This window comes from Chryseolinea serpens, from assembly GCF_900129725.1.
Classification (GTDB): domain Bacteria; phylum Bacteroidota; class Bacteroidia; order Cytophagales; family Cyclobacteriaceae; genus Chryseolinea; species Chryseolinea serpens.
This window is the reverse complement of record NZ_FQWQ01000004.1, coordinates 288,356-346,026: the sequence shown is the minus strand read 5'-3', so window position 1 is coordinate 346,026 and position 57,671 is coordinate 288,356. Positions and strand designations below refer to the sequence as shown.

Annotated in this window: 41 protein-coding genes and 1 riboswitch (2 of these 42 running past the window's edge); of the genes, 9 read left to right on the top strand and 32 right to left on the bottom strand. The window is 51.0% G+C overall.

Features of this window, described 5'->3' with window-relative positions:
• The 3 genes from BUB30_RS25930 to BUB30_RS25920 form a co-directional block, all read right to left on the bottom strand.
• Nucleotides 1-403, bottom strand: partial view of a sulfite exporter TauE/SafE family protein gene (locus BUB30_RS25930; protein WP_073140332.1) — the 5' portion only. It extends 353 nt beyond the left edge of the window; the window shows 403 of its 756 coding nt (coding positions 1-403); the start codon lies at nucleotides 401-403; its stop codon lies beyond the left edge, outside the window.
• A 9-nt stretch (nucleotides 404-412) separates the two neighbouring features.
• Entirely contained in the window at nucleotides 413-1,084 is a 672-nt protein-coding gene (locus BUB30_RS25925) for an SGNH/GDSL hydrolase family protein (RefSeq protein WP_073140329.1), read from the bottom strand.
• A 607-nt stretch (nucleotides 1,085-1,691) separates the two neighbouring features.
• On the bottom strand, nucleotides 1,692-2,354 hold the full coding sequence (locus BUB30_RS25920) for a hypothetical protein (RefSeq protein ID WP_073140326.1): 663 nt from the start codon (nucleotides 2,352-2,354) through the stop codon (nucleotides 1,692-1,694).
• Between the two features lie 140 nt (nucleotides 2,355-2,494).
• On the opposite strand from BUB30_RS25920, the gene BUB30_RS25915 reads away from it, so the two are divergent.
• Nucleotides 2,495-3,007, top strand: a complete 513-nt coding sequence (locus tag BUB30_RS25915; protein ID WP_073140323.1) for a GNAT family N-acetyltransferase — start codon at nucleotides 2,495-2,497, stop codon at nucleotides 3,005-3,007.
• Nucleotides 3,008-3,009: 2 nt separating this feature from the next.
• Here the strand turns inward: BUB30_RS25915 and BUB30_RS35300 are convergent, their stop codons facing one another.
• Both BUB30_RS35300 and BUB30_RS25910 read right to left on the bottom strand, forming a co-directional pair.
• The gene (locus BUB30_RS35300; RefSeq protein ID WP_178377205.1) at nucleotides 3,010-3,186 is read right to left on the bottom strand and encodes a hypothetical protein; all 177 of its coding nucleotides are present in this window, start codon (nucleotides 3,184-3,186) and stop codon (nucleotides 3,010-3,012) included.
• 162 nt (nucleotides 3,187-3,348) lie between these two features.
• Complete coding sequence (locus tag BUB30_RS25910; protein WP_073140320.1) at nucleotides 3,349-4,167, bottom strand: Cof-type HAD-IIB family hydrolase; 819 nt, start codon at nucleotides 4,165-4,167, stop codon at nucleotides 3,349-3,351.
• 171 nt (nucleotides 4,168-4,338) lie between these two features.
• Between BUB30_RS25910 and BUB30_RS25905 the strand changes: the two genes are divergently transcribed.
• Nucleotides 4,339-5,484 (top strand): AI-2E family transporter, encoded by a 1,146-nt coding sequence (locus BUB30_RS25905; RefSeq protein WP_073140317.1) that lies wholly within the window; start codon nucleotides 4,339-4,341, stop codon nucleotides 5,482-5,484.
• Here the strand turns inward: BUB30_RS25905 and BUB30_RS35295 are convergent.
• Nucleotides 5,474-5,944 (bottom strand): hypothetical protein, encoded by a 471-nt coding sequence (locus BUB30_RS35295; protein ID WP_073141184.1) that lies wholly within the window; start codon nucleotides 5,942-5,944, stop codon nucleotides 5,474-5,476. The genes BUB30_RS25905 and BUB30_RS35295 overlap by 11 nt on opposite strands.
• 180 nt (nucleotides 5,945-6,124) lie before the next feature.
• Here BUB30_RS35295 and BUB30_RS25895 point away from each other — a divergent pair, with 180 nt between their 5' ends.
• Complete coding sequence (locus BUB30_RS25895) at nucleotides 6,125-6,448, top strand: hypothetical protein (RefSeq protein ID WP_073140314.1); 324 nt, start codon at nucleotides 6,125-6,127, stop codon at nucleotides 6,446-6,448.
• A 532-nt stretch (nucleotides 6,449-6,980) separates the two neighbouring features.
• Here BUB30_RS25895 and BUB30_RS25890 read toward each other — a convergent pair.
• The 8 genes from BUB30_RS25890 to BUB30_RS25850 form a co-directional block, all read right to left on the bottom strand.
• Nucleotides 6,981-9,386, bottom strand: coding sequence for an ABC transporter permease (locus tag BUB30_RS25890; RefSeq protein WP_073140312.1), 2,406 nt, complete (start codon nucleotides 9,384-9,386; stop codon nucleotides 6,981-6,983).
• An 830-nt stretch (nucleotides 9,387-10,216) separates the two neighbouring features.
• A complete protein-coding gene (locus BUB30_RS25880; protein ID WP_073140306.1) occupies nucleotides 10,217-10,618 on the bottom strand; it encodes a hypothetical protein in 402 nt (133 codons plus the stop codon).
• 59 nt (nucleotides 10,619-10,677) lie between these two features.
• Complete coding sequence (locus BUB30_RS25875; RefSeq protein ID WP_073140302.1) at nucleotides 10,678-11,049, bottom strand: hypothetical protein; 372 nt, start codon at nucleotides 11,047-11,049, stop codon at nucleotides 10,678-10,680.
• A gap of 356 nt (nucleotides 11,050-11,405) precedes the next feature.
• Nucleotides 11,406-13,301 carry a tetratricopeptide repeat protein gene (locus tag BUB30_RS25870; protein WP_073140299.1) on the bottom strand — a complete coding sequence of 632 codons (1,896 nt, stop codon included), beginning with the start codon at nucleotides 13,299-13,301 and terminating at the stop codon, nucleotides 11,406-11,408.
• 145 nt (nucleotides 13,302-13,446) lie between these two features.
• On the bottom strand, nucleotides 13,447-14,373 hold the full coding sequence (locus tag BUB30_RS25865) for a TerC family protein (protein ID WP_073140296.1): 927 nt from the start codon (nucleotides 14,371-14,373) through the stop codon (nucleotides 13,447-13,449).
• A 66-nt stretch (nucleotides 14,374-14,439) separates the two neighbouring features.
• Complete coding sequence (locus tag BUB30_RS25860) at nucleotides 14,440-14,841, bottom strand: toxin-antitoxin system YwqK family antitoxin (RefSeq protein ID WP_073140294.1); 402 nt, start codon at nucleotides 14,839-14,841, stop codon at nucleotides 14,440-14,442.
• A gap of 408 nt (nucleotides 14,842-15,249) precedes the next feature.
• The gene (locus BUB30_RS25855) at nucleotides 15,250-16,593 is read right to left on the bottom strand and encodes a sigma-54-dependent transcriptional regulator (RefSeq protein ID WP_073141182.1); all 1,344 of its coding nucleotides are present in this window, start codon (nucleotides 16,591-16,593) and stop codon (nucleotides 15,250-15,252) included.
• A 1-nt stretch (nucleotide 16,594) separates the two neighbouring features.
• The gene (locus BUB30_RS25850) at nucleotides 16,595-17,704 is read right to left on the bottom strand and encodes a sensor histidine kinase (protein WP_073140291.1); all 1,110 of its coding nucleotides are present in this window, start codon (nucleotides 17,702-17,704) and stop codon (nucleotides 16,595-16,597) included.
• A 211-nt stretch (nucleotides 17,705-17,915) separates the two neighbouring features.
• Here BUB30_RS25850 and rnk point away from each other — a divergent pair, with 211 nt between their 5' ends.
• The 3 genes from rnk (at nucleotide 17,916) to BUB30_RS25835 (ending at nucleotide 19,180) form a co-directional block, all read left to right on the top strand.
• Complete coding sequence (gene rnk / locus BUB30_RS25845) at nucleotides 17,916-18,326, top strand: nucleoside diphosphate kinase regulator (RefSeq protein ID WP_073141180.1); 411 nt, start codon at nucleotides 17,916-17,918, stop codon at nucleotides 18,324-18,326.
• Complete coding sequence (locus tag BUB30_RS25840; RefSeq protein ID WP_073140288.1) at nucleotides 18,323-18,925, top strand: nucleoside deaminase; 603 nt, start codon at nucleotides 18,323-18,325, stop codon at nucleotides 18,923-18,925. The genes rnk and BUB30_RS25840 overlap by 4 nt, the downstream gene beginning before the upstream one ends.
• 63 nt (nucleotides 18,926-18,988) lie before the next feature.
• Complete coding sequence (locus BUB30_RS25835) at nucleotides 18,989-19,180, top strand: hypothetical protein (RefSeq protein WP_073140285.1); 192 nt, start codon at nucleotides 18,989-18,991, stop codon at nucleotides 19,178-19,180.
• Between the two features lie 119 nt (nucleotides 19,181-19,299).
• Here the strand turns inward: BUB30_RS25835 and BUB30_RS25830 are convergent, their stop codons facing one another.
• The 17 genes from BUB30_RS25830 to BUB30_RS25735 form a co-directional block, all read right to left on the bottom strand.
• The gene (locus BUB30_RS25830; RefSeq protein ID WP_073140282.1) at nucleotides 19,300-19,674 is read right to left on the bottom strand and encodes a hypothetical protein; all 375 of its coding nucleotides are present in this window, start codon (nucleotides 19,672-19,674) and stop codon (nucleotides 19,300-19,302) included.
• A gap of 472 nt (nucleotides 19,675-20,146) precedes the next feature.
• The gene (locus BUB30_RS25820; RefSeq protein WP_073140276.1) at nucleotides 20,147-21,244 is read right to left on the bottom strand and encodes an ABC transporter permease; all 1,098 of its coding nucleotides are present in this window, start codon (nucleotides 21,242-21,244) and stop codon (nucleotides 20,147-20,149) included.
• 1 nt (nucleotide 21,245) lies between these two features.
• Entirely contained in the window at nucleotides 21,246-22,004 is a 759-nt protein-coding gene (locus BUB30_RS25815) for an ABC transporter ATP-binding protein (RefSeq protein WP_073140274.1), read from the bottom strand.
• A 170-nt stretch (nucleotides 22,005-22,174) separates the two neighbouring features.
• Nucleotides 22,175-23,704 carry a SusD/RagB family nutrient-binding outer membrane lipoprotein gene (locus tag BUB30_RS25810; RefSeq protein ID WP_073140271.1) on the bottom strand — a complete coding sequence of 510 codons (1,530 nt, stop codon included), beginning with the start codon at nucleotides 23,702-23,704 and terminating at the stop codon, nucleotides 22,175-22,177.
• A 23-nt stretch (nucleotides 23,705-23,727) separates the two neighbouring features.
• Nucleotides 23,728-27,234: a SusC/RagA family TonB-linked outer membrane protein gene (locus BUB30_RS25805; RefSeq protein ID WP_221408803.1), complete on the bottom strand. Its 3,507-nt coding sequence runs from the start codon at nucleotides 27,232-27,234 to the stop codon at nucleotides 23,728-23,730.
• 39 nt (nucleotides 27,235-27,273) lie between these two features.
• The gene (locus tag BUB30_RS25800) at nucleotides 27,274-28,314 is read right to left on the bottom strand and encodes a FecR family protein (protein WP_073140268.1); all 1,041 of its coding nucleotides are present in this window, start codon (nucleotides 28,312-28,314) and stop codon (nucleotides 27,274-27,276) included.
• 166 nt (nucleotides 28,315-28,480) lie between these two features.
• Nucleotides 28,481-29,077 (bottom strand): RNA polymerase sigma factor, encoded by a 597-nt coding sequence (locus BUB30_RS25795; protein ID WP_073140265.1) that lies wholly within the window; start codon nucleotides 29,075-29,077, stop codon nucleotides 28,481-28,483.
• A gap of 372 nt (nucleotides 29,078-29,449) precedes the next feature.
• The gene (locus BUB30_RS25790) at nucleotides 29,450-31,852 is read right to left on the bottom strand and encodes an ABC transporter permease (RefSeq protein WP_073140262.1); all 2,403 of its coding nucleotides are present in this window, start codon (nucleotides 31,850-31,852) and stop codon (nucleotides 29,450-29,452) included.
• Nucleotides 31,853-32,005: 153 nt separating this feature from the next.
• Nucleotides 32,006-32,854, bottom strand: a complete 849-nt coding sequence (locus BUB30_RS25785; RefSeq protein WP_143165087.1) for a hypothetical protein — start codon at nucleotides 32,852-32,854, stop codon at nucleotides 32,006-32,008.
• 308 nt (nucleotides 32,855-33,162) lie between these two features.
• Nucleotides 33,163-33,927 carry a hypothetical protein gene (locus BUB30_RS25775; protein ID WP_073140254.1) on the bottom strand — a complete coding sequence of 255 codons (765 nt, stop codon included), beginning with the start codon at nucleotides 33,925-33,927 and terminating at the stop codon, nucleotides 33,163-33,165.
• 566 nt (nucleotides 33,928-34,493) lie between these two features.
• Nucleotides 34,494-35,306 (bottom strand): hypothetical protein, encoded by an 813-nt coding sequence (locus BUB30_RS25765; protein ID WP_073140248.1) that lies wholly within the window; start codon nucleotides 35,304-35,306, stop codon nucleotides 34,494-34,496.
• Nucleotides 35,307-35,351: 45 nt separating this feature from the next.
• Nucleotides 35,352-41,309, bottom strand: a complete 5,958-nt coding sequence (locus BUB30_RS25760) for a DUF6443 domain-containing protein (RefSeq protein ID WP_178377204.1) — start codon at nucleotides 41,307-41,309, stop codon at nucleotides 35,352-35,354.
• 89 nt (nucleotides 41,310-41,398) lie between these two features.
• A complete protein-coding gene (locus tag BUB30_RS25755; protein WP_073140243.1) occupies nucleotides 41,399-44,836 on the bottom strand; it encodes a hypothetical protein in 3,438 nt (1,145 codons plus the stop codon).
• A gap of 486 nt (nucleotides 44,837-45,322) precedes the next feature.
• Nucleotides 45,323-46,774 carry a hypothetical protein gene (locus BUB30_RS25750; protein ID WP_073140240.1) on the bottom strand — a complete coding sequence of 484 codons (1,452 nt, stop codon included), beginning with the start codon at nucleotides 46,772-46,774 and terminating at the stop codon, nucleotides 45,323-45,325.
• Nucleotides 46,775-46,809: 35 nt separating this feature from the next.
• On the bottom strand, nucleotides 46,810-47,766 hold the full coding sequence (gene metF, locus BUB30_RS25745) for a methylenetetrahydrofolate reductase [NAD(P)H] (protein WP_073140238.1): 957 nt from the start codon (nucleotides 47,764-47,766) through the stop codon (nucleotides 46,810-46,812).
• A gap of 75 nt (nucleotides 47,767-47,841) precedes the next feature.
• On the bottom strand, nucleotides 47,842-50,514 hold the full coding sequence (metH, locus tag BUB30_RS25740; protein WP_073140235.1) for a methionine synthase: 2,673 nt from the start codon (nucleotides 50,512-50,514) through the stop codon (nucleotides 47,842-47,844).
• A gap of 110 nt (nucleotides 50,515-50,624) precedes the next feature.
• Nucleotides 50,625-51,632 carry a homocysteine S-methyltransferase family protein gene (locus tag BUB30_RS25735; RefSeq protein WP_073140232.1) on the bottom strand — a complete coding sequence of 336 codons (1,008 nt, stop codon included), beginning with the start codon at nucleotides 51,630-51,632 and terminating at the stop codon, nucleotides 50,625-50,627.
• Nucleotides 51,633-51,686: 54 nt separating this feature from the next.
• Nucleotides 51,687-51,812, bottom strand: a riboswitch (SAM riboswitch).
• Nucleotides 51,813-51,873: 61 nt separating this feature from the next.
• On the opposite strand from BUB30_RS25735, the gene BUB30_RS25730 reads away from it, so the two are divergent.
• A complete protein-coding gene (locus BUB30_RS25730) occupies nucleotides 51,874-52,767 on the top strand; it encodes a Ppx/GppA phosphatase family protein (RefSeq protein ID WP_073140229.1) in 894 nt (297 codons plus the stop codon).
• On the opposite strand, the gene BUB30_RS25725 is transcribed toward BUB30_RS25730, so the two are convergent.
• Nucleotides 52,768-53,589: an outer membrane beta-barrel protein gene (locus tag BUB30_RS25725; RefSeq protein WP_178377203.1), complete on the bottom strand. Its 822-nt coding sequence runs from the start codon at nucleotides 53,587-53,589 to the stop codon at nucleotides 52,768-52,770.
• A gap of 268 nt (nucleotides 53,590-53,857) precedes the next feature.
• Here BUB30_RS25725 and BUB30_RS25720 point away from each other — a divergent pair, with 268 nt between their 5' ends.
• On the top strand, nucleotides 53,858-55,141 hold the full coding sequence (locus BUB30_RS25720; RefSeq protein WP_073141176.1) for a PorP/SprF family type IX secretion system membrane protein: 1,284 nt from the start codon (nucleotides 53,858-53,860) through the stop codon (nucleotides 55,139-55,141).
• Nucleotides 55,142-55,197: 56 nt separating this feature from the next.
• Nucleotides 55,198-57,671 carry the 5' portion of an FG-GAP-like repeat-containing protein gene (locus BUB30_RS25715; protein WP_073140223.1) on the top strand. Its footprint extends 778 nt past the window's final position, so only the first 2,474 of its 3,252 coding nucleotides appear in the window; its start codon is at nucleotides 55,198-55,200; its stop codon lies beyond the right edge, outside the window.

Genomic DNA, 57,671 nt, shown 5'->3' with positions numbered 1-57,671 from the left:
TGTTGTGGGGCACCGCTTCTTTGTGTCCGCGCTCCAGCCACAACATGACGATCACGCTGCCGACAATGACGGTGGCCATGATGATCCGGAACACTTTATCGTCGATATAGCTGCCGATCACGGTGCCCACCACCACACCCAACGCGGCCCAGGGAAACAATAATTTCAAGTGTTCCCAGGATGCATGACGGTGATAATACCAAGTGCCCATCACATCGGCCAGAACCAGGATGGGCAGTAGCACGCCGCTGGAATGCTGCCCGCCAAAGATGGTGGCCAGCAACGGCACCGCCAGCATGCCTGCACCGTGCACGCCGGTCTTGGACATGCCTATAAAGATCGCCACCAGGCACACGAGGGCTACCTGCGCATAGGCAAACTGAAAAGAGAATAGTGTGATCACAGTGGGCGGTTAGAGCGTCTTCAGCACGTTCCACATCTCATCGGCCACCAACTGGTTACCCTTTTCGTTCAGGTGCACGCGGTCGGTGGTGAGTATGCCAGAGTCTTTGTTGTCGGGGTTGTTTTGTTTGCTATAGTCCAGAAAAGCCTGGCGCAAATCCACGAGGGGCAGGTTGTTCTTTTTGGCGAGGCTGCGAACGATGTTGCTATAGAAATTCAGATCGCCGTCGAGTTCATTGCTGGCGTCGGGGCGCTCGCCCACCACGGCCGGCGTCACTAACACGGTCTTGATGTTCCTGGCTTGTAGTTTTTTGATGATGGCGGTATAGAACTTCTCAAACTTGTCGGCGTCGGTGCCCGTGCCATACGAACGCTTATGCCAGACGTCGTTCACGCCGATATAGATAAAAACGATGTCTGGATTTTTTGCCATCACATCGTCGTCCATGCGGAGGTAGAGATCATAGACTTTATTTCCGCCGATGCCGGCGCCCACCAGGTCGTATTGATCGGCCAGTTTCTCGGCCGTCGCGCGCTCGCCAATCTTCACTATGTAACCACCGGGCTTGGCACCCGCTTCGGTGATCGAATCGCCAAAGAATACGACTTTCTTTTTTTGCATGGAGGTAAACGCAGTTAGCAGGAGGAACACAGCCAGGGCCGGCAGGAAAAATTTCTTCATAGGGTGGAAATTATGAATCGAAAGATAATAAAGAAAATGGGGAAATAGCCTCACGTAGCGAAACACAACCCTCGAATTTTGGGGTAACCGGTCAGGAATGCCTATGAGCAGTGACTGATGTGGACGTAAGGTGACTGCCTCGGTGATGCTGGTGGCTACGGTGCGAAGCCAGAGGACGTGCATCGTGCCCCGTGCCAACCTGATCCGAAGATCGATTAAGCTTTCCTATGGCACGTTTTGTCTTCATACCTCCTAACCCCAGGCTAAAGCCTGGGTTACAAAAAAATTGTATGCCCTCCCTCCGATCCGATCCACATCATCATGTTGTTTGCAAATTTCGATGCGCGTGCCAACCACCTCGCCTAAATAAAAGAAAAGGCCGCTCTCACGAGACAGCCTCTCCTTTGCCAGAAATTTAAACGTGCATCCTGCGCTAACGGTATGGGTTGGTTTATAAAAAACTCGACTAAACTATCGCATCAACTTCTCAACCAAAGAAAACGATTGTCATTTATCGATCTCTGATTTTCTAACTACGGATTGTCAATTTAACGACTACTGAATTCTGAATACTGGCTACTAAATTCTGGCTCCTGGCTCCTTACTCTCAAAATTTTCCAAACTTCAACGTAGCATTATAAGAGATATTGCTAAGGTCACTATCCCTCAGCCCCGCTGCATCACTGCCAAAGGCTGCGCGATACGATACTCCCGGGCTAAAGCGCATCCATTTGAACAGATTCACTTCTACCTGCACGCCGGGTTCGGCTACGAAGAACCAGTTTTCGTCGTGGTTGTCGTGGTGATCGAAATCGTTGTTGTGTTCCCAGTTGTGGCGTTCATATTGCACGGTGAAGCCGGCGCCGGAGAAGAGGTTGAAAGCCAGGTGCACGGGTTTGTTGGAGCCCAGCACATATTCCGTGATCAACCCAAACTGGCCATATTCATAGCTCATGTTGCGCAAGGGATCGACGCTGTATTTATTGGGCACGGGAATGTTGTTGGTCGCCGCTGCGGCACTCAGACCGAGCAGAAATTTGTGGTTCACATACCATCCGCCATAGACGCCGGCCAGGTTTGCAAAGTCGCCACCGATGGTGGTGAATTTGTTGGTGAGGGCGCCATAGCCCCCGGTGGCTTTTCCACTGGTCTTGAACACGGTTTGGATCTCGTTATTGCGGTCGGTTGTGGTCTCGTTGTCCTGTCCAAATGCTGTTATGCTCAGCGCGACCAGGAAAGCAAATGCAAGTGATCTGATTGGGGTTTTCATAAGGTTCATTTGTTTCATATGCAGCTTAGACAACCGCCCCGCGTCTTACCCCCATGTCCTCTCAATTTTTTTTTTCAAGGCCTGGAAAAATATAAAAACCCTGAAAAAAGAAAGATTCGGAGGTTTTTATAACTTGTAGGATGCCCACGAAAGTTACGCTCGAACAAATCACGATCCGCACCGAATTGAAGGCCGGCGACATCGGCTACGTCATCTATATGCATGGACATTTTTATGGACGCGAACATGGTTTCGGCATTCTTTTCGAGACCTACGTGGCACAAGGCCTCTATGAATTCTACCAGCACTACAATCCCGAACGCGAACGCGCCTGGGTCTGTGAGCACGAAGGACGCATCATCGGCTTTCTCTTGTTGGTCGACCGGGGAACGGCGGCCCAATTGCGTTATTTTGTGATCCACCCCAACTACCGCGGCATCGGCCTGGGGAAACTGCTCATGGAATTGTTTATGGAATTCCTGAAAGAAAAAGGCTATACCTCATGCTATCTCATGACAACGCGCGGCCTGCTGGCCGCAGCCGCATTGTATCACCGCTTTGGCTTCAAGCTCACCCAAGAGACACCCTCCAATGCATTTGGCAAACCCGTTGTCGAGCAACGCTATGAACTGGATCTTTCGGCAAAATCCTGATCCTAGGGTTTCCGGAATACTTTGGAGAGGAGAATGAAGATGATGACAATAATAAAGATGACAATGAAGATACCGGTGTACACACCTGCCCCAAAGATGTCGCCAATGACTTGACAGCTGGTGACGGTGACGAGCAGGAAAATAAAGAATGCAAAGGCATTTATGTTTTTGAGTTTCATAAAAGATCAAATTGTATTGATCCAGAAACACCAAAAAATCAGGCCAACTTTTGAACGCGTTGTGTCCACCAAAATCGGGCGAAAATGATGGATTTATCCAGGTCTAACATTTAGCCACGATGGACCGGTGAGGAATTCGCGCCCCACCGTAGTGCTTTTCCGCTAAAAATATTTTTCCACCGTGATGGCCACGCCGTCGGCTTTATGATGCGGGGCGATCTCGCGGGCCACAGCTTTCACTTCATCGCGCGCATTGGCCACGGCCACGCCCCACCCTACTGCCTCCAACATTTCCACGTCGTTGTAGTTGTCACCAAAGGCGATGACGGTTTGCATGTCGATGTTGAGCTTGGCCATGACCTGCGCCAGGCCCGTGGCTTTTGAAATGGATTTGGGCGCCAACTCCAGGTAGGTGGACTTGGAGCGGTAGACGTGCAGATCGTCGGGAAACGTTTCGATGAGGGTGTGGTACATCGTCTCGACATCGGCTTCGGATCCCATACACATGATCTTGTGGGCCCCGTGCCCCTGACCCTCCCAATCCTTCAAGACACTATCCAGCGCACGGAAGGTAGGGTGCACTTTGGTGATGCCGGCCTCGCGCCGGGTCCAGGAGTCTTCTTCCGCAGCATACCAGTGATCGCTTTCAAAAAGGCTGACGTGAAGCGGCGTGCTCTTGGCCAGGGTCACGATCTGCTGACAAATGGGTAGCGGAATGTAGATCGATGTCCACACTTCCGGGGTCTCCGCCCCATGGCGCTCCCACAGCACATAGCCGCCGTTGAAACAAATGAGGGGCTCATGCGGCCTACCCAACTCAGCCTGCAAATGACGCATGGCCGCGGGCATACGCGACGAAGCCAGGATGACGGGCACGGAAGCCGGCAGCCGGTGGATGGCAGCGATCGTCCGGAGCGAAAGGGCGCGATGGCTGTCGAGCAATGTGCCATCGATATCGGAGCAAAGGGCGTTGAATTTCATACGGATAAAAAAATACGCAATATCACGAGTGCGAAAGGTAACATTCGTTTCATTGTGTTGTTTATCTCATCGCCCTCACAAAACATTTTTTTGTGTGACCGCCCCAAGACACCCGGCTTAAAAACACACAGGCTCGCCCGAAAAATGCTGCCTTTTCTTTAACTTGACCCGATGACTTCACAAACCGAACCCTTCTACAAAAAGCTTAGCCTCAACCTGATCAGCCTGGCCTTGCTGGGCGCGGCCCTCTATATCGGTCAAGGCATCCTGGTGCCCCTTTTCTTTGCCATCCTGCTGGCAACATTGCTGTTGCCGGTCACCAACTTTTTGCAACGCATACGCTTTCCCAAGGTCCCGGCCATCATCCTGGCCATCTTTATATCGCTGGCGCTCATCGCGGGCGTCATCTACCTGCTCTCCACGCAGGTGGCCAACTTCCTGGAAGACAGCGACGCCATCAAGACGCGGTTGAATTCACTCATCCATTCCCTACAGGGTTGGATCAACACCACTTTCCACATCAGCACGGGCAAACAAAATCAGTATCTCAAAGACACGGCGGAGAATATGAAGGACTCGGGTGCAGGTATTGTCGGCCAAACCGTGGTGAACATTACCGAGGCGCTGTCTTATGTGGTGTTCTTGCCGGTGTATACGTTTCTACTATTGTTCTATAAGGACCTGATCAAGCGGTTCATCGTGTCGGTATTTGAGTCTACCAAAGAAGAAAATGTCGTCGATATCCTGCATGAATCGCGCACCATCGGTCAGCACTACATTCTCGGCCTGCTCACGGACATGACCCTGGTGTTTGCGTTGAACTCGGTGGGCTTTCTGATCCTGGGCATAAAGTATCCGATCTTCCTGGCGTTGGTCGGGGCCTTACTGAACCTGGTTCCCTACATCGGCATGCTGGTGGCCAATGTGTTTTGTATGCTCATTACCCTGATCACTTCCGAAAATCTCAGCGATGTGGTTTGGGTGGCGGTTATTCTGGCCATCGTTCAGTTCATCGACAATAACTTTATGATGCCCCTGATCGTGGGAAACCGCGTGCGCATCAATGCGCTCGTCACCATTGTGGGTGTGATCATTGGCGGGGCGCTCTGCGGCATCAGCGGCATGTTCCTGGCCATCCCCGGCATTGCCGTGCTCAAAGTGATTTTCGATCGCGTGGAAAGTCTCAAACCCTGGGGCATGTTGCTGGGCGATGATACTGATAATAAAGAGAGCAAGATCGCCGCCGCCGTCACCGGGAAAGCATCCAAAGTCCCGAAGGCTCCTAAGGTTGCTGCTCCAAAACCTTCTAAGGATTAACCCGGATATACTTCTCCACCAACGGCAGATCCTCCTCGCCGATGCCGTACTCCTTCAACTTCTCTACGCCCGATTGGATGAGCGTGTCGCCATGGAGCGCCACGGTGAATTCGAAATCCTTGCCTTCATAGTCGCGGGCGCTGCAATATTCCAGGTGTTCGGTGTAATGGTCGTTCACCAGCGTATACGATCCACCCCCGGCCGAAAACGAACGGGGTGCGAGGGTATCGCCCGGTGTGCGCACCTCGTGCAACAGGAACGCAAAGTGCGATCCGTTGAGGATCTTGATCATGCGCGTACCCGGGGCGTCGTTGCGAATCGTGGTATCCTTCTTGATGTAGGCCGACGAGAGCAGTTGCCACGTACCTTCTATGGGCAGCGATGCCGGGGCCGCCGGTTTGGTGTTTGCGGTACAGGCCAGCAGACCTAGGATGGGCAATAGTTTCCATTTTCCGTTCATGTAATTCATTTTGTTGTGCAACGCCTAAAAGTACAAAATAGAACCACTCACCCTAGCCTATCGCAGTATATCCAGTGAAAACATCTTCAAAAAAATCCACCGCGTTACGTTACATAATTACGTACCCTTCCTTTCACAATCGCCGTATATACTTACGGTTAAACCAAAAACAATCAGACGATGAAAAAACTAATGCTCACCCTCATCTTCGCCGCCGCCCTTGGTGTATCGGTGATGGCGCAAGTGAAAAAGACGGAAAAGATTCAGGTCGATGAAGTGCCCGTTTCCGTACGCTTGGCGTTCGAAAAAGACTTCGGCAAAATTCCCGACGAAGGTTTCTGGACGGTTTCCTATACCATGGTCACCGATGGCAATCGCACCTCTGCAAAGCCGATCTGGTATCAGTATACGAAAGGAAAGGGAAGTGATAAGATTGAAGTGAGGTATACTCCGGAAGCGAAATTGGAATCGTCGAAGGGACTCACGAAGATGGAAGGAAAGTAGTTGGGCTTGGGGGGCGGCTCCTTCAGGAGCCAGAATCCAGGAGCCAGGAGCCAGAAGCTTATGCTCGGTGTTCCAGTTGCCAGTAGTCAATTTTTTTTTTCGGCGACGGTACCAATGTTAAAACAGGCGGACCGCATTCGAGGAGTTAGCATTCCGAGATCTTAAATTCAGGAGTTAGGAGTTAATTCAGAGTTGGGCATCACAGTAGTAAAAAATATTTCCCAACAGGCGAGTGACGACTCATTCATCGTTCTCGATTCCTGACTCCTCAAGTACTGGAAAGAAGATTCTGACTGCGAAGTCCAATAATAAAGACTTGACTACTGGATACTGACTGCCCAGGATTGCCAAACTTCTGACTCCTGGGCCCTGCCTCTTGAAGTCCGAGAACAAAAACCCTGGCTACTGAATACTGGCTACTGGAACACCGAGCATAAGCTTCTGGCTCCTGGCTCCTGGATTCTGGCTCCTGAAATCACCTCTAAGAAAAAGACGCACAGTCAATCGACCTGCGTCTTTTTTTTGCTGCCCCTCACTCGTACCTCAGCGATTTCACCGGATTCGTCCGGGCCGCTTTCAGTGTGTGGATGCTCACGGTCAATAGCGCGATCAGCACCACGGTGGCGCTGGGGATGGCGAAGATCCACCAGCTGAGGTCGATGCGTTGGGCAAAGTTCAAAAGCCAGGTATGCATCGTCCACCAGGCCAACGGGACGGCCAGGGTGATGGCGATGGCCATGAGCCATAGATAGTCGCGGCTCATCAGGGCCAGGATGCCGGAAATGGAGGCACCCAACACTTTGCGCACGCCGATCTCTTTGGTGCGCTGGATCGCGGTGAGCGACGAGAGCCCAAACAGGCCGAGGCAGGCGATGAAGATGGCCAGCGTGGAGAAGATGCCAAAGATGCGACCGAATTGTTGGTCGGATTTATATTGCTGATTATAATGATCGTCGAGAAAGAAACTGATGAACGGGTTGCCGGGGAACACGGCCTTCCACTGTTCTTCGAAGTTCGCCATCGAGGTTTTCACATGGGTAGTATTGAACTTGATGGAGTAGGATCCGCCGGGCGATTTGTCGTAGCGAAAGACCAAGGGATCGAATGCCTTTTTGAGCGATTCCTGGTGGTAGTCCTTCAACACCCCCACGATCTTAAAAGTGTCGCCCCAAAAAAAGATGTGATCATTCAACGCTTCCTCGGGCTTGCTAAAGCCCATGAGGCGCACGGCCGATTCGTTGAGGATCACCGACTCGTTCTCGTTCACGACGTCGCCCGAAAAAGGCCGGCCGCTCACGATCTCCAATCCATAGGCCTTGATGAAATCGTGGTCCATCATGATGACGCGATATTGGTTGGCTTCATCCTCGCGCTGGCTCAAGCGGCGAATACCCCCTGCGTTCCATCCCGGTCGTGATCCCGGCACCGACGTCGATGCGGTGACAAAGGAGACTTCGGGGTATTGCAGCAGGGACTGCTTGAAGACCTGAAACTTTTGCTGATAGGTTGAGTCCGTCACACTGGGTGAGTTCACCACCAGTGTCTGGTCGATGTTCACGCCAAGTTTCTGTTCTTGCATGTAGCGCAGCTGCCGGTAGACCGTGAACGTGCCGACAATGAGCGTGATGGAAGCCACAAACTGCGTGATCACCATCCCCTTGCGGAAATAGACGCCACGACTCGTATTCTTAAACCTTCCTTTTAATACTTCGACAGGCTTGTAGGACGACAACACAAAGGCCGGGTACAACCCCGAGAGCAACGCGCCCATCACGATGAGGCCGCCCATCCCAAACCAGAATTCACTTTGCCGGAATAGCGTATAGCCCAGCGGTCGCCCTGTCAGTTCACTGAACCAGGGCGTGAGCAACAACACAAAGGCCACAGCAATGCCCACGGCCGCCGCGTTGAGCACCAACGCTTCCAGCATGAACTGCTGGACCAGCTGCGAACGGAAACTCCCCATCACCTTGCGCACGCCCACCTCACGCGCCCGCTCGATGGCCTTGGCGGTGGACAGGTTGATGTAGTTGATCCACGCGATGAACAAAATGAGGATGGCCACCACCGAAAGGAAATAGACCGATTGCCGGTTGCCATTCGCCTTGAACTCGCCGATGAAATCCGAATCGAGGTGAATGGAGGATACGGGCTGCAAATGGAAGACCATGCCCTCGTTGCCGTCTTTCAGTTCTTTGCCCACCTTCTTCTCCACCAGGGCCGGCAACTTTGACTCGAATGTTTTGGGGTCAGCTTTCTCGTCCAGCATGATGTAGGTCGTGAAGCCGTCCCACATCCAGGTGCTCATGGGGTCGTTGTTGTTCATGGCCTGGTAGGTGGCGAAGGAAAACAAGCCGTCGATGGCCATGTGCGAGTTGGCGGGCAGGTCTTCGAAGATGCCGGTGATCTCGTAGTCGGTCTTGCCGTTGTTGCGGATCATTTTGCCCATCGGGTTTTCGTCGCCGAAATACTTCCTGGCCAAAGATTGGGACATGACCATTTTATAGGGTTCCTTCAGGGCCGTCTCGCGGTCGCCCTGCAGCATTTTGATGGAAAATATTTTAAAGAAGTCCTCCGTGGCGAACTTCACATTGTCTTCCTTGAAGAACACATCACCGTGAGAGAGCATGGCGTTGCCCCACCGCATGCGGGTATAGTACTTCACCTCGGGGAACTCAGCCTTCAAATCCGGCCCGATGCCTGCACAACCGGACGCCCACCGGGTGGAGATCTCCCCTTTGTTATAGCGGTCAAGTTGCACGCGGAAGATCTGATCCTTGTGATCCAGGAACGTGTCGTAGCTAAACTCATGGATAACGAACTGCACGATGAGCATACACGCCACCATGCCAATGGCCAGGCCAGAGACGTTGATGAACGTGAAAGCTTTGTTCTTGGAGACGTAGCGGAAGACGGAGGTGAGGTAGTTTTTTAGCATGGTTGGGGTAATTCAATACATGGAGTACCGAAGCTTGGTCAAAAAGTTACAAGGGTAATCTGGAAAAAAGAATGGACTGTCCGGTTGTGGGATGGTTCGGGCGGGGTTGTTTCGTCGCTGCCTAAATTTCGTATTAGTGGCAACGAGGCTGACTGGGTTGTCGGTGATGACAAGAACAATAGCGAAAGGCAATTTTCGGTTAACACTGTTGCTAGGCTGATGGGGTTGATCGTTAACCCGAAGGGGATAGCCATTGTTCACTTACTCCAACCTATACCTTTTATAATCAGTCCTCCTAGCTTCCTCTGAATTCGCTATGTTGTAGGAATTTGGGACAAAAAGCATTCCATCACAGATAACAAAAGGGGACGCCGACCCCGCCGGAATTTCGAACTCTTTATTATGATTTCTATCAATCAACAAGAAGTAATCCGTCCAGGGTCCTGTGGTCTCAACGCTAAGTTCATACTGAACTAATGTATCAAAATTCAATACACCACCACCCTCCAAAAGATAGCGACTGAATTGATCGTAGTGTCTAAAAGATTCTTGAACCCTGGCAGGAAGTTGGTCATAATTTTGTTTTAACTCCACCACTGGCGGAACCTCTCTTCTGACACATGAAGTCAGATCGAATATTAAAAATAACAACAAAAATCTATTCATATTTTATTTATACCGCAGCTTGCATCTGGCAATTTATCAACCCGGTCTTCAGTGTGCTTGTGAATCGTCCGCCCCTCGATGGTCGCTCGCAAGGAAAGATACGACCCCATAGCAATAAAGTCATGAACGTTACCGAAGGAAAAATATCACTCATTTTTTAAAAGTTACATAAGCACTTTCGCCAGCGGGCCATCCTCCGAAACAATGGTTGACCACCCTGGTCTGGACATTTTCAATTTTGCCAGCAAGTCTTTCCGAACATAAATATCAACATCACTCACATCTTGACCCTGCATTTTCCAAACCATCTCAATTTCACAAGTATCAGTGACAGGTGAGATTTTTACGCCAGGTTTTATATAACGAATGGGATTCAAAAATGGCATATCTTCCCTATTCTTCCAATCTGTGCTCACGGGATCGGCAATGGAATTATACAACCAGACATCGCCTACGATCTTGTCATCCTGCAACAGGTAAGCATAGCATACCCGGTGATCGTCTTCAACCACAACGGAATATCTTTCATTCCATTCGCAGACCGCCTTAATACAAAAGCTCTCCATTTAAATACTCTATTTGTTCTTCCCTGGTTATTCTACATCCCTTGACCTTCGGATATTCTTTACAAATACTCTAAGGGCAGATTTTCAAGATACAGGTCTATGATCTCAAATTTCCATTCAAGAGCCCATCCAAACACTCCGTTCTTCAGACTTAGATTCAGCCCTTTATCTTTAAAAGATTTTTCCAGATAACGCTCAACATCTCCGCTTTGCGTAATTTGATCCTTCTTATCCGCGTACCGTTCGTCGAGGATGCAAAAATAATATTTTGGTCTGCCACCCTCAAAGATGAGCCACTCCCCGTACGCGAAGTCATTCAACCTATGTATTTTCTTTCCACTTAAAAAAACAGGTATCTCGAGTAATCGAACAAGTACTTTGGGTTCGTCTTTATCGGCGATCTGATATCCTTTTCCGGATGATTCGTTCATTTCCTACAAATTAATATCCTCTCGTCAATATATATACTTGCTATCATCATGATTATCTCTGGGAATCTCTTCATACCGACTCAGTGGGTCAAATGCTCCTTCAACGTTTAAATTGGCATCCTTGACAAACATCATTACGGGCAACTCCTCGCCTACTGAGATTGAGTCAGGAGATATTTTCGCTATAACCGGGGCTCAACTTTTTAACGGTCTAAACTGGTATTGTTTAAAGTTAATACTTCACGCCCCTCTTGTTAGCGGATTAGGGGTCTCTATTTCCCTTCATTTGACCATGAAAAGGGAAAGCTCAAAATCAACGCGAAGGATAGGATCTTCATAAAGTTTCTTCTGCCGTTTCAATCCCCTATCCCGTTCAACAACCCTCCGGCTTCCGGATGGCCCAGCGCCTGCGCCTTCTTCCAATCCGAAGATGCTTTGCTCTTTTTGCCCATCGCTTGCCAGGCTTTCCCGCGTTCCAGTAATGCCCATGCGTTCTCTTTGTCTACCTTGATGGCTTCTGTGAACATGGCGATGGCATCGTCATATCGCTTGTTTCTGGAAGAGGCGGCGCCGGCCACTGTGAGGACATAGGATTGATCCGCCTTGTTCAGCCCTTGACGAAAATTGTTGGCTGCGTCGTACACTTCCTTCTCGATCCCGGCCCAATCGCCTTTCTTCATCATGACCCTGAATTTTATCACATAGCCCTCCGTGAAGTAACGGATGTTCCTAGTGATCCGGTCGGCGTAGTAATAGGCTTTGGCCGTGTCCTTTAGGATGAGCAATGAATCCAGGGCTCTGTCCAGTTTGGTCAAGACGAGTACGTGCCTGTTTTTCGAGTCTGCATAGTCCACACACGACTCCAGGTATTGCCCGGTGTGTTCATAGGCCACGGCCCGGTAGCCGATGGTCTCGTCGTCGGTGCTGTCGCGTTTGAGATACTGCGTGTAGTCTGCGATGGCCTTTTCGTATTTACCCGAGTTGTAGTGGGAAACCCCTCTCCATTTGTAGGCGATGAATGTTTCCGGGTTGAGGCGAAGCACGTCGGTGAAGTCGGCGATGGATTTGTCCCACTCCTTCATCTCCTGTTCATAGATGCCCCGTTTTTTGTGAGCATCCAGGATCTCGTTGTCGCGGGCCAGCGCTTGGTTGTAAAACTGCAGGGCATCGATGTGTTTTCCCATATGTTCGCTAGCCACCCCGCGCAGGAACAGGCACAGCGGTTCATAGTTCTTCAATTTCGTTTGCTCCAGCGTGGCCAGTGCTTCGGCGTCTGAGCCGAGCACCAACAGGCAAAAGGCCTTCTTTATTTTTTCGGCTTCTTTTTCCGGTAGTCCATATACACGCCGCACGGTGTAGGCCCCGGCATTTTGGATATCGATCTTTTTGTCGATCCACGTTTGGCGCCCTTGAAAATTATTGTCGCTCGCGAACGTCCCTTCGATCACTTTGTTGAAGTCGGGAAATGCGCGGTCGTAGTTGCCTTGCTGGGTGAACACCAGACCGCGCAGGTAGCGCACCGTGATGTTTGCAGGATCTACCCGAACAGCCGTGTTGAGATCGGCCAGATTTTGACGTTTGTCGGCGGAGATCATGCTCCGAAACATCAAGGCATGGCGGTTTAGGGAATCATATTGCAGCACTTTGTCCAAATGGGGCAGCGCCGTTTCCGATTTGTGGTCGGTCGCGACCTTGATCAATCCCAGGTGGATGCGGGCGTCGGAAAAAAGGCTGTCTTTCTCCAGGCAGGTGGCATAGTCCTTCAGGGCTTCCTTGCGTTGTGCCATATCCAGTTCCAGGTTGGCCTGCAGGTAATAGATCACGGCCCTCGAGGGTGCCAAACGCGCTGCCTTGTTAAAGTTCTTTTGTGCTTCGGCATCGTTGCGCTCCAACTGCTCCACCTTGCCCATCTCCACAAACCCTTCGAAGAAAGGCCCGTGTTGTTGCATCGCGCGCTTCAGGTCGCTTCGTGCTTTTTTTCTTTTGTCCAGTTGTTTATAGCAGATACCCCGGTAGTAATAGGCTTGCCAAAGCAGCGAATCTTTCCCGATCACGCTACTAAAATTGACTTCGGCCAGGGAAGGATTGTTTTCAAAAAGATTATTCAGCCCTTCGTTGAATTGGACTTGGGTGGGGCCGTCCATCTTCCATTCGACGGTGATGTTCTCGTATTCCCGGAGCCGGCTGGTGGAGGAAAAATAATCTAAAATGCTCTCGGTAACCAAATCGGATTGCGCGTGGGCGCTGATCATAACACCGGTTAGGAAACAGCAAAGGAGCAGTCTGAAAGCCATCGTCGAGACGGGATAGAGTTATGGAAATTGGCGCTTGCAATATACGATATCTCCAGGAAACCTTTTTTTACAACAAAGAATTGAATGAAATTTTTTTGGCTACTTACTCGGGGCCATGCTTTTTCTTCTGCGCTAATACAGACGCCAGCATGGCCACGGCGAGTATCACAACGATGACAATGAGCGACAAATTGATCGGGATCTTGTAAAGATCGGTGATGCTCATTTTAACCCCTACAAAAATGAGGATGGCCGAAAGGCCGTATTTCAAATACTGGAAATATTTTTCTATTCCCGAGAGGGCAAAGTATAGCGAGCGCAACCCGAGGATAGCGAACACGTTGGATGTGTACACAATAAAGGGATCGTCGGAGATGGCGATGATGGCGGGTATGGAGTCGACTGCAAAAATAAGGTCCGTTGCTTCGATCAGGATCACCACCAGGAACAATGGCGTGGCCCACAGTTTGGCGTCGCGACGCACAAAGAACTGATCCCCTTCAAAGGTCGGCGTGAACGGAAATAGTTTGCGGGCAAGCCTGACCAAAGGATTTTTCTCGGGCTCCAGTTTGGCATCCCCGGCGATCAGCATCCGGACGCCTGTGACCACCAGGAAGGCTCCAAAAATGTAAATGAGCCAATGAAACCTGTGGATGAGTTCCACTCCCGAAAGAATAAAGATCACCCGCATCACCAACGCCCCCAGTATGCCCCAGAATAATACTTTATGCTGATAGGTGGTGGGAACATTGAAGTATGAAAAGATCATGATGATCACAAAGATGTTGTCCACGCTGAGCGATTTTTCAATCAGGTATCCTGTGAAAAATTGGACCGCGGTCTCTTTGTCGAAATAGTAATACAGGAAGACGTTGAACAGCAGGGCCAGCGTCACCCACACCGCGGTCCAGGTGAGTGCTTCTTTGGTGGTGACATCGTGCGATTTGCGATGAAATACACCCAGGTCAAGGGCCAACATGGCCAGCACAAAGAGGTTGAAGGCGATCCAGAGGATAGTGGTGTCATTCATGGTTATAGGGTCCCGTGCAGCAAGGTGATCAACCAATATACCGCAATAATGGCAATTAACATATAGTCAACTGCCGTCTCTTCCTTCTGCTTTTTCGGTTGTGGGACTATGAACATGAACTTCGTTTATTAAATCGTTATTTATAAAAAGAAGCGACTTTATATGCTTCCCTGTTTTATCATAGATCTTAAAGTACCCTTCACGACTCCCTTGCACATAGACGCCTTCGCTCACCAGCGTGCCGCAAGGATGATAAGCGGCATAGCGGCCATGGGGCAGTCCGTTCTCATAATGCTCCTCCAGCATCAATTCGCCGGTGTCATAATATTCACGCCATGGCCCATGTTTCAGGTTGTGGACGTAGCAGCCTTCGGCGATGAGGACGGCGTGGCGGTTGAAGGCCTTCCATCGCCCCTCTTTAAGCTTGGGTTTCGTTTTCCCGAGCAAGTGGTTTATAATTTCAGTCATGGGTCATGCCTGTTTAGGTGTAGTCCTCACAATGGAACACCCCCACGTGCCGTCCCGGCAAACGACATACATTTGCCACGGTGCAGGTCCTGCAAAGCCCCTGGGAACCATCCGGAGCTGTGTGCCTGACGCCGGCTTCCCCACTGGCCGCATACGACTCACACTGAACGATAATTTTTTTCGTGCTCTGGCGATAAGAACAGCCTACCGTATGAACGCAATCCGGGCAAAGTGCGCGCAGCTCATTTTGTAGTAGTGTTTCGAGACATTCAGCCGTAAGCATAAGGTGCTCTTTTTGGAGGTATCATCCAAAAGCCATACCACGAATAGTCGACGAAACAAGCGAGCCTGGGGCCGTTCGCCCCGAGAGGAGTGGTCAATTTTGAACCAGTGGTACTTTTTGTACCACTAAACAGACAACTTGTATTTCTTTAGTTTGTCCCGCAGGGTCTTCCGGTCGATCCCCAGCACGATCGCCGTTTTTGAAATATTATTTTTGTGTGCCGCCAAAGCATCCTGGATGTACTCGCGTTCAACCTCCTCCAGGGGCCGGTCAAGCCCCTTTGTTCTGACGCCCGAAAAGCGAAAAGATTCGGGCAGGTCGGGAATGTCGATGCTGTTGTCCTCGGCCAGGATCACCACGCGGTGAATAAGATTCTGAAGCTCGCGGACATTTCCCGGCCACGCATAGGCTTGCATGGCCCGGAGCGCCTTGGGCGTAAATTTCATCGGTGGTTTGCCCAACTCATGCACATATTTCGAGAGGAAGAAATCCATGAGCTCCAGCAGATCGTCGCCTCTTTCGCGCAGCGGTGGCAGATCGATGGAAATAATATTGAGGCGATAGTAAAGGTCCTCGCGAAACAATCCCTTCTTCACCAGTTGCAACAGGTCGACGTTGGTCGCTGCAACCACCCGCACGTTCACTTTGAGGGTCTTCTTTGATCCCACCATATAGAACTCCTTTTCCTGGAGCACGCGCAATAGTTTTGCCTGCATGGCCAGGCTCGTGTTGCTGATCTCATCCAAAAAGATCGTGCCGCCGTCGGCGGTTTGAAAGAAGCCGGCCCGGGTTTCGGTTGCGCCGGTAAAGGCTCCTTTCACGTAGCCAAAGAGTTCGCTCTCCAGGAGCGCGTCCGGGATCCCGCCACAGTTCACCGGCACAAACGGGGCAGCCGAAGCCTGGCCGCCATAGTGCAGCGCACGAGCGACCAACTCCTTCCCCGTGCCGCTTTCGCCTTGAATCAGCACGGTGGCACGCGTGGGTTTAGCCTTGTTGATGGTGTTAAAAACTTTCTTCATCCCTTCGGAATGCCCAATGATCCCGAAATTTTGCAGCGCCGGTTTAGAGGATGCCCTGGCTTGCTTGTGCATCTTGTGCAAAACCCTCTCCACGGCTGTAAACAGCTCCGCATCGGTAAATGACTTCACCAGGTATTCTTCCGCGCCGATCTTGATGGATTCGACCGCTCCCTGAATGGAGGGGAAACCCGTGATCACGAGAATGCCGATGCCTTTATAATTTTCCGACGTGTGGCGCACCAATTCGATCCCGTTTTCACCCGGCATTTGCAGGTCCGTGATCAACAGGTCAAACGCGACGCTATCTAAAAGTTTGATGGCCGATTGAACATTGTGGGCCGTATAGATCTCATAGCCTTTCGACTGCAGGTTGCGTTTGATGAGCTCCACACTTTCCGGTGAATCATCCACAACCAATACGTTAATAGGAACATTCTCTTTTTTCTTCATGTCATTTACCATTCTGTTTCAGCGGAAGCAGGACCTCAAATTTTGAGCCTTTGCCGGCCGTGCTGCTCACGACTATTTTTCCCTTGTGATCCTCCACGATCCCCAGCACTACGGAAAGCCCCAACCCGGTGCCTTGCCCCACCGGCTTGGTGGAGTAGAAAGGTTCAAAGATCTTCTTTCTCACTTCCGGTAACATACCGGTGCCGGTGTCGTTTACGGTCAGGCTTACGTGGTTCTTTTTCCGTTTCGTCGTCACCGTTATTTGCCCGCCGCGCGTCATGGCGTGAATCGCGTTCGTGATGAGGTTAACCAGGACCTGGCTCATCTGCACCTCGTCGGCCTGGATTTGGGGAAGGTGGGGATCAAGTTTCTCCACCATTTTTATACCCCTGCTTTGAAACCGGATGTCGATAAAGTATAGGATATTGGACACGATCGTATTCAGGTTCACGGCATTGATCTGGCGGGGCATCTGCCGCGAGAAGATCATAAGCTTCTTGATGATCTCACGGGTGTAGAGCGAAGCCTTGATGATCCGTTCGATGTCGCTTTCGTTTTGCTCGTCCAATGCCCCGGTCTTTTTTATCAATTGTGCAAACCCCAGGATCCTACCCAGGGGTTCGTTCAGTTCATGTGCAATGCCGGCCGACAGTTCCCCGACAAAAGCGAGTCGTTCGGAATGCTGCAACTGCATCTCCAGTTTCTGTTTGTCTTCCTCGATCGCGGCCCGTTTAATGAACAGCGACAATTCCCGCGCAACGATCCTGACCAGATTCTTCTCCTCCGTGAGGAAGGCATACTTTGCTTTCTTGCCTTTTAAAGGAACCCTGTAGCCTATCTGTATCGTCCCGTATTTCTTTTTTCCAATTCCCAGCGTCGTCGTCATCGGGTGATGACACTTTGAAAATCCCTTGGTGGCGTAGTGCGTTTTGTTCGCGACGATGCAAACTTCAGCCACCTCGGGATACTGCATGGCCTGCGGCAGAATGGCTAATGTCTTGGTGAGGATAGCGTTCAGGTCGTTATCGGCCTCCCATGCTATTTTTGATAAGTCGTAAAGACATTTCAGCTCTTTGACTCTTTCCTTCAGTTTTATATCGGCAGTATTCATCTTTCCGTTGGGCTTCGATGCATTAAAGGTATAAACACTGAAGGATTAAATGCACCAAATAGTTTCATTTTCATGGTGAACCGAAGGTGGGGAGATTCTCCCCAGTGAGTAGTTCCTGGCCGGTACGGTATGCCGGCACCTCTACAGGGATGCGCCAGAGGCGTGTTTGTCTGGCATGGATACTGCAACAGTGTCTTTAAATTGAATGGTCATGGAAAAGAAAATTATTATTACCGATACAGATTATCAGCGACTCATTGGATTGATTGGCTTCACCACCGAGACCCAGAAGATGCCCGAAAGGGTAGCACAATTGTTCCGTGCACTGAGGAATGCTGAGCGGGTATTGCCGGAACAGGTGCCGGAAAACGTCGTCACCATGAATTCCAGGGTGTTGCTGAAAGATCTGTCCAACCGGCGCGAAGCCGAGCTAACCATCACCTATCCGCAGGAAGCTGACCATCGCGAGCGGAAAGTCTCCGTATTTTCCAGCATAGGCACCGCGTTGTTAGGAATGCAGGCCGGCGATATTGTATCCTGGAAGGTGCCGGTCGGAAAGGGAAATTTCCAAATTCTAAAAGTTACCTATCAGCCGGAATCGGTAGGTGACTATTACTTATGACGACCCTGGCGAAATTTCTTTTGCTGCTGACGTTGCTTATTATGGGTGCTTATGTCAACCACAACGCCGCGAGTCGAACGGAGCAACACCAGCAACGGCAACAGCGCCTGGCAAAATTGAAAGCCAGCGCCACGGCGGAGGACTATGCTTTTATGAAAAAAGTTTTGAATGCGAGCACTGAGTTCACGGGAGCGGCAAACAGCACGCCTCCAACAAGCCTGGTGGTGAAAGATGGGGAGATTATTGGCGAAGGCTCCGACAGGTCGGCACAACTCAACGACCCCTCCGCACACGCGGAGCTGGAAGCCGTGAAGGCGGCGTGTAAATACATGGGCGCCACAACCCTGAAAGGGAGTGTGCTCTACACGAGCAGCAAGCCATGCCCCATGTGCCTGGCGCTGCTTTACAGGGTTGAGGTGGAGAGAATTGTATACTACATGCCGGCTGACACGACGCCAACGGAGACTGCAAACACATCAAACCGGAGGATTTATGAAGCCTTGAAACAAGATCCAGCTTATCGGCCCATACCGGAGTTGGTTTTACACCCATCAGACCTTGAAAAGTTGGCTGGCGGCGATGGAAGGAGAACGCGATAGGAGGTTGTGCCCCACAGGGGATTATCTCAGGAAAATAATCTTTGAACAAAAATTGAAACAGCAATGAGGAGGAAGGACTTGAAGAAAGGTATGTTGGAGTATTGCAAAATTATTTTGGAGAAAATGAGTTTCAGCAGAAGACTTTTCAGGAAGGAATATAAAAAGACATTTGCCTACCTGGCGCCCGCCGAGCACGAGGAATTGAAGAGATGGCTGCGGGCGTCGGGAAGGCAAGAAGGGCGTCCGGATGCTTAGCGGTGAGGGAACAAACGTCAAATTACCTTTACTTATGGATAGCAGCCACCGTAGAGACGTCAAAAGCCCGATGAACAGATCGTATTTGCTTTTGCCTGGATTTCTACCTATGACTTTTATTATTCACTTCGCGACAATAGATATAGTCGATACTCTTCTTGAATTTGTCCCGCGGTTACAAATTTATCATCACGGCAACCGTATTTTTGACGGGAAAACTCCAAAGCTTCCTCGTAGGTTGCAAAGGAATCACTTTCTCCAAATTCCAAGTCAGGATCAGGTACGCTAAAGTCATAAATATCCAGTAAATCTTCGCTCCCCTCATCGAATACCTCATGATACGTAACCCTATAGGTTCCATCTTTTTCTGACGCAATCGATAACCATTTGATAATTGTTTCCTCTTGTTCCTTTGTCGTTCCAAGCCATTGTTCAATTGTTTTCCCTAACCTTAAGTAGGTTATGAGCTGAGAATTTTCGAGATAAATACCCATTGTGCAGGAGTTATTCGTTAGTATAGCGAAATCAAAATAAGATATATTGGAATAAACAAACATCCCATCCAAATACAAAGCTGCCAGAAATCCCGGTAGCGCTCGCGCTTTGCTATTCTTAAAACAACGCCAACCAAAAAGTTAAGCAACAATAGCGCTGGGTAATAAAATAGGAAAATAAGGTGGGCTTTGTCGTTATCAATGACAATTACTCTTTGGATAATAACGGCTATCAGTACCAGATTGAAAAGATAAATCACCGCTCGAACCATCTCGAAGAGTTTATTTTGTCTCGCCAAATACATCATCAACCTTAGCCGCCAATGCAACGCTGTCTCCTCATTGGGAACGGTTTAAGAGGACACCCGGCCAGGGATTGTAGTGGAAAGCCCGAAGTGCGCTGGCTCAAGCGTGGACGGACTTGGAACGGAAAGCCCGGCCCCGAGGCTTCCGAGGGGGGCCGCCACAAGCCTCACTCCCACCGGAACAATTTCACAGCAATAATATACACCAGCACCACCCACACCGCCATGCCAATCATATCCATAGGAAGTTCCGTAAGCCCCGCACCCTCATTCGCTATTTTTCGAAGTGCATGACTGACATAGGTCAGCGGCGAATAGTCGGTAATAGTTTTAAGCCATGTAGGGAATCCATCGCGCGAAAAGAAGATCCCCGACAACAACAGCAACGGCAGTTGAATTAGGTTGGCCACGGGAGCCACCTGGGTTTCGTCGCGCGCCCAGCCGGCAATGGCAAAGCCGATGCCCAGAAAGATCAAGATGCCGATGATGCAGACCAGGAAGAAATTGACATAGCTGCCCATCATGTGAAACCCGAAGAAGTAGGTTCCAAAAACCAGCAAGATCACTGCGGTTGATAAAGTAACCAGCAGTCTGACCGTTGCCTGTGCAAGCACAAAGTAGACCGGGTGCACCGGCGTGGCCTGGATCCTGCGCAGCGCGCCACTGGCCTTCATGGCCACAAAACTAAACGCCACGCCAAAGATGCCGAGTTGCATAATGCTCATGGATAGGATGCCCGGCAAAATGAAATCAAAGTAGCCGAGGTTGTTCACGGCCACGCCCTCGCTCTTCACGTCGAGCACGGTGGGTGCGTTGGTCAGCTTCTTGTCGAGGCCGGTCACGATCTGTATGATGACCATGTTGGCCATGTGGCCGCTTTGGGGTCTGCCTTTGTTGAACCGGGTTTGGATGGTGCTGGCTGCGGGTTTACCGTCTTCGGTCTTGCCAAAGTTTTCGGGAACGATCACCTGCAGGTCGATGTCGCCTTTGCCGAGTTCCTTGGCAGCGTCGGTCTCAGTAGCCTCCCGGATGTTGAAGGCTTCAACACCTTTGAGGGCGGCGACAAACTGTTGCGCCATTTCGGTGCTGGCCTTGTTGGTGAGGCCGACCTGGATGCGTGGACCACGGCCGGATGACAGAAAGCCGAACATCGACAACAACGCTACAGGGATGAGCAACGTGAAAATGATCGCGCCTTTGTTGCGATAATACATTTTCAGAGAGGCCTTTGTCAGGGCCAGGAATGAGCGGGTGTTCTGGTTCATGTTAGTCGCGGAGGGTTTTGCCGGTGAGGTCGATGAATACGTCTTCCAGTGTGGCGGGGGGAACTTCGGTGTGGGGCACGAAGCCTTTGGCCAGCAATTGCTTGATGAGTTGATCGGGCGTGTCGAGGGCAACGATCTTTCCATCGTCCATGATGGCCACCCGGTTGCAGAGGAAGGAGGCTTCTTCCATGTAGTGGGTGGTGAGGATGACGGTGGTGCCCCGGTTTTTGATTTGGGCGATCAGCTCCCACAGGTTTCTCCGCGCCTGTGGATCGAGGCCGGTGGTGGGCTCGTCGAGAAAGATCATCACGGGTTTGTTCACCAGGGTGGTGGCGATGGAAAACCGCTGTTTTTGGCCACCGGAAAGATTCTTGACCAGGAAGCCGGCCTTGTCTTGCAGGCCCACGTCGGCCAGCAATTGGGCGGCATCGATCTGAGCGCCGTAGAGGTCGGCAAACATTTTCAGTAACTCCGTCAGTTTCAGGTTCTGAAAGAACGCCGACGACTGAAGTTGGATGCCGATGCGTTGCTTGATCAGGTAAGGTTGTTCCTCGGTCTTAATGCCGTCCAGCAAAACCGTGCCCGAGGTGATGGGGCGCAGGCCCTCGATCATCTCCAGGGTGGTGGTTTTGCCGGCGCCGTTGGGGCCAAGAATTCCAAATACTTCGCCTTTGTTCACCGAAAAGGAAATGCCTTTCACGGCGTTCACGCCGTTGGGGTAGGTTTTGGTGAGGTTGTTTACTTCGAGGATGGCTGGCATAGGTGTGATTTTGATTTGCAGGGAGCTACGGGAGGTGAATTAACCAACTTTTCCCGCACCATGCAAGCCAAAAAAATCCCCGCCCTTCCCGGTGAGATCAGGAAGCGGCGGGGCTAACTAACTATGAAATTTAAACCAAACTAAAAGCTAACCGTGTTTCACTAACCTTTTCATTGCGCGTCCCACCACATCCGTGTCATGAAGTCGTCTTTTCCCTGGCGACTCAAGGCATCGTTGTAGTTTTGTGCGTTAAGATTCTGTTCTGTATTCGGATAGATCATGCGGCGAAAGATTTGCCCACCGGTGGCGTTGCCTGCGTAGTTGTTCGGGATCAGGGCCGGGTAGCCCGTGCGGCGATAGGTGCTGAACACTTCCACGGCGTTGGGGAACACACCCACCCAGAATTGTGTGTAGATCTGTTCCATCTGCTCGTCTTCGGTTCCCCCCGTGTTGAGGGCATGATCGCTGACGTACTTTTCAATCTTGGCATCGGGAATGACACCACCCGCACCAAACAAGGCCCACTGGCGCATGGCCGCGCGGATGCCGTTGCTGTAGAGATCGCTGGCCGTTTCGGTAGCGTACCATCCTTTCAGCGCGGCTTCGGCTAAAAGAAAACTGGTCTCCACATTGGTCAAAATGGCCAAAGGGGCATCCAGTTTCAGGATGGTCTTGGGGTTGGGTTCAGAGTACGTCACAAAATCGGCGGGCTTGGCACTGAAGGTGGCCGGCATGCCTTTCTGTATCGCCACCGTGGTGTCGGCAGTTTTGTTCACATACACGATCGACAACACGGGCAGGCGCGGGTCGTTGTTGGTCTTCAGGAAGTTGATGAACGACTCCTGGTATTTTCCTCCTTCGGTGTTGCTCACCCCATCGGCGCGGATGTAGTCGGAGTTCAGCAGGTTGTAGGACAGCGGGTTTTGGTTGATCACCTGGCCGGTGTTGAGGTAGTTGATGTCGGCAACATCGGCGTCGTCGCGGATCACACCGGCGGCAATTGCTTTCTTGGCCCACTGCTCTGCATTGGTGGCGCTCACCTTGGTCATGCGCATCGCCAGGCGGAGCATGAGTGAATAGGTGAACTTCTTCCACTTCGTGACATCTCCGGTATACAAGAGGTCGGCGTTGCCGAAATTGGGTTTGGAAGCGTCGAAGCTGGACCCAGCTTCGTCCAGCTCCTTCAGCATATCGGCATAGATGGACTCCTGTGCGTCGTATTTGGGTTTGTAGATGGAGCTCACATAGCCGAGGCCGGCTTCCGAATACGGAATGTCTCCATACATGTCGGTGAGGCGGCTAAAACAATAGACACGCCACACGCGCGCAGCCGACAGCAAATTGACCTTGGCGGGATCGTCTTGCACGGCGCGGATCACTTCGCCGATCTCATTGATCTCCTTCGGATAGGCGGTGGTGAACAAACCATAAGCTTGCGTATTCTGACTGGTCACATACTTGGACCCAAAACCTGCCACGTCGTTGTAGCTGGTGGTGTATTGCATGGTGCCCATGAGCAGGACGAGCAGGTCGGAGGCACCGTCGTATTGCGCTTTGGTGAACATGTAGCCGGGCGTCACCGTGGGCGACGCGTCGGGGTTGGTGTTCATTTCTTCAAATCCCTTGTCGCACGAGGAGCAAACCAGGCAGGCGGCCAGCAGCAGACTGCCAAAAGAAAGGGGGTGATTATATTTTTTCATGTCGTTTTCGCTTTAATGTATGCTTAGAATTTTAGCATCAGGTTCATACCATAGCTGCGGGTGCGCGGCAAACCGAACGATTCGAAGCCTTGGGCAGAGCTGTTGGTGTAGCCTTGCTCGGGATCGAAGTTGTCGGTGCTCTTATAGAGCGTCAGCAGGTTGCGCGCCACAAACGAGATGCTGGCCGACTGCAGCTTCAACACTTTCAGGTTCTTCACCGGGATGTTGTAGCTGAAAATGATCTGGCGGAGTTTCACAAAGCTGCCATCGTGGATAAACTTGTCGGAGTAGATCTTGTAGTTGTCGTAATACACGCGCAGACCCGTCACCGGCACCGTGCGCGAATACGGGTTACCTTCCTGGTCTACACCCGACACGTCGAGCCCGTTTTCACGACCCGGCAGGGTGCTCTTCATCTTGCCCAAGCGAGTGGCATATACTTCCATGAGGGAGAAGATCTTGTTGCCGTATTTGCCATCGATCAGGATGTTCAACGAGAAGTTTTTGTAGCGGAACTCGTTGGTAAGACCCATCGTGAGCGGCGGCACGCCCTGTCCGAGACTTTGCAACCCTGTGGCTACCGGAAGACCAGAAGTCTTGTTGAAGACGATGTTGCCGTTGGCATCCGTTTGTGTGCGGGTGCCGACGATGGTTCCAAAGGGCTGTCCAACAATGTTGTTGATGTAGGCCCAACCGTTCACCGACGAGGCCATCTGGATCTGATCCAGGCCATCCGCCAAACGCACCACCTTGTTCTTGTTGTAGGCCACGTTGTAGCTCACGTTCCAGGTGAAGTCACCGTTCTTGATGGGCGAGCCGGTCAATAATACTTCGATGCCCTTGTTGCTCAGCTCACCGACATTCAGGATCACACTGTTGTATCCCGACGTGGGTGTGATGGCCGTCTTCACGATGTCGTCCGTGGTCTTGCGATCGTAATAGGTCACATCCAATCCCAGGCGGTTGCGGAAGAACTGCAATTCGAAGCCGGCCTCATACGTTGTCGAGGTGAGCGGTTTCAGGCTGGGGTTGGTGATGATGTTGGCTTGCGTGGTCGGGTCCACCGTCACGTTTTGCAGGGGTTGACCCGAGCTGGGCACCATGCTATAGGTGAGGTTGATCGCATACGGGTCAGGCGTTGCACCACCCACTTGCGCCCACGATGCACGCACCTTGGCAAAGTCGATGGTGTTGGGCATATTGATGGCTTCCGACAACACAAAGCTTCCACCGATCGAAGGATAGAAAATGGTGTTGTTTTTTGGGCTCAGTGTCGAGAACCAATCCTGGCGGCCCGTCACCGTGATGAACGCCATGTCTTTGTAACCAAAGTCGGCAGAACCAAAGATGGAGTTGATGCCCGTGCGCTGGGTCAACGGCGTGGTGGATTGTGTTGCCAGGTTGGTGGTGCTGTAGAAGTAGGGAATGGTGAAGTTACTTCCTGCCGTGTTCAACTGTTTGTAGTCATAGCGACGCTGGTTTCCTGCCACGAGAGCCGTGATGCTGAAATCCTTGATCTGTGCGTTGTAGTTCAGGGATAGCATACCATTGGTCTCGGCCACGTCGGTTTTGTAGGCATTCAATTGACCTTGGGGTGTGTACAGCGTTCCGCTGGGAACGATGTAGTCATAATTGTAATTGTAAAAATCCCGGCTCACTACACCTTTCAGCGAAAGGTTCTTCAGGATTTTGTAGGCCACGCTGGCCTGTCCGATGAAACGATTCTTTATATCATCTTCCTGGAACTTGTTGACCACGAAATAGGCGTTCGAGGCAATGGGTGCGTCGTTCCACGCAATCTCGTTTCCGCTTGCATCATAGCCGGGTTTGATCCAGCGGATGTCGGCAGTGTTGGCCATCATGTAGGGTGTCCAGTTGGGATTGCCCAGCGCATCGCCGGCGTTGGGACGGTTGTGTGCCTTCTCCAGGTTGTATTGAAGGGTGGCATCCACCGTTATGCGCTCGCCCAGTTTCGAATTGACGCTGAGGTTGGCAGTCTTTCGGTTATAGGTAGAATTTGGCAAGATGCTACGGCTGTTCAAATCCGACATGGAAAGACGATAGTTCAACACATCACTCCCGCCGGTGAAGGCCAGCGTGTTCGTGAGGGATGTCCCGGTCTGATAAAAATTCTTGACGTTGTCGCGTTGCGCGACGTAGGGATGGGTCTTGCCATCTACGGCAACGAAATCGGTTCCATCGATCTTGGCACCGAATGAACGGCGGCCGGTCGTTACGGCACCTGCAAGGTCTGTGGGTTTCACGCCGTTGTCGCCTTGGCCGTATTCGTATTGCCAGTCGGGATAAACCGATACTCGCTCTGTCGTGAATGTGCCATTGTATTCCACGCCAATGCCGCGTTGAGCCCTGCCCTTCTTGGTGGTGATCACGATCACACCGTTGGCGGCGCGTGATCCGTAAAGGGCGGCTGCCGTTCCTCCTTTCAATACGCTGATGGATTCGATGTCGTCGGGGTTGATGCCGCCGATACCATCGCCACGATCCACGTTGCCCGCTCCACCATTGGTGGTGGCGCTGCCACCAGGTGTGGTGTTATCGATGGGCATACCGTTCACTACATAGAGCGGTTGGTTGGCACCTGTGAGTGAACCGTTACCGCGAATGACGATGCGGCTTGATCCGCCGGGGCCGGTAGAAAGACCCGTAGCGTTTACGCCGGCGATCTTTCCGCTGAGCGCGTTCGCTACGTTGTTCTCACGCGCCTGTGTAAATTCTTCACCTTTCACCTCCGTTACCGAATAGGCCAGCGCGCTCCGCTCCTTCTCAATACCGAGGGCGGTCACGACTACTTCGCTAAGTGATCTCAGTTCGACGGGCAGCACTACGTCCACCACGGTTTGGCCTGCACTGAAAGATACCTCTGTGGTCTGGTAGCCAATAAATGAAAAGATGAGTACGGCGCCCTCGTCGGGTGCATTCAGCGCAAAGTGGCCGTTCGCGTCCGTGGTGGTGCCGGTGGTCGTGCCTTTAATGATCACGTTCACACCGGGCAGCGCCATGCCATCGTCCTGCGAAGTTACTGTGCCTGAGATGCCCGTAGCGACTGCTTGCTCCTGTGCTGCGGTTTCTGTGGCCGTTAAGGTTTCGGAAGAAGTTCCATTCGTCACCGCATTGCCGGTGGTACGGTCGGCAGTAGTGGTAGAGAAAATGGTGAATTGTTTTTTGTTGATCTGTTTATAACCCAACATGCAGGAGGCCAGCATTTTTTCGAGGATGACTTCCGGGGCCTGCTCCTGGTGAAGCCAGGTGGCGGAAACCGTTTTGCCATCCAGCAGACCTTCCCGGTAGGCAAAGCGCAGATGGAAGCGCTTCTTCAAGTCATGCAAGGCGTCTTTGAGCGACACCGTTGACTCGGTGGTGGGATTTGATCCGGCGGAAGCCTGCGCGGAGCGGATGGCGTTGCCGGCGGAAGCATAGTACTGGCCCAGGCCGCGTAGCACGGGGGCGCTCAGGAGGACGAGCACCATCAGCCACCGCTTCAGGAATGAAGTGTAGTCGAATCTGTTCATAAGGTTTAGTTAGGTTTGGATGAAAAAGCTGCGATTGTTTTATCTTCTTGACATAGTGATATGTTTATGGTCCTCTTCAATACGAATACCCAGCGTGACCGACACGGTCGACAGCAATTCCTCGACACTGGAAACGCTGATCTCCCCTTCGATGCGCAAGTCAAGAAGCGCGGGCTCTTTCACCTCTACGGTGTAGCCATAGTCCTCTTGCAGGGTCTTCACAATATCTTTGAGCGCAGGGTTGGTGAACAGAAGCTCCTGCTTCATCCAACTGGTGGCGCGCTGCGGATTCGATAATTTTTTACGTGCTAATAATTTCTGTGATCCATACTCCACAAAGTCGCCGGGCAGCAGGATCACGTCGGGTGCGTGTTCCGAAGGCGCGCCGGTGAACTGCACTTTCACCTTGCCGGTGATGAGCGTGACGTTTGTTTTTTCCTCGTGCTGTTGCACATTGAACGAGGTGCCCAACACTTCAATGTCGAGGTTGTTGCTGTGCACGATGAAACGATGCGCAGGGTCGATGTGGAGCGTATCGCGATTGATGTGTTTCACCTTGAAGAAAGCCTCGCCATCGATCCACACTTCACGAGGTTCGTCGGCGGCCCAGTCGCTTTCATAACGCAGTGTGGAATTGCCGTTAAGCATCACCACGGAATGATCGGGCAAGATCACTTTGGTGATCTCGTTGTGCGCCGTGGTCACCAGGTTACGGTGATCTTTCAGCAGCCAAAACACGCCGCCAAACACCGCTAACAAAACAATGGCCGCGGCCGCCCTCATATATAAAGGAATCACCCTTGCCGGCTTCTGCACGGGCACGTGATGCTGCTGGATCTCGGCACGGATCTTATCCCACACGGCGTCCTTTCGCGATTCGTTCGTAAACGTCTCCAACCGGCGGTACGTACCGATAATGGATGACGCCTGGCTTACAACGTCCTTCTTCTCCGGGTAATGCATCAGGAACGCTTCCCAGAAAATATTGGCTTGCGTGTCGGGAGCAATCACCCAACGGATGAAGAAGTCGTCTTCCAGGAAGTCGGTTAGTGCATAATGAGAATAGTCCTGTACGCGCATGGTGTCGGCATTTGCTTTTACAGTACTATTACACCGCTACCCCACGCGATTATCCCTCGTATGTTAATCTTTTTTTAACACAGGGGTCATTTTTAAGAAAATAGTTCGAAAAAGGGCTGAAAATAGATAGTGGAGGGTAAAAGAAAGGCTTGCCTTGCGACGGACCTTATCCTTCTGTTCCGGTCCGGGAAACGCAATAGACCAGCAACACGCAAAGCAGGTGACGCAAGGCGTCTTTCAGATTGTCGACTGTCTTATACCAGAGTTTGTACACCGAATTGATATTGATGGACATGATCTCGGCAATCTCTTCATAGGAGAGGCCTTCATAAAAACGCATGTATACGATCTCTTGCTGCCGGGCGGGAAGTTTGCCGGTGACGTCTTTAATGATGCGTTGCAATTCGCGTTCGTCTTCATCCACCACAAGGTGGTCGTGCCACGAGAGCTCGAACGTATAGTCATAGTTCTCGGTAGGTGCTAAGGTGAACTTGCGTTGTGTTTTTATCTTTCGAAACAACGCGTGGCGCAGGGCTTTGTAGAGATAATTCTTCACCGACGAAGGTTCGCCCAAGGTCTCGCGGTTTGTCCAAAGTTTGACAAAGAGGTCTTGGATGGCGTCTTCAATAAGCGCCACATCGCGGGTGAACTTATAGCCATAGTTGTTCAACCGTTTGTAGTACGTGTCATAGAGCAATGTATACGCATGCCAGTCTCCTTTCTTGAAGTCGCCCCATATATCCCGCTCGTGTTCCAGTTCCATACGAGAAACCAATGTAAACGGAACTGTCCGAAATTGCTACACCCGTCCACAAATTTGCGACGAGTGTTCGCTGGAAACGAGTGAAGGGCATGGTGTGCGAGGTGTGTGTGTTGGGTTCGTTTTTTAATGAAGGGATGGAGGGTGAGTTTGATATGACTCTTGTGTGCGTGTGTGCAAGCAAACTCTTTATATAGTGCTTTCGTTTCATTGCGCTTCGATCTTCCTGGCACTTTTCCAACTCCATAACATAAGGCATCATAGAATCACAACCGATAAACCACACAAGGCTACACTTACATTCTAGTGATTTCCTAAAAAACAAAGGGCACCTAAACAGGCGCCCTCTCTTTAAGTCTCAGTGCGGTTTCCAATTCATTCATATCGCAACGACTTCACCGGGTTGGCCATCGCCGCACGAATGGACTGAAAGCTTACCGTGATCAATGCAATGAGAAGCGTGAGCACAGCCGAAACGAGAAATATCCAATAGCCGATGTTGATGCGGAACGCGAAAGTGTGTAGCCATTTATCCATAAAGTACACCACCAGTGGTATGGCAATGACATTGGCGAAGATGACCAGCTTTAGAAAATCTTTTGAGAGCAACAGGAAAATATTTGGCACAGTAGAACCCAGCACCTTGCGGATGCCGATCTCCTTGGTACGCTGGCTGGCGGTGAACGAGGCCAGGCCAAACAAACCCAGCGAAGCTACGAAGATGGCCAGCAAAGCGAAGAAGCCAAAGACCTGGCCGAATTGACGGTCGGTTTGGTATTGGCGTTGAAAGAAGGTATCGAGAAAGAAATAATCGAAAGGGTTCTCGGGAAATTGCTGGCTGTATTTTTCTTTGATGTAGGCCAGCGTTTGATCGATGTCTTTCGCTTGCACTTTCACACTGTAGTAAGAATGATTTTCGGGCAACAGGTGAAAGGCGGTTTGGCGAAAGTTGCTCTTTAACCCTTCCTGGTGATAGTTCTCCACCACTCCCACCACCGTGAGTGTGTCGTCGCCAATCTTGACCTGACCTCCCACCGCATTTTCGGGTGTGTTGAAGCCCAGCACTTCCACGGCTTTCCGGTTGAGGATCACGTTGCTGGTGTCGGCCGTGAAGTCCTCGGAGAAGACGCGACCGGCGAGTACTTTATTCTTATAGGTGCCGAAAAAATCGTGGTCGATACCCATGCGATACATGACGATGCTGGGCAACTCCTGGTCGCCACCAATGCGCTTGCCACCGTTGGTCCAATAGATGAGGTTGCCCGGCACTTCCGATGAGGCCGTGAACGACTGCACATTCGGGTGACGTTGCACTTCACTTTTGAACGAGCGAAGCTGAGAAACATACGTGCTCGTATCGGTCACGCCTGGAGCATGGATGACCAACACCTGGTCGATGTCCACACCCAGGTCCCGGTTTTGCATGAACTGCAATTGATTGTATACAATGAGTGTTCCGGCAATCAACGCCACAGAGGCGACAAACTGCATCACCACCAGCATCTTCCGCAACAACAAACCTTCGTGGGTTCCCTTCATGGATCCCTTCAACACACGCGCAGGCTGATAAGACGACAATACAAAGGCAGGATACAATCCCGACAACGCCGAGCCCGCCAGGAACAATACTGTGGCCGTGTACCACAAGGTTGGATCCGTCAGGATGCTTGTCGTCAACGCTTTTCCCGAAAGGGTATTGAACAAGGGAATGGTGGCGCTCATCAACGCCACGGCCGTGATCACGGCACCGAAGTTGACGATCAATGCCTCAGCGATGAACTGCCCCATCAGTTGCAGGCGCCCCGCTCCGATCGCCTTGCGCACGCCCACTTCCTTCGCGCGCTCCACCGCCCGCGCCGTGGCCAGGTTGATGTAGTTCACCCAGGCAATGACCAGGATGAAGAAGGCGATGATGGAAAGAAAGTATACCGAGCGGCCGTTGCCATTGACACGGGCCTCCTGGAGCAGGTCGGAGTTTAAATGAATGTCGGTGAGGCGTTGGAGGGAGAACTTGATCTTTTTGTCGTCGCCTTCAGCGCCATATTTTTTGATGAACTCGGGAAACTTGGCTTCGAGCGCTTTGGGGTCAGCACCCGGGCTCAGTTGAATGTAGGTATAGAAATCATACCATCCCCAGGCTTGTTCCGCATCGGGGCCAACGACCTTCACCAGCGTGGGGTACGAAAGCAGGAAGGAAAACTTGAGGTGTGAATTTTCTGGCGAGCGGATCACGCCGGTGATCTCATACTCTTCCCGGTTTCCAAACTTTATGCGCTTGCCCATAGGATCGGCATTGCCAAAATATTTGCGCGCCGTTTCTTCTTCCACCACTGCCGTGTTCGGTTCTTTCAATGCGGTTGCGCGATCGCCTTTCAGGAGCGAATAGGAGAAAACATCGAAGAAGCTCTGATCAGCCGTGAAGAGGTTGTCCTCTTTCATCTGGATATCGTCGTAGCGGATCACCCCGCCGCCATAACGCAAGTACAAGCGACAGGCTTTTTGTACTTCCGGATAGTCCGCCAGCAGCGCCGGTGCTACTTTCGGAAACGTTGTGGCGCATTGCAGCACGAGCTCGTTGTCGCGATAGCGGTCGTATTGCACGCGGTAGATGTTTTCCTTGTTGGCGTGAAAGTCGTCGAAGCTGAATTCATCTTTCACGTATTGCATGATGAGCAGGCTGGCCGCGAGACCAATGGATAGTCCCAGCACATTGAGCATGGAAAATCCTTTGCGTCGGGAGATGTTGCGGAGGGTGGTGAGGACGTAGTTTTTGAACATGGCGAGCGTTAGGTTTGGTACCAAAGCCGCAATGACAATGCCATCTATGGCATTGCTTATTTTGGTTGTTTTGGAGGATCGAGGAACTTTAGCGCGTATGAAATCGAACGAATATGTTCGATGACGGACGGAAATACTGGATGAGGTCAGTATTCAAAAGCTTACACTTCTGGATACTAGTCCTGAGTCCACCACTCTCCCATTTTGTTTATAGGAGTACGCCATATTGATCACGATCATCGATCCCTCCTCCATTCTAAACCCTGCGGGCCAGAATAATAAACTGGCGAATTTTCCTTTGGAACGCAGGCGACGAACGAGGGAGGTGTTGTGATGCAGAAACTTCACCTCAAGGGCTTCATAATCCAATTGTAAATTTGGCAGAGCGGGAGGACCAAGTAATAGTGTGGTGAAGGTTAGAACACTGTTAGAATTGTAATTCGCCGATTTCAGCGCTGCTGCCGTAAATCCCCGGCCAAACTCAATGGTAGCGGTGGGAACTGGCAATTTATGTACTGCGCTGTCGCGACTAAACCATTGCTCGTAGGGATTGGTCTCGTCCTTCGGCAATTTATCCGACCACTTGGCCACAAAGAACTGACCTTGTTTTAAGGTACGGTCTCTCGTCAGGATGAGAAAGCGATCAAATCCTTCAGGGATTAAAAGATGCGCCGTCTTATCCCCAAAGGGAGGTTTCTTTACAAAAAGTTTAATGCCGCTGATACGTTTTTTCAACGTGGCCGTATCACCTTCCCCCAGACCAAAATAGTCATTTATTGGACTGCTGTCTTTATACGTTTCACCAAATATCCCATCGACATTGAACCGATACTCTTCATCCTTCGAATCACCTGCGAATACAATACCCGTTTCAACCTCTGGCGCCTCTGCAGAGGCCGCGGTGTTGGGCGGCGGTGGAATGATGCTTGTGAGCGTTGATTGCGAGCGCGCCGGCCATGCGATGACCATGGCGATCAAGAGGGTGGACAAAGAAAGTTTCATGATATTATATTTTTTTAAAGTGAATGATCAGCGACCATACGCAACCATTCTGCGGGCAAATTTAGAGCGGCCCACTGCAAGGGGATTGCAGTTTGAGAGATCATGAAAAATACTTTTTTTGCCTTCTTGGCAATACAGGCATATACATCTTTGCCGATAGTCGACTCAGTTTTTAAAAAATTCTTGACACACAAAAGCTGAACTACCTTGCTTAGCGCGACCGTGAAATCCATAGCCGTGAATCTATAGCCGTTTCCGGGACTTTGCTCAAACTAGTGATATACCCGCGAATTTATCGCCCTTGTCAACTATTTAAACACTGGTCTAAGCGATTTTGTCATGGACCTCTTTTCCCCCGAATCCATGTCGATGACCGTCACAACAGTATAACATTTATAAAACGTCTTCCTTCTATGCTTCCTTTGTTCAGGATGTTCTTTTTCATTGTCCGAATAGCGAAAAAGAGCTTTGCCGTGAAGAACGCCCCTGGCCGGGAAATCGTATATAAAATCATCGCCGGAGATTCTGAAAACCAGTCTCACCTTCGTTGGCAAATCCTTTGGATCACTAAAAAACCATCGAATGTGGTCAACATCTTCTTTGCGGGTGATTTTCGTAGTGTGCAGTACAAAAAACTTCTTTGTTGATATCGTATCGCCGTTATAGGTGAAATAAAGGTCGATGTAGAAGGGTTTTCGGAGGGGCTCCCGTGTTGATGCAACGTAATACCGTTCCGAATATTTCTTACGACCAACGGTCACATAAAACACGATCACATCGCCTGGCCTCAATGATGGCAAGCTATACTTGATGAAGTCACTGTCATCCTCGCACAACCTGTAGGTAATTCGGCTCAATCTCACGTTACCGCGGCCGTGTACCATCTCTATTTCGCATGTGTCGCTTGGGTAATATCGACAGTGGAATTTGAATTCAAATCCTCTTTCATCTAGTTCTTCCAGCACGGTATCTCGAAGAATTCCGTTTCTAACGGCCACCAGCAATTTGTCTTGCGCCAAGGTCACTATGGAAGTGATCATTAGTACAACTAAAAAAAAGAACGCCCTTTTCATATACACAATGGTTTGTGAGGGCCACTGAGCAAGTTTAAGACATCGTACTGAAATTATTTTGCAGTATCGGAAATCTAACGTTATCGGTATCGCACAAACTTAAAAATCGTCACCGGCAAGGACTAATTTTAGAGTCACTTGTCCTCCATCGAAATATTTTGCTATTACGACCGAATTTGCAATTCTGCGGCACCGTTTGTACTCGCTAATTGAGTAAGGAGCAGCATCCTATTCTTCGCAAACACCACTGTAATGACAATAACTTTAACAGGGATGCCGGCAACCGAATCAGATATTTTCAGTGGGATGGCGGCTTGAATTTCTAATGGTATTATCTGCATCTGCTTCGGCACCAAGGAAAAAGTAAAGTTTGAGCATCTATTCCCATGTCCCTTCCAAATTTCCCGGAATTTCGCATTCCTAATATAGAACAGCGCTGTTAGCTCTGTCTTCGAGAGGAAGCTTAGCCCATTGTTCTTGAGAAAGACATTGATAACTGTCGTATTTCCAGGCAGAAAGTTTAAAAAATGAAGTCTAAATAAATCCTTTGGTTCCTTTCTTATCAATCATTTAGACTCAGAGAAGTCGTATTCGTGAAGCCCGCCAAAAATCCACAATGGTAAGTGATCGAGATTTTTAACCCAACCAATTTTCCGTTCATTATAAAAAATAAAATCAATATCTATTGACTCAAATTGCCTTATTACGTCAGATACTGATGTTTCTTTATCAAACTCAAAAACCTTCTTAGGCTGGTAGAAAGTTTCGGAATAAAGATGAATTTGATCATTATAATTAACCTTAGTCCCATAGTCCAATCTATTCAATCTAAATTTTAAAGTTTCGACTGCTTTCAAATCGTCGTTTAGTTCCATTATGCAAAACGGTTCTTGAAACCCAAAAAAGAAGCAACGATTGTTAATGACGAGAAAAAATCCATCTACAACGTCACCTTGCTCGTTTTCATACTGGGTATCATAGATTTGCCTCGCAAAAAAAACGGTATATTTAAACTCTCGATTCTCCACGAAATTAAATTCAAAGTCGCTGTCCTTAAATTTTGATATACTTAACACCTTTGCAAGCTCCCGTCGTTCATCATAGAACACCTTAACATAACTGACTATTGGATTTGTGCGCTTAGAGGGTTTCAGAGAATTGAAATCAAAGTTGTCGTATTTTTCGGTCACTGAAGAAGCCCTCTCGTAGCTTGAGAAATGCGACTTGGCAAACATAATCACATCAGACACCTTTATCTCATCAACAACATCCCTTTTCAAATCCCGTGATCTGTTACAACTCAGAGATAGAACAAAAAACAACATCAACAAAACTGCAAAAAGTTGTTTTTGATTAGCTTTGAAAGCTCCGCAATTCATAAAAAAAAAAAGATTTAGTTTGTACCACGATTTTAAAGTCAATATTTAGTCGGAAGATTTTGCCCTACTATTAGATTTCCTTTTCTTTCGCCCTCTGTCTGACGAAGAACTACCATTGGATGATCCTGCGTCCGATGGAAAGAAAATAAATCTTCCCGCGGCACTAATTCCCGGAACATGTTTTATTGGCCTTGATCCATTAGCCGTCGTCATGGTCCATGGTTTCCATTGATTCAAAGTTGAATTCCAATGTGATCCTACTTTTATTTTCCTGGATCTTGCCCATATTATCTGCGAAAGACTGCCATTGGTATACATAGTTAAGTTCTTATTTTTTCCGGAAATCGCTTTAAATATGGAATTCGCCAATAGAGTCCCTTGCTGCGATGCTCCACAGGCCGTGAGTAAAACGCTAGCATTTTTCTTTAAATAACTGGCGATGTTGATTATAGCCGCAACAGCTTCGCCTCCTTGCTCTGAACCGTAGTCAAAATCTTCTGAATCACTATAAGTATGATTTTGTTGAGGGCCGTCGAGTATTGCTGATTGTGTTTCGTGAGTACCACTAGCACCGTGTGTACGAATGACTAAATTATTAATTCCTATGTTATCATGTCCATATGTTTTTCTAATCCAATCTTGTGCATCTGACAAATTGCTAAAAATCCCATAATCCCATAGTGTCGCGTCCAATGGACTTGTGTCAAAAGTTGGATACCCCGGTCCATCTGAAATTATTATTACAACGTTCCCAGAGCCTGCATATTTAGGATCACCTGGCAGCAATCCTTCGATGTCATTGAAAATCGTCGGACCGTTTAGCGCATAATTATAGGGACTTACGCTCATAAAATTTTCCATCAGAGGATCCATCACGCCCCACCGTCCAATATCCGGCATATACATCCTCGCCCCGTAGTCGAGCCAACCAAGATCCAGCTCATCCTGGATTTCCTTACCATTAAACAAATAGTCTTGTTTAAAGCTACCTTCCCTCCTATGCGACTGCGCCACCATACCAAACCCGTAATAATCTGTTTGGTCTATAACCGCCGACTTCACCTGTTCCACTGTGAAATCGTCAAAGAACACGTCTCGCTCTTTGCCGGGTTCGCTGTCATTTGTTAAATATACTAGCATATAGCCAGGTTCGGAAATGGTGACCTGGGCTTGGATTTTGGAGAAGGTTTTGCCGGAGCCGTCTTCGGCGCCGTCGGTGGTGATGCGTTGGGAGCCATGGGTAAGGAGGTTGTAGTCGCGGTCGAAGACGAGCCAGTTCATGAAGCCCATAGGTGGGTCGTTGGTGCCGTCGTCGGGGCCCTTGTTGTCGAGGTGGTCAGGCCAGGGGAACGGCGTGGTGCCATGGCTTCCGGGGGCTCCGCCGTCAACAATGACGTTAGTGCTGCCGGAGGCGATCAGGCTCATGAGGTTGACAAGGACGGCGGACCATTTGGTCTTGTCGGCGCTCCGGTATTTGGCATAGACCTCCATGTTAATGACGTCGCCGGGCATGACGCTGATGGAACGCTCCAGGCCCACGCGTTCGGCCTTGGTGCCGTTGGTGCCGTCGTAGCCGCTGAGGCGGGTAGAGAACTTGGTGGCGCTGTTGGGTGTGTGGTTGAAGAGGGCACCGTTGATGAGCACGGCCTCGTTCAGGTAGAGGAACTGACCCAGTTCCGTGTTGCGTGCACTGGTCTCCAGGGTGGCCGTTAGTTTGTCGGTCTCTTCGCGGGTGGTGAAGGTGGTGCGGATGTTGCCCAGGTGGTCTTTCAGGAAATACTGGTACTCGGGAACGATGTTGTTCATGACCACGCGACCTTCTTCATGTTGGATAAATTGTAGCGCATTGTTTTCGTAAAAGAATTCTCCCATGTATTCCGCGCGCTTCCGCAACGTGCCGGCTGCTGTGTACAGATCCTGTCTCAACTTCTTGCCGGTCGCGTCGTAGATATACACCAAATACGTCCCATTCAACTTCGTCACCTTGTTGGGCAGATTGAGGTAGTTGTAGGTGATTTCCTTGATATCTTTGTTACCGTCAGTTTTCATGTTGCCATTGGCGTCGTAGGTGTACTCGTTGTCGGTTTCTTTTGATTCTTTGAAACCCATGGCATTTGGGTTCTCGACCACGGCGTCGTCGATGCGGGTGACTTGGTTGCCGGCGTAGCGGTAAGTCAGGTTGTCCACAAGGCCATAGCTGTTGGCATTGTTTTGCCCGAAGCGGTTGAGACGCACGATATTGCCATTGAGGTCGTAGCCTTTGCTTTGCGAATTGCCAACGTTGCCGATATATTCGTCGAAGGCAAGGTTTTTATTGTCATGGCCCCGGTTGTAGTATTCGGCGGCTTTGAATCTGCCCAGCGTATCGTAACTGTAATTATAGCTTTCTTCTTTGTTGTCTTGTCGCCACCAGATCTGGGATTGTATGTTGCCGTCGTCGTTGTACCACAACCCTTCGGTGAACAGACGGTTGTCGGGCACGCTGGAAGTGTACTCGTTTTTGTTTATGCCCTTTAGCCAGCCACGAATGTTGTAGGTGTAAGAGATGGGTTCCTTGAATGTCGCGCCATTGTCAGCGCTATGGAGTTTCTTTTCTATGAGCTGGCCTAACTCGTTGTATTTTTGCTGCGACAGAATGACGGCGGGCGCTGTGCCGGTTTGGTGTTTGGTGGTGAGCAAGCGGCCCGCGTGATCGTAGGTAAACGCGCGGACCATCGCTACGTCGGGTTTGCCGGGTATGGATTGTGTGGTAGCTGTGCGCATGACTTTGCCTGCAAAGTCGTATACGTGGGTGGTCATGTCCACACCCTCTTTATGGTTTTGAGCCTGGGTTTGAATGAGGCGATGGTATTGATCGTAATACAGGACGGTGTATCGCCAGATGTTATCGTCAAGGGTTTTCACTTTGGTGCCGGTCACCATTCCGCGGAGGCGATCGAAGGGTTTCGGTTCCTGGCCGTCGTCGGTCGGCGTGGGGTCGAGGTGATGCGGGTTGTAGGCCAACGTGCTCAGCTGATTGAAGGCGTAGTGATCGTAGTAAGTTATGGTCAGGAATTTGTCGGGTGCGGTTACTTCCGGAAAAGTCTTGTGTGTATAGCCGTGAACGTCGTCTGACGCGGTCGACAACATTTCGCTTAAGCTGTGCGTAGCGTCTTTGTAGAACATCTTTAGTGCACCATAAGCTTGTTGTTGTGACAGCGCCGTGGGGTCATCCCACAGTCCGGTGGCGACGGGGCGGTTCTGGGTGTCGTATTTGGTGAACAACCATTGTTTTGCGGCGCGAAGGTTGCCGTCCTGGGTGAGTATTAGGCGGTCGCGTTCGTCGTACACGTATAGCGTTGCGGCAGCACCGGGCACCTGTTTTACAATGAGGCGGCGCAGTTCATCGTGGGCGTAGCGGAAAGCCCATTGCTTCAGGAAGGTTTCTTTAACCGCTGTTGCCTTGCCTAAGTATTCTGAGGCGGTTTGGAGGATTCGCTTTGTGCCCTCGGGGGTGATGACGGCGGCTAGATTGTTGACATCGTCATAGACATAGTAAGTCTCGGCCCAGGTGGTGGCGGTAACTTGCTTCTTCTTTAGCACAACCCTGCCCTCTTTATCCTTGTATTCGACGGACTCGTATTGGTCTTCGTTTTTGGTCCTGGTCTTATAGAGTTGCCCAGCGGCATAGTATCCCGGCGCTGTGCCGCTGCCTGTCGCAACCAATCCCAGGACATCGACAGTTTTTGCTGGTGTGTAGGTCCACTTCACCACCTCGGTGGCAATGTTGGTTTCGTAGGCAAATTTAATGGCCTTGCTGGAAGAGGTTGCAAAATCGCCACCGTCGGGCTGCCAGGTTTTGCCCGGAGCGCCTTGTTCGAGCACGCGTCCCAACGGACTTGTCTCGAACAGGGCGACGGCATAAGGCGCGTCATCGTTGGCAATCCCGTCGGGGTCGAGACTCGTGTCGTTGTCGCCTTTATAAAAATTGAGCAGGGGATTGCCGGTGGCCCCGCCTTTGTAATAGCCATTGTTCACTGCTTGCGAAACGTAGGGCAAATATTTTGTTGCCTCTCTTCCCAGGCCGTCGTATTCAATGCCTTGCACGATATCTTGCCCCTTGGGCGAACCCTGCGTGACGTCGGTCTGCATGAGCCGGCCCAGGCCGTCGAAATAGGAATACGTTTCCTGGCGCTGCCCGATGGCGAGACTTTCTACAGTCTTTTCATCCGCGCCTTTGACCTGCACGATATTTTGGCGTATGTAGTTATAGTTGTTGATGGGTTCAAGGACACTGACCTTCACATTGTCGGTGGCGGTTTCCAGGCCGTCGTCGGCTGTGAGCGTGAATATGTATGTGCCTTTATGCAGGCCGGTGAGCACGAGCGACGGCCGGTCCATGTTGGGGAAGACGTTGCCATAGGCTTCTGTCCATTTCACCGTGAGCGGATCGCCATCTTCGTCGCTGACTGTGCCGGTCAACGTGAGGCTTTCGATGGGAAGCGTTACGGTGACGTCGCGGCCCGCATTGACTTTGGGCGCTTTGTCGATTTTTACGGTCAACGACTCTGACATGACACTGCAATTTCCGGAGGAAGCCGTTACGGCGTAACGGCCTTCTTCTTCCGCATAGTATTCATATGGTATTCTTGGAGCCGTTATCGCCTGTCCGTCTTTCAACCAAGTGTAGCAATAGGCGGGATTGAAGTCGGTAACCTTGACGTATCTTGAGCAAGTAGTGCAATCTTTTATCCTTACGGTGCCCGTCGGGTCGATGGTTACTGTTGGGGTCTCATCTATTGTTATTGGAATCGCGGCCGTTGACTTGTTTGCCGTGGTGGCTTTCAGACAAGTTCCTGTTATACCACTTACTTCTACCGCCAATACATCGTCGGTATTGAAGTAAAGGCCCGTTGCATCCGCCTTGCCCACAGGGATGGTTCCCGAAGCGGACGTGGAGATCTGCGCTTCATTGAGCGTCCAACGATAGGACGCTCCGCTGGTGGAAGCGCCTGTCACGGAGGCGCTATATTCCATTGTCTCGCCGACACAGTAGTTAATTTTGTTCAATTCGATAGAAACTCCGGGTGTAGTGGCGCTGGCTAGGTGGGCGGTAACAACGTTCGTGCTGAGGGGCGACGGCGGACACACGGCGTTTGAAGAAACTACGCCATACAGTTGGTCACCTTCGGCTAAGTAGTCATAAGCATAATGGGCTTGCGAGGTGGTGGCTATAAGAATACCATTTCGATACCACTGATATATCAATGGGCCGTCACCATGGGCATTGATGGTCACCGGGAATGATGTTGCCTTGGCACAATACGATGGATTAGCGTTAAACGTGGCCGTAAGCGAAGCCGTAGCATTTACTTGAAAGGTAATGCCGGGCGAAGGCGATGAAGGGTTGTGGGTCAGGCACGCCGCGGCACTGTTCATGGTCACCGCGATCGTATGTAAGCCCGCTGTGATATTGCGGGTATCGACGTTGTATGGATTTTCTTGGCCTACGTGGACCGGTGCCGACGCACCGTCCAGATACCATAAATATGTTGGCTGCTGATTGTAAGCACCAGCGCCGTTTACGGGCGATGCTTTCAATTGAATTCTATCGCCCTGGCACACGCTATGAACATCCGTCGACAGGGTTACCGACGGCTCCACAGCAGCGGCAATGAGCACATCGATGCGATTGGATGAACCACTTCTTCCGTTGCCGTCGGCGCAGGAGTAATTGGCGTAGATGTTTACATTCCCCGGTGTGTCCCATGTGGCCACTATCCGGGAGTAGCTGCTACCATTGTTCGTTGTCTGATAAGTTATCGAACTTGGTGTGCGGCTGAAGTTCCATCCCGATGTCTGTACTACCGGCGAGTAGCAGTCAGATCCTGGCATCAGGAGAATGACTACGCCGGTTCCCGCACAAGCGCCTCCGCTATAGGACAAAGACGCCGGCGTGGGCTGTTGATTCGGACCACCGTAGTAGCCCTGACCTTGCACGTTATGTTTCAATATTAAAATCATAAGTACAAAAAAGAGTTTGATCTTGGTTTTCATAAAGTACAACGAGGGCCAAAAGGTTAACGATAAATTTTAAGCCGGCTCTACCGGTACTATTTTGCGCGGTAATTGTATTGAAGCTTCTTCACTAAGTTCCGGTCGGCGTCGCGCACTGTGTTCAACCGGCCGAAGCCATCGTATTTATAGTAAGTAGTGAGGTCGTTGGCATCGGTAGCGGATTGAAGTCCAACGCCCGGGAAATAGGTGTAGGTCGTCATTTGTGCGTTTTCCGGATAAAAACGAAGGTCATCAATTTGACCCGTCAGGGAAATGTTGTATGTGGTTCCCGTTACGTCTATCCATTGCTGCTGATATTCCCAGGGGTCATTTGATTTTGAGGGATCGGTTGACTTTAACCAATACGACAATACATACCTGCCTGCTACGAGTTTTTTGAGGTTGTATTGAAGACCACCGGTCTTGCTCTTCGAACCGGTGTGCGCGTCGCCTGCAGGGCTGTTGCCGTCTTCTTCGAAGTCTCTGTAAAAAGCAGGTCCCTGGCCGGTCTGCGTGGTCTCTGCTACCGGATACAGTTTGTTCAACCCCCATTGATAAGCTTTGCGGGTGCCGTCGCGCATTGTATAGAAGGCGAGATTGCCGTTGGCAGCATCGTAGGTGCCATACGTGATTACCGTCGCGAAGTTGGCCTTTTGATATTCGAACGCACCGCTTGCATTGATCGTGGACGTTTTGTAACTGCTTTGGCCGATGGCCTTGGCGGCACTAAGCTTTAGGGTTTGACGAAGATCATAGCCGTTGATATTGAAGAGATCTATTTCAGCGTCCGTCAGCGTCGTGATATTGTTGCGCGTTTCCCACACTTGCTTTTCGATGACGGTGTTTACCATATGCAGGCGCTTCATGTTGCTCAAAGCTTTCGCGGGATCGCTGGTAACGGAAGTTGTCGTGTAGTCGTCGGGATATTGGAAGGTAGTCATACGGCGCCAGGTGTTTGCTGGGGTGGAAGTATCCTCCAGAAAAGTTTCGGTCTCCTTTTGCAATTGTCTATGCGAGGGGCTGAATAGGTATTCTTTTTTTACAGATACTGTACCGTTGCTGTTCTTCAAGTCTTCCACGGTGGAGGTAAGCACATACGACAAATTTCCATAGCGGTGAATGAGTAATGCTTTGTATTTGTTCTTATCCTTACCCAAAGCGTGATTTTCGTAAACGGCCACCTTGACGCCGCGAACTTCTTCGCCGGTCCCCAAAGTGGTGTAGGTATTGTTCACCTCACGTACTGGACTCGACACCGTTTTGTTATTTACAACCCCGCTGCTGTAGTCGATTTGCTTCGATAGAAATCCTCGTGTCCATTCGTTATCATATCTCGGGGGACCGAAGGGCTGATCGTAGAGGTTGTCATCCAGGTAGGTTGTGGTGTTTTCTTTTTCGGATTTCCAGACGGATGTGTAGTAGTATTCACTTATTCCCGAAAGGGAGTTGGTCTCCGTCACTTTTCCATAGCCCACATAGCTGCCGCGTGAGTTGCCCAAGGTGGAGTTGGATTCAGTCGTACGGGTAAATTGATTTATCCTCTCTTCCATTGGAGGGCGATCCGCCCGATCTGCCATGAGGACGTAGTTAATATCTTTGTAGTAGTACTTCGGGAAGCCTGATAGCCTGCCCGTGGAAGTTCCGTCGGTGTCGTTGTATGTATAGTCTTTGGTCATGACGGCGCCGAGGTCGTCCTGGATGGAAATATGCTTTACGCGCAGGCCGCCGGCGTACTTGTTTGGAGAATCTATTTCGGGCCGGAACGTTACGTCCATGAAATAGGTCTGAATTCCTTTCACGTTTTGCACCGTGATCTTGTAGGTCCCGTTGTTCAGGAACATCGCGCTCTCCGTGATGTTTGTCGCCTGGAAAAGATGCTGGTCGGCGGCCCTGCCTGTATTGGTGATCAATATCGTCGGACAGTTGGCCTGTATGCTGGGGATATCACTGCCTGGATCCTGACAACCTGTGGTTTGGTATTTGACATTTACATAGAGACCGGCTTTGAAATATCCTTTGATGGTGAAAGTGGCCGTGGTTGTGGCCGCGGTGCCATCGTCCGATTTTTTTATGGAATATTTTTCAGGTTTGGAGGTTTGATTGCGGAGCTGGGAAGAAACCACTTCATTCAATTCATAGTCGAAACTCATCGAGCCGCCTGTTGGATATTGTATCTGTGTGAGCACGCCGGCTTTGGCCGCATCGGGATCGGCGCCTTTGTCGTCGCCGGGGAGGGCGATGATCTCAGGTGCCTCATCGAAGTAGTCCTGAAAATCCGGATAGCCCAAGGTGTTCCCCTTGTTGTTGAAATATCCCCAATAGTCGGTGTCCAGCGATTTTCGGGAAGGGAGTTTTGTAGTGTTGTAGGTAAACCTATAGGGTGGTTTTTTCGAACCGTCGCTTCCGATCTCCGTTACGGCATTTAGCTTTAGACGCATACATTCCGAACCGTCGCAGACGGCATCGAAATAGTGATCGTTATCAAATACAAAGGATTTTAGGGTTTGGCCATGGTAATTTTTGATGATCATCCCACTAATGCGCATTCCTCCAAAATCAAGTCGCCCCTCCCGGCCAAACTCTATGGTGCCTCCCCGGTAGGTAATATGATCGATCACGGCGTATGAAGACACGGTGACTTCCGAATTGCAATAGGAAGTTCTACCCTTTTCTACGGATGGATTGTCCAAGTGTGTTTGACTGGCAGTCCCTTTCACATCATACCTTACTGCAGGGATAGAGAAGTAAGAGAATGTGACATGATTGGCCAAATGAGGCTCTTGTATTTCGGTTACGTACCAGGCGGAGATATAGGGCGGTGTTTGGGGTTGGGTGGGTATGCCTCCGTTTACTGCACAATAGCTGACCGCACTCGTGACCTCTTCTTTGCCGAGTATGTAGACCGTACCGTCCTCGGTGGTGATCTCCCACTGACTGTTGTTTCCCTTCAACGGCCCAACGCCGGGTTTTATGCGCAAGTTGGAGTGCGGTATGGTGTAGCAGGTACCATCTTTGGCAAAGATGAGTTGGCCGGAATAGTTACCCACATTGAAATAGTAGGCATCGGGTTGTGTGTCGATGTTATTTTGTGCGATCTCATACAGGTCGTCGTTGGAGGTAACCATATCTGCCTGAATGTAGTTATCGAAAAAACCTTTCACGGGAACGTCGTCAGCCAATCCGTGTATGGAACGGCTAACGGAGCCCAGGCCTTGCAGCGTCCAGTTGGTTCCGATGTTACTGGCGATATCCTCTACTTTAATGCCACCGGCATGATACGATAAAGCGATGGGCACGGTGATGCGGCCGCTTGAAATCGTATATAGCGGAATGTCAATGGGTGGAATCCCGGTGTAACTTCCGATGGGGATCTCCGTGTATTTAGCAAAAGCCGTCGCATCGGGCGACGGCGGAAGGATATTCGGAGCTGAGGATTGTGAATGCAGGGGCATGTACATGACAGTGCCCAAGACAATAAGGAGCAAAAATTTCATAGCGCACAGCTTTGTTTAAATGAAGGAATGAATACCAGGGGAAAGACATTGTTCTTTCCTGAAAGCCAATTTAAAGGAGCCCACTGCAATGAAATTGCAGTTTGATAAAAGCGAAAAATATTTTTGCCTACGCGATTGAATGAAAAAAGGGAAGGCTTACCCGCTTTCCCTTTTTTTATGGGACGAAATGATTAACGTCAATCTTTTTTGAGACACTCTCTCATAACGGTGTTTTGTTCATCTTTCATAGAACGAGTGATCGTTGCTGGTTTGAGCGTTGTGAATCTTACATGGTGGGGAGTGTTTGGAAGTGACCCGGCCAGGGATTGTAGTGGAAAGCCCGAAGTGCGGTGGGGATGCTGAGTGTGAGTTGTTGGTGTCCCACCAACAACTGGCGATGGTGTTCCTTGGAATGTAGGGCAAAGGGTGGACGGACTTGGAACGTAAAGCCCGGCCCGAGGCTTCCGAGGGGGCCGCCTCTATATGTTAAAGCTTCCGGTTGTTCTCCAGTTTTCGATTGATGGTGCGGATGACGTCGTCCAATTCGTTGGCGGCGTTCTCTAGTCTCATCAAAATCTCTTCGCGGTCGTGATGTAACTCTTTCAGTTTTGCCAGCTCGACCAGGCCCAATATTCTGGCCAAGGGTCCTCTCACTTCATGCGCGGTGAAGAAGGCGTATTCGATGAGCTTTTGATTTTGTTGTTTGATCTCTTCGGTGCGTTCCTGGACCATGGTCTCGAGGTTGGCGTTGATCTTGTTGATGTCGGCGTTGAGTTTTAGCAGGCTCTCTTTGGCCAGGCGGTTGGTCTTGTTGAGATTGAAGAGCTTGAAACCAAAGATGATGGACAGGATGAGGATGAGGCTGACGCCGATGATGGCCACATATTGCCGGCGTATTTGCTGACGCTGATAGAGCAGTTCTTGTTCCTTGTGCTCGAAGTCATACACCATCTGGAGGGAGGCGATCTGTTGGGATTTGAGCGCATCGAAGATCTCGTGTTCCAACTGGTTGGCGCTGTTGGTGTAGCGGAGGGCCGAGTCGAGATTGCCGATGGCCGAAAAATAGTCGGCCATGATTTTTTGTGTCTCCATCTCACTGTTCTTGCTGGCGGATTTGCGGGCCAGCAGCAGGGCCTTGCGCAAGTAGGTATAGGATGAATCGAACTGTTGCAATTCCAGGAACAGCTTTCCCATTTGTTTGTAGCCGGCGATCATTTGTGCATTGTCGCGGGCCATCAGGGCATAGCGGATGGCGTCGTAGTAGTTGGCGGAGGCGAAGAGATAGTTTCGCTGGCGTTCGTAGATGTCGCCGATCTGCAACAGGGCGTGGCTGGTACCCCAATCGTCTTTCATTTCCTCGTAGCGTTGCAAGGCGATCTTGCAGAAGCGCAGGGCGGTGCCGTAGTTTTTCTCGTTGGTGTAGTATTCGCCGAGCGCCAGGGTGGACGTAGCTACGCCGGCGCTGTCGCCGATCTCGCGTTTGAGCTTGAGCGAGCGCATGGTGAGTTCATAGACGCGTGCAAAATCTTTGCGGGCCATGAAGATGAGGGCGATGTTGTTGAGCACCTTCGACTGGCCGCTCTTATCCTTCTGCGCATCATAGATCTTTAGCGCGGCATAGGAATATTCGATGGCCTTCTCGTGTTCGCCGCGCAAGTAAGAAATGGTGCCGAGAATTTTGAAGCCTTCGGCCAATCCGGTTTGGTAGCGCCGGGCTTGTGCGAGGCGTATGGCTTCGGAAACAAATTTCTCTGCTTCATTAACGGAAACGAGCGTATAGGAAAACGCTAGCTTATTCAGGATGTCGATGTGTGCTTCACCCCCCGGATTCAGGGGGAGGACTTTTAGAAGGGAATCGATTTTCTGCGGCTGGGCGTGTGCCTGGCCGACTGCTAGCAAAAGCGCGACGGCAATTGCGCAGGGCAGAATCGTCTTCATGTTAAAGCCTCCTAAAAACAAGCGTCAAAGATACGCTAAAATAGCTCTTTTGCTATCCTATAAATAGGGTCAGATTTACCCATGGTGTAAAAATGAAGTGTTGGCACTCCTTTTTTTATCAACTCCTTGGATTGTTGCACGGTCCACTCGATTCCAATTTCTTTTACAGCTTGGTTGTCTTTACAATCTTCCACGGCGTCGGCTAACGCTTCCGGTATATCGATGTGAAAGGTTTTACTGAGAATGTTCAATTGCGACTTCGTTGCAAGCGGTTTGATGCCAGGGATGATGGGCACGTTGATGCCTGCCTCGCGACACTTGTCTACAAAGGCGAAATATTTTTCGTTATCAAAGAACATCTGCGTTACGACGTATTTCGCACCGAGATCGACTTTCAGCTTTAAGTACTTGAGATCGTTCTTGAGGTTGGGCGCCATGTAATGTTTTTCCGGGTAGCCGGCCACGCCGATGCAAAAATCGGTAGGTGCTGCGTGCAGCAGTTCGTCGTCGAGATAGATGCCTTGGTTCATCTTCACTACTTGTTGCAGCAGTTCGGAGGCATACATGTAGCCGTCGGGGTCGGGCACGAAGCGGGGTTCGGTCTTGATGGGATCGCCCTGGAGCACGAGCACGTTGTCGATGCCCAGGAAGTCGAGGTCGATGAGCGCGTTCTCGGTCTCTTCGCGACTGAAGCCTCCGCAGATGATGTGGGGTACGGTGTCGACTTTATAATGGTTTTGTATGGCGGCGCATATGCCTACCGTGCCGGGGCGCTTGCGGGTGGAGCGTTTCTCCAGCAGGCCGTTCTCTTTTTTCTTATATACATATTCCTCGCGGTGATAGGTGACGTCGATGAACGGCGGCTTGAACTCCATCAACGGATCGATGTTCTTGAAAAGGTTCTTGATGTTCTCGCCTTTCAGCGGGGGAAGAATTTCGATGGTGAATAAGGTCTTGCCATTGGCGTTGGCAATGTGTTCAGTAACTTTCATCGCGGGTTAATTAAGAGAAGGGTCGAATGTTTTTATGATGAATAGATATATTTTCAGTCTGTTGTCGTTCACGCCTTAGATGTCATAGCTCAGGTTCGGTGAGAGCCACTTCTCGATTTGTTCGATGGACATGTTCTTGCGTTTGGCATAATCCTCCACCTGGTCTTTCTCGATCTTGCCCAACCCGAAATACTTGGATTGTGGATTGGCAAAATAGAAACCACTGACGGCGGCGCCAGGATACATGGCGTACGACTCGGTGAGATTGATGCCCACTTTTTCGGCTTGCAGCAAATCGAACAGGAGACGCTTCTCGGTGTGATCGGGGCACGCGGGGTAGCCCGGTGCGGGGCGGATGCCGGCGTAGGCTTCGTCGATCAGTTGCTCGTTTGTCAGGTGCTCGTTGGAGGCATAGCCCCACAGTTCTTTTCTCACTTTTTCGTGGAGCGCTTCGGCGAATGCTTCGGCGAGGCGGTCGGCCAGGGCTTTGGCCATAATCTCGGAATAGTCGTCGAGGTCTGCTTTGTGTTGGGCGATCCACTCATCCAAGCCCAACCCTGCGGTGACGGCAAACATGCCGAAGTAGTCTTTGCCTCGCTCGGGTGAAATAAAGTCGGCGAGACAGAAGTTGGGAAGGTTTGCCGCTTTTTTGTTTTGCTGACGGAGGAAGTGGAAGGTGGCGAACGATTTGTCCTGACCTTCTTCAAACAGCTCGACGTCGTCGCCCTTGTTCACGGCGGGATAGATGGCGATGACGCCGCTGGCCTGCAGTGTTTTGTTTTTGATGAGATCGTCCAACATGGTATTGGCATCGTTGAAGAGCTTTTGCGCCTCCACGCCCACGACCGAGTCTTTTAAGATACCGGGGTAGCGGCCGGCCAGCATCCAGGTTTGGAAGAAGGGCGTCCAGTCGATATACTTCCGGATCTCTTCCAGGGGATAGTTGATGATCTCTTTTCTCCCGGTGAAGGTGGGCTTCACGTATTGCACGTCTGCCCAGTTGATGTTGGTCTTGTTCTTCCGGGCTTCGGCCAGTGGAATATAGTTCTTAGCTTCTTTCCGTTTCTCGTGGTCGGCGCGCAGCGTGACATACTCTTGTTTGAAGCGGGCCTTGGAACTCTCGCGGGTCTGCGTGCTGATGAGTTCGCTGGCTACGGGCACGGAGCGCGACGCGTCGAGCACGTGCACCACGGGGCCATCGTAAACGGGATCGATCTTCACGGCGGTGTGAATACGCGACGTGGTCGCCCCTCCGATCAACAAGGGCATCAGGAATTTTTCGCGTTGCATCTCTTTTGCCACGTGCACCATTTCGTCCAGCGACGGCGTGATGAGGCCGCTGAGACCGATGATATCGACCTTCTCGCGTTTTGCCGCTTCGATGATCTTTTCCGGTGGCACCATCACCCCGAGGTCGACCACGTCGTAGTTGTTACAGGCCAGCACGACTCCAACAATGTTTTTGCCGATGTCGTGCACGTCGCCTTTTACGGTGGCCATCAATATTTTTGCCGCGGCCTGGTGTGTTGTGCCGCTGAGTCGTTTTTCTTCTTCGAGGAACGGTGTGAGGTAGGCCACGGACTTCTTCATTACCCGCGCGCTCTTCACCACCTGGGGCAAAAACATTTTACCCGCACCAAATAGGTCACCCACGACGTTCATGCCCGACATGAGCGGGCCTTCGATCACAAAGAGCGGGCGGCCGTATTTCACGCGGGCTTCCTCGGTATCCTGATCGATAAAATCGATGATGCCTTTCACGAGGGCGTGTGTGAGACGTTCTTCCACGGTGCCTGACCGCCATTCGTCGTCGGCTTTTTTCTCCTTGGTAGCGCCTTTGAAGGTCTCTGCAAATTCCAGGAGGCGTTCGGTGGCGTCTTCGCGGCGGTTCAGCAGCACGTCTTCTACGCGTTCCAGCAAAGTCTTGTCGATGTCGCTATAGATCTCCAACATGGCGGGGTTCACGATGCCCATGTCCATGCCGTCCTGGATGGCGTGATAGAGGAAAGCCGAGTGCATCGCCTCGCGCACTTTCTGGTTGCCCCGGAAACTGAACGACACGTTACTCACCCCACCACTGACGTGGGCATGGGGAAGATTTTCGCGGATCCATTTGGTGGCCTTGAAAAAGTCGAGCGCGTAATTCCGGTGTTCATCGATGCCGGTGGCCACCGGGAAAATGTTGGGGTCGAAGATGATGTCCTGGGGCGGGAAGCCAACTTCGTTTACTAATATGTCGTAGGCTCTCTTGCAAATGGTGATCCTTCGCTCGTAAGTGTCGGCCTGACCGTCTTCATCAAAGGCCATCACAACCACCGCTGCGCCATAGCGTTTTACCAGCTTGGCCTGGCGTACAAATTCCGGGATGCCGGCCTTCATGCTGATGGAGTTGACGATGCCTTTGCCTTGGATGCACTTGAGACCGGCTTCGATCACTTCCCACTTCGAGGAGTCGATCATGACAGGCACGCGCGAGATCTCGGGCTCTGCGGCCATGAGGTTCAGGAACTTGACCATGGCGGCTTGCGAGTCGAGCATGCCCTCGTCCATGTTCACGTCGATCACCTGGGCGCCACCGCGCACTTGATCCAAGGCCACTTCCAGCGCTTCATCAAACTTGTCTTCTTTGATGAGTTTCAGGAACCGGGCAGAGCCGGTCACGTTGGTGCGCTCGCCGATGTTCACAAAGTTCGATTCGCGGGTGATCTCGATGGCCTCCAGGCCACTTAACTTCAATTGATAATCCATAGACATATTCTAAAAATTCGTGGGCCTGTGCGGCGTGTTTTAAACTGGCTGTGCTTTACAGCGTTTCGTATAAGGATTCGTAAAGTTTTATCGGCTCGTCAAATCTGCCGTTAGCTGGCCTCTTTCAGGCTTTCCTTTTTCCGTGGTGTATATCTTGCTGCGATGGCGGCGATGCTGCGGATGTGATCCGGCGTGGAGCCACAGCAGCCACCGACGATGTTGACCAATCCTTCCTTGAGGTATTCTTCCACTTCGGCAGCCATCTCATCGGGTGTTTGATCGTAGTGCCCGAACTCGTTGGGCAGACCGGCGTTGGGGTATGCGCTCACGAAGAAGGGGGCCTTCTCATCCAAAACCTGCAGGTAAGGGCGCAGGGCCGCTGCTCCCATGGCGCAGTTTAGTCCGATGCTGAGCAAGGGTACGTGCGAAACCGAGATGAGGAAGGCGTCGGCGGTTTGTCCCGACAGGATCCTGCCGCTGGCGTCGGTGATAGTGCCCGATACCATGACGGGGATTTTCCGGCCCATCTCATCAAACAATTCCTGGATGGCAAACAAAGCGGCCTTCACGTTGAGGGTGTCCGTGATGGTCTCCAGCAACAACAGGTCTGCACCGCCATCCATCAATCCCTTGGCTTGCTCCTTGAAGGCAGCCGCCAGTTGGTCGAAGGTGATGGCGCGGTAGCCGGGGTTGTTCACATCGGGTGACATAGACGCCAGTTTGGTGGTGGGGCCCATCGAGCCGGCCACAAAACGCGGCTTGTGCGGTTCCTTTTGTGTGAACTCTGCGGCCACTTCCTTGGCGATCCGGGCCGACTGGTAGTTGATCTCATAGACCAGGAATTCCAGGTGATAGTCGGCCTGGGCCACCCAGGTGCTGCCGAAAGTGTTGGTTTCGACAATATCGGAGCCCGCCTCAAAATACTGGCGGTGAATTTCCTTGATGATGTCGGGGCGCGTGATGCTGAGCAGGTCGTTGTTGCCCTTGAGGGGATGCGGATGATCCTTGAGCTGTTCGTTGCGAAAGTCTTTTTCTTCCAACGGGTGTCGCTGGATCATGGTGCCCATGGCGCCGTCCAGGACCATGATGCGTTCTTTCAGAATGTCTTCGATTTTCATAAAGCCCTCCTTCTATAGTGTGTTGTGCTATCCAGAGAGCCCGTGGAGTGGGTTTACTTATCTTTTCCCAACCGCCAGTTGGCGGATGGAATGGGATTTAGCACAACATTCCGGTTTCGATTTCGGAATAGGATGCTAAGACTTCTTCGGGCCCGTTCCCTCAGTCTTTCTGGATAAGCAGTGCAAAGAAAAACAATAAGTGCTTAAAATAAAAAGCCAATAGCTTAATTTTGACCTGATAATGAAACTAGCAGCCATCGACATTGGTTCCAACGCCATCCGTTTTCAGGTTTCCACGGTGTTGGACAGTTCCCCCACCCTGCTTTTCAAGAAGCTGGAGTATGTTCGGTTCCCGCTCCGGTTGGGTCACGACGTGTTCACTACCGGCCGTATCAGCGACAAAAGCATTGGCAAATTCAAGAAGCTGATGACCGCCTTCAAGCTGCTGGTGGACTTATACGAAGTGGACGATTATATGTTTTGCGCCACTTCCGCCATGCGCGAATCAGAGAACGGTTTAGCGTTGGCACAACAGGTGGCCAGCGAGTTGGGAGTGACCATCCACATCATCGATGGAAACCGCGAGGCCGAGCTCATCAACCGTGCCATTCATTCGTTCCTTACGGAGAAGACTTACCTGCACATCGATGTGGGCGGCGGTAGCACGGAGTTGAACCTCTATGTGAAGGGCAAAAAAATAAAGACCCGTTCGTTCAAGATCGGCTCGGTGCGCGTGTTGGAGCGCAACGACTCGCCGGCGATGTGGGAAGACATGGAACACTGGGTGAAGGAGCACATCAAGAAATCGTTTGGCAAAGTAACGGCCGTGGGAACGGGCGGTAACATCAGCAAGATCTTCGAGCTGGCCAAGATGAAGCCCGGCAAAACCATCTCGCGACAAAAAGTGAAAGACATCCGTGACATGGTCGAGGGTCTTTCCCTGGAAGAACGCATCTACAAACTGCAGATGAACCCCGACCGCGCCGACGTGATCGTGCCCGCCAGCGGCATCTATATCCAAGTCATGGAATGGGCAAACGCGTCCTCCATTCTTGTCCCCGAAGTGGGTCTCAAAGACGGCATCATGATGTATCTCTACGAGAAGAATGTCTCGCAGAAAAAGATCGAATTCTAACTAACGCTTTCTCATCTTGCCGGGATTTTTCCGGTCGATCGTACTCTTGCCGCGCTTGCGGTTTTCAGTCTTCAAATCATACAGATAGGCAACCGAGATGCGGAACCCTTGGCTGCGCGATTGCAGTGGGTCTTGATAGTAAGTTTGTGTAAATGTACCGTTCGACTTTGCGAGATATGTGTGTCCAAACTCATAGCGGATGGTGACCATGAGGCGCTGGCGCAAGCCCGGTTCAAAGACCGCTCCGGCCACCAGGTTCAGCCCCAATTGCAGACGGTTGGCATTCTGGACATTCATCTCATCCAAACCCTGCGTGGCGGGGTCTTTGTTGAAGACGATCTTGTATTTCTGTTCCGAAAAATTGTTCTCCTTCAATTCGCTGTTATAGACTGTACCTTTGCCGCCCAGCCAATAGCTGATGTTGGGACCCACGCCGACAAAATACTTGAACTCTTTACTCTTCCCGATCTTTCCTTTGAAATCGACCGTGTAGCTGATGGGCATGTCGATGTAGTTGTACCTCGAAGAATTTTTAAATACAGCATCGTAATCATCCGACTTAGGATCACCTTTAAGCACCCGGCCTTTGGTGGCGTATAGAAGCGACGCATGCAGAAAAAAGCGCTTGCGCACCAGGAACGCCAGGTGGCCGCCCACGTGATAGCCGAAGACCGGCGAAACATTGTACACATCCTTCAGGTCTTTGTCGCCAAACGAGGTCCAGGAATAATTACCCCCGATCTCGGGGCCCACCAGGATTTGCGAAAACACAGGGGCCGTATAAAAAAGAGTCAGCGATACAATCAAAAAAAGTGCTTTCACTTTAGACTTGGATTTCAGGTAGTTAAAAAAATCATTGCAAAAATAGTGCAAAGCGCTTAAGTTAAAGAAGATAGGCTGCCAATAAAAGAAAAAAACGTTGTATATTCGTGAGTTTACGGTGAATCGACCGATTACCAAACCTGGTTGATGAGCATGAATGACTATTTTTTGGCTGGCATAGGATGCTCGTTTTGTTTTTTGGAGTGACTTTTACGCCTCTGCCCATATAAAGAAGTGAATGCGCTATTTTTTTAACTGTTGTTTTGGCTTGCTCCTTCTGTGCAGTACTTCTGTATTCGCACAAAATTACCCTGTCTATAACAGTTTCTACGTCAATCCCTTCCTTTATAATCCAGCCGAAGCCTTAACGGAATACACGCAGATTTACGCCCTTTATCGCCAACAATGGACCAACGTGGAGGGTGCGCCCACCATCGGGGCGCTGTCGGTGACCTCCATGATGAACGAGTCGCGGGCCGGGGTGGGCGGCAAGATATCGTCCTACAAAAGAGGGTTGCTGAACACCACCGATTTCTCGCTCACCTACGCCTATGGAATTCCCATGGGGCAAAAAAACTGGCTCTTTTTGGGACTTTCCGGCGGGGCCATCTCCAATACCATCGACATGACGAAGGTGACCGACCCCAACGATCCGGCCATCGCCAATTACCTGGCCAATAATTTTCAACCGGCGGCAGGTTTCGGGCTCCTCTACCGATCGGGCTCCGGCCTCAACGTGGGTGTGGCATTGCCGCAAATGTTTCCCTCCAAGTTCAACAGCGACGCCAGTTTTAACAGCACGACCGTTTCGCCCTCCGACAATGTGTTTATTTCCATCTACTACAAACGCAAGGTAGAGAGCCGAATCGTGAGCAAAAGTAAAGGGGGTCTGAAGCGCAGCGTGAAAACACAAGAAGCGATTGCGCCACTGGAGTTTTATTTTAACTACAAGTATTCGAAATTTGGGAACAGCCAGTTTGAATTCCTGGGAAAGCTAAATCTCTCGCAACATTTTTGGATCGGTGGTTCGTACCGGCTGCCCTATGGTTTCACCGGCAACCTCGGCATCAACACGTCGCGGTTTCTCATTGGCTATTCCTATGAGCCGGGCAACCAGCCGCAGACCGGATTTTCGCAGGGGAGTCATGAGATCATACTCGGTTTAAAGCTCGGCAAGCCGAAGAAGTTCAAGCGTGTGGCCCCCGTGCTGCGCTCGACCCTGGTGAAATCACCTAACGAGAAACACACGGCGCGCTTCCAGGAAACTACGGAAGACCCGAACGCGATCAACCAGACCGGCACCGAGGAAGCGAAGAAGAAATATTACGTGGTGATCCGGATGTTCAACGACTTTACGGCGGCCGACGGTTACAAACGCAAGCTTATCGGCGACAAGTTCAACGCCGAGATCTTCTACAACCCGGCCGACAAGAAATATTACGTGCACGTACTGGAAACCACAAAAGCCTCGGAGGCCCACGAGGAAGTGCGGAACCTGAAGACGTATACCAAACTAAAAGAGGCCCGTGTGCTCATTGTGACGACGAAATAGCCGGATTGGGATGGACGCGGGTTACATTTTAAAGGAAAGAATGCATTTATGACACCATGAAGCGAGTTCATAGCCTGTTTACAAAAATCGTTGGTTTGCTGATCGTTTTCCTCGTGATCATACCTGCCGCCTTTGCCCAGCGGCCTGAAATAAAGGAGATCAGCAAAGTGAAGGGCAGCATGGACGACATCGTGCTGCTGAAAGGAAGCTTTTTTGGCACCGACGCCACGAAACTGGTTGTGTTTTTTGGCGCCACCCCGGCCACGATCCTGCAAGCCGCCGATCAACTGCTCGAAGTCAAGGTTCCTGCGGGAACTACTTATCAGGATATTTCCGTAACCCGTTTTAGCGGCGTCACCGGGCTAACCGGCTATTATCGCCAGCCTTTCTTTCTGTCGTTTGGAGGCGCGCCTGGCATCGACCCCGCCAAGTTTGGTTTGCAAAGTGATTATCCTGCGGGCGTCCCTGTGGCCCAGGGTCTTTACGACCTCTGCATGTGCGACTTCGACGGCGACAGCAAACCCGACATTGCCGCGGCACGCGACAACAACTCGTTCCTGCTGGTGTTATCGAACGCTTCCACGCCGGGCTCGATCAACCTGGGCGGCACGTTCAACATTTCGCTGGGCACCCGCTCGCTCCAGGTGAAATGCGGCGACCTGAATGGTGACGGTAAACCCGACATCGTGGCTACCGAAAAAGGCACGGGCGACAACGTTTTCTTTTTGCGTAACACCAGCATCGGTCCCGGATCGATCAGCTTTGCCAAAACCCAGATCCCCCTCACCGGCAAAACCCCCAACCGCATCGAGATCGCCGATCTGGATTTGGATGGAAAGCCGGAAGTGATCCTGACCTCACAGGCCACCAACAGTGTGATCGTGCTCGTAAATCAAACTCCGAACATCACCACGCTTTCGTTTTCCTCGACCCCCATCACCATCCCACTGCCCGATTGGAAAAGCACGGACGGCCTGGCGGTGGAAGATCTCAACGGCGACTTTCTGCCGGAGATCGTGACCAATCAATTTATCACGAACACCGATCTCTACGTGATTCAAAACAACAGCGCGCCGGGGGCGGTGACGATGTCGCCCGCCATTACGCTACCCGTTGGGAACACGGTGAAAAACTTAAAGATTGGCGACCTGGATGGCGATGGCAAATCGGACATCGCGTTTACCCAGCTCTCGCCTTCCTCCAACCTCGGGGTCTTCCTGAACACGAGCACGTCGGGAACCTTGTCGTTTGGAGGGCTGAAAACTTTTGCGACCGACACCAACCCGTGGGGTATCGACTTTGGTGACCTGGACGGCGATGGAAAGGCGGATATCGTGACCCCCTCCATCACCAAAAAAACACTCACCATTCTGAACAATACCAGCACGCCGGGAAATCTTTCTTTCACCACGCTTGTCAAAGCTACTGACTATATCAATCGCCACGTAGTGATCGGCGACGTGGACGGCGATGGCAAGCCTGACATTGCTTTCACCAGCATCGATGACAACAACCTGAATATACCGGCATCCAAAGTATCGATCTTCCGCAACAGCGCGTGTATGATCCCCGAGGTGAACCCCAAAGGGCCGTTGAACGTTTGCTCGGGTTTCCCGCTGACGCTCACCTCCACCAACGGTGGGGCTACCACCTTTGAGTGGCTCAATGCTACGACCAGCACGACTACGCCGGGTACCTATCAATTTTCGCCTACGGCCACGGGCGACTATAGTGTGACCGCCACCTCTGAGGGTGGAAGTTGCAAGACCACCAGCAACGTGGTCAAAGTCACCATTTCAGCAAGCGCCGTCGCGGGCAATCCCGATCCACAGTCCAACGGACCTGTGTGTATCGGCAATACCATGAACCTGGTGGTGAACAATGATCTGGGTGCAGGGTTTACCTATGAATGGACGGGGCCAAACAACTATACAGGCTCCGGTGTGAACCCTGCTCCGGTAACGAACTTCCAACTCACCAATGCCGGGATCTATATCCTGAACACGAAGGCTGCCAGTGGGTGCGTTGCACGCATAGATCCGATTATCGTCAAGGCCGTGGATATTCCGGATTTCAAAGTGGCCTATACGGGGTCGTCGTTGGTCTGTCTTCCCGGTGCCAAGACGCTTTCGGTGTATCCCGCGGTGAGCGTGCCCACGGATTTCACCATCCAGTGGTATGAGCAAACGTTGGGGCTACTGCCCGGCGCCACGTCGTCTACGTTGAGTAAAAACGTGAGCGGCGAGTATTATTATAAGGCTACGTCGTCGAACCCGAGTTGTCCTGTGGCGCAATCCGAATCGGCCATTATCACAGTGGTGGCACCGCCCGTTACCGACTTTGTGTTGCCGGCTTCGGCCTGTAAGGGCGAGGAAGTGAGTTTTACGGATCAATCCACCACCGATCCCGCGGCTGCGGTGATCTATGCCTGGGACTTTGGCGATGCGACGACCTCGAGTGATAAAAATCCGAAACATATTTTCAATACGGCGACGGGCTTTACCGTGAAGCTTACCGTGGCGTATACGGG

What these genes read in the sequence shown, in the direction of transcription:
- BUB30_RS25925 (WP_073140329.1), bottom strand. Translation starts at nt 1,084, where the DNA reads ATGAAGAAATTTTTCCTGCCGGCCCTGGCTGTGTTCCTCCTGCTAACT.
- BUB30_RS25920 (WP_073140326.1), bottom strand. Translation starts at nt 2,354, where the DNA reads ATGAAAACCCCAATCAGATCACTTGCATTTGCTTTCCTGGTCGCGCTG.
- BUB30_RS25915 (WP_073140323.1), top strand. Translation starts at nt 2,495, where the DNA reads ATGCCCACGAAAGTTACGCTCGAACAAATCACGATCCGCACCGAATTG.
- BUB30_RS35300 (WP_178377205.1), bottom strand. Translation starts at nt 3,186, where the DNA reads ATGAAACTCAAAAACATAAATGCCTTTGCATTCTTTATTTTCCTGCTC.
- BUB30_RS25910 (WP_073140320.1), bottom strand. Translation starts at nt 4,167, where the DNA reads ATGAAATTCAACGCCCTTTGCTCCGATATCGATGGCACATTGCTCGAC.
- BUB30_RS25905 (WP_073140317.1), top strand. Translation starts at nt 4,339, where the DNA reads ATGACTTCACAAACCGAACCCTTCTACAAAAAGCTTAGCCTCAACCTG.
- BUB30_RS35295 (WP_073141184.1), bottom strand. Translation starts at nt 5,944, where the DNA reads ATGAACGGAAAATGGAAACTATTGCCCATCCTAGGTCTGCTGGCCTGT.
- BUB30_RS25895 (WP_073140314.1), top strand. Translation starts at nt 6,125, where the DNA reads ATGAAAAAACTAATGCTCACCCTCATCTTCGCCGCCGCCCTTGGTGTA.
- BUB30_RS25890 (WP_073140312.1), bottom strand. Translation starts at nt 9,386, where the DNA reads ATGCTAAAAAACTACCTCACCTCCGTCTTCCGCTACGTCTCCAAGAAC.
- BUB30_RS25880 (WP_073140306.1), bottom strand. Translation starts at nt 10,618, where the DNA reads ATGGAGAGCTTTTGTATTAAGGCGGTCTGCGAATGGAATGAAAGATAT.
- BUB30_RS25875 (WP_073140302.1), bottom strand. Translation starts at nt 11,049, where the DNA reads ATGAACGAATCATCCGGAAAAGGATATCAGATCGCCGATAAAGACGAA.
- BUB30_RS25870 (WP_073140299.1), bottom strand. Translation starts at nt 13,301, where the DNA reads ATGATCAGCGCCCACGCGCAATCCGATTTGGTTACCGAGAGCATTTTA.
- BUB30_RS25865 (WP_073140296.1), bottom strand. Translation starts at nt 14,373, where the DNA reads ATGAATGACACCACTATCCTCTGGATCGCCTTCAACCTCTTTGTGCTG.
- BUB30_RS25860 (WP_073140294.1), bottom strand. Translation starts at nt 14,841, where the DNA reads ATGACTGAAATTATAAACCACTTGCTCGGGAAAACGAAACCCAAGCTT.
- BUB30_RS25855 (WP_073141182.1), bottom strand. Translation starts at nt 16,593, where the DNA reads ATGAAGAAAAAAGAGAATGTTCCTATTAACGTATTGGTTGTGGATGAT.
- BUB30_RS25850 (WP_073140291.1), bottom strand. Translation starts at nt 17,704, where the DNA reads ATGAATACTGCCGATATAAAACTGAAGGAAAGAGTCAAAGAGCTGAAA.
- rnk (WP_073141180.1), top strand. Translation starts at nt 17,916, where the DNA reads ATGGAAAAGAAAATTATTATTACCGATACAGATTATCAGCGACTCATT.
- BUB30_RS25840 (WP_073140288.1), top strand. Translation starts at nt 18,323, where the DNA reads ATGACGACCCTGGCGAAATTTCTTTTGCTGCTGACGTTGCTTATTATG.
- BUB30_RS25835 (WP_073140285.1), top strand. Translation starts at nt 18,989, where the DNA reads ATGAGGAGGAAGGACTTGAAGAAAGGTATGTTGGAGTATTGCAAAATT.
- BUB30_RS25830 (WP_073140282.1), bottom strand. Translation starts at nt 19,674, where the DNA reads ATGGGTATTTATCTCGAAAATTCTCAGCTCATAACCTACTTAAGGTTA.
- BUB30_RS25820 (WP_073140276.1), bottom strand. Translation starts at nt 21,244, where the DNA reads ATGAACCAGAACACCCGCTCATTCCTGGCCCTGACAAAGGCCTCTCTG.
- BUB30_RS25815 (WP_073140274.1), bottom strand. Translation starts at nt 22,004, where the DNA reads ATGCCAGCCATCCTCGAAGTAAACAACCTCACCAAAACCTACCCCAAC.
- BUB30_RS25810 (WP_073140271.1), bottom strand. Translation starts at nt 23,704, where the DNA reads ATGAAAAAATATAATCACCCCCTTTCTTTTGGCAGTCTGCTGCTGGCC.
- BUB30_RS25805 (WP_221408803.1), bottom strand. Translation starts at nt 27,234, where the DNA reads ATGAACAGATTCGACTACACTTCATTCCTGAAGCGGTGGCTGATGGTG.
- BUB30_RS25800 (WP_073140268.1), bottom strand. Translation starts at nt 28,314, where the DNA reads ATGCGCGTACAGGACTATTCTCATTATGCACTAACCGACTTCCTGGAA.
- BUB30_RS25795 (WP_073140265.1), bottom strand. Translation starts at nt 29,077, where the DNA reads ATGGAACTGGAACACGAGCGGGATATATGGGGCGACTTCAAGAAAGGA.
- BUB30_RS25790 (WP_073140262.1), bottom strand. Translation starts at nt 31,852, where the DNA reads ATGTTCAAAAACTACGTCCTCACCACCCTCCGCAACATCTCCCGACGC.
- BUB30_RS25785 (WP_143165087.1), bottom strand. Translation starts at nt 32,854, where the DNA reads ATGAAACTTTCTTTGTCCACCCTCTTGATCGCCATGGTCATCGCATGG.
- BUB30_RS25775 (WP_073140254.1), bottom strand. Translation starts at nt 33,927, where the DNA reads ATGAAAAGGGCGTTCTTTTTTTTAGTTGTACTAATGATCACTTCCATA.
- BUB30_RS25765 (WP_073140248.1), bottom strand. Translation starts at nt 35,306, where the DNA reads ATGAATTGCGGAGCTTTCAAAGCTAATCAAAAACAACTTTTTGCAGTT.
- BUB30_RS25760 (WP_178377204.1), bottom strand. Translation starts at nt 41,309, where the DNA reads ATGATTTTAATATTGAAACATAACGTGCAAGGTCAGGGCTACTACGGT.
- BUB30_RS25755 (WP_073140243.1), bottom strand. Translation starts at nt 44,836, where the DNA reads ATGAAATTTTTGCTCCTTATTGTCTTGGGCACTGTCATGTACATGCCC.
- BUB30_RS25750 (WP_073140240.1), bottom strand. Translation starts at nt 46,774, where the DNA reads ATGAAGACGATTCTGCCCTGCGCAATTGCCGTCGCGCTTTTGCTAGCA.
- metF (WP_073140238.1), bottom strand. Translation starts at nt 47,766, where the DNA reads ATGAAAGTTACTGAACACATTGCCAACGCCAATGGCAAGACCTTATTC.
- metH (WP_073140235.1), bottom strand. Translation starts at nt 50,514, where the DNA reads ATGGATTATCAATTGAAGTTAAGTGGCCTGGAGGCCATCGAGATCACC.
- BUB30_RS25735 (WP_073140232.1), bottom strand. Translation starts at nt 51,632, where the DNA reads ATGAAAATCGAAGACATTCTGAAAGAACGCATCATGGTCCTGGACGGC.
- BUB30_RS25730 (WP_073140229.1), top strand. Translation starts at nt 51,874, where the DNA reads ATGAAACTAGCAGCCATCGACATTGGTTCCAACGCCATCCGTTTTCAG.